The sequence below is a fragment of the Gilliamella sp. Gris3-2 genome (assembly GCF_001690345.1).
In the GTDB taxonomy this organism is placed as follows: Bacteria; Pseudomonadota; Gammaproteobacteria; order Enterobacterales; family Orbaceae; genus Gilliamella; species Gilliamella bombi.
Genome location: NZ_LZHB01000024.1, coordinates 57,672 through 104,919, shown reverse-complemented (window position 1 = coordinate 104,919; position 47,248 = coordinate 57,672). Strand labels below are relative to the sequence as shown.

Annotated in this window: 38 protein-coding genes (1 of these 38 running past the window's edge); 9 read left to right on the top strand and 29 right to left on the bottom strand. The window is 34.8% G+C overall.

What is annotated here, in order from left to right; all coding sequences use genetic code 11:
- The first annotated feature begins 346 nt into the window (after positions 1-346).
- A complete protein-coding gene (locus tag A9G32_RS04650; protein WP_065589606.1) occupies positions 347-1,243 on the top strand; it encodes a DMT family transporter in 897 nt (298 codons plus the stop codon).
- A gap of 112 nt (positions 1,244-1,355) precedes the next feature.
- On the opposite strand, the gene A9G32_RS04645 is transcribed toward A9G32_RS04650, so the two are convergent.
- Positions 1,356-2,636 (bottom strand): virulence factor family protein, encoded by a 1,281-nt coding sequence (locus tag A9G32_RS04645; protein ID WP_081296752.1) that lies wholly within the window; start codon positions 2,634-2,636, stop codon positions 1,356-1,358.
- A 1-nt stretch (position 2,637) separates the two neighbouring features.
- Positions 2,638-5,241 carry a bifunctional lysylphosphatidylglycerol flippase/synthetase MprF gene (gene mprF / locus A9G32_RS04640; RefSeq protein WP_065589607.1) on the bottom strand — a complete coding sequence of 868 codons (2,604 nt, stop codon included), beginning with the start codon at positions 5,239-5,241 and terminating at the stop codon, positions 2,638-2,640.
- A gap of 463 nt (positions 5,242-5,704) precedes the next feature.
- Here mprF and A9G32_RS04635 point away from each other — a divergent pair, with 463 nt between their 5' ends.
- From A9G32_RS04635 to A9G32_RS04625, 3 genes are read left to right on the top strand one after another with little or no spacing between them, the layout of a single operon-like run.
- Complete coding sequence (locus A9G32_RS04635; RefSeq protein ID WP_065589608.1) at positions 5,705-6,562, top strand: hypothetical protein; 858 nt, start codon at positions 5,705-5,707, stop codon at positions 6,560-6,562.
- Positions 6,490-7,227 carry a hypothetical protein gene (locus tag A9G32_RS04630; RefSeq protein WP_065589609.1) on the top strand — a complete coding sequence of 246 codons (738 nt, stop codon included), beginning with the start codon at positions 6,490-6,492 and terminating at the stop codon, positions 7,225-7,227. The genes A9G32_RS04635 and A9G32_RS04630 overlap by 73 nt, the downstream gene beginning before the upstream one ends.
- Positions 7,228-7,244: 17 nt before the next feature.
- Positions 7,245-7,922 (top strand): HD domain-containing protein, encoded by a 678-nt coding sequence (locus A9G32_RS04625; protein WP_065589610.1) that lies wholly within the window; start codon positions 7,245-7,247, stop codon positions 7,920-7,922.
- A gap of 90 nt (positions 7,923-8,012) precedes the next feature.
- Here the strand turns inward: A9G32_RS04625 and A9G32_RS04620 are convergent, their stop codons facing one another.
- The 9 genes from A9G32_RS04620 to murA all read right to left on the bottom strand — a co-directional run bounded on the left by A9G32_RS04620 (position 8,013) and on the right by murA (position 20,396).
- Entirely contained in the window at positions 8,013-8,936 is a 924-nt protein-coding gene (locus A9G32_RS04620; protein WP_065589611.1) for an AEC family transporter, read from the bottom strand.
- 25 nt (positions 8,937-8,961) lie between these two features.
- Positions 8,962-11,616, bottom strand: coding sequence for a bifunctional uridylyltransferase/uridylyl-removing protein GlnD (gene glnD, locus A9G32_RS04615; protein ID WP_065589612.1), 2,655 nt, complete (start codon positions 11,614-11,616; stop codon positions 8,962-8,964).
- Positions 11,617-11,794: 178 nt separating this feature from the next.
- On the bottom strand, positions 11,795-12,925 hold the full coding sequence (gene nrdB / locus A9G32_RS04610) for a class Ia ribonucleoside-diphosphate reductase subunit beta (protein ID WP_065589665.1): 1,131 nt from the start codon (positions 12,923-12,925) through the stop codon (positions 11,795-11,797).
- A gap of 144 nt (positions 12,926-13,069) precedes the next feature.
- The gene (nrdA, locus tag A9G32_RS04605; RefSeq protein WP_065589613.1) at positions 13,070-15,358 is read right to left on the bottom strand and encodes a class 1a ribonucleoside-diphosphate reductase subunit alpha; all 2,289 of its coding nucleotides are present in this window, start codon (positions 15,356-15,358) and stop codon (positions 13,070-13,072) included.
- 698 nt (positions 15,359-16,056) lie between these two features.
- Positions 16,057-16,317 carry a GNAT family N-acetyltransferase gene (locus A9G32_RS04600; protein WP_034914455.1) on the bottom strand — a complete coding sequence of 87 codons (261 nt, stop codon included), beginning with the start codon at positions 16,315-16,317 and terminating at the stop codon, positions 16,057-16,059.
- Positions 16,318-16,551: 234 nt separating this feature from the next.
- Positions 16,552-17,514 (bottom strand): 6-phosphofructokinase, encoded by a 963-nt coding sequence (pfkA, locus tag A9G32_RS04595; protein WP_065589614.1) that lies wholly within the window; start codon positions 17,512-17,514, stop codon positions 16,552-16,554.
- A 93-nt stretch (positions 17,515-17,607) separates the two neighbouring features.
- Positions 17,608-18,504, bottom strand: coding sequence for a cation diffusion facilitator family transporter (locus A9G32_RS04590; protein WP_065589615.1), 897 nt, complete (start codon positions 18,502-18,504; stop codon positions 17,608-17,610).
- 11 nt (positions 18,505-18,515) lie between these two features.
- Positions 18,516-19,091, bottom strand: a complete 576-nt coding sequence (locus A9G32_RS04585; protein WP_065589616.1) for a DJ-1 family glyoxalase III — start codon at positions 19,089-19,091, stop codon at positions 18,516-18,518.
- Between the two features lie 51 nt (positions 19,092-19,142).
- Complete coding sequence (murA, locus tag A9G32_RS04580) at positions 19,143-20,396, bottom strand: UDP-N-acetylglucosamine 1-carboxyvinyltransferase (protein WP_065589617.1); 1,254 nt, start codon at positions 20,394-20,396, stop codon at positions 19,143-19,145.
- A gap of 483 nt (positions 20,397-20,879) precedes the next feature.
- On the opposite strand from murA, the gene A9G32_RS04575 reads away from it, so the two are divergent.
- Together A9G32_RS04575 and can are read left to right on the top strand one after the other, a co-directional pair.
- Complete coding sequence (locus tag A9G32_RS04575; RefSeq protein WP_304362647.1) at positions 20,880-21,971, top strand: FAD-binding protein; 1,092 nt, start codon at positions 20,880-20,882, stop codon at positions 21,969-21,971.
- 46 nt (positions 21,972-22,017) lie between these two features.
- A complete protein-coding gene (gene can, locus A9G32_RS04570; protein WP_034914468.1) occupies positions 22,018-22,677 on the top strand; it encodes a carbonate dehydratase in 660 nt (219 codons plus the stop codon).
- A gap of 14 nt (positions 22,678-22,691) precedes the next feature.
- Here the strand turns inward: can and nrdG are convergent, their stop codons facing one another.
- The 5 genes from nrdG to trxA form a co-directional block, all read right to left on the bottom strand.
- Positions 22,692-23,156, bottom strand: coding sequence for an anaerobic ribonucleoside-triphosphate reductase-activating protein (nrdG, locus tag A9G32_RS04565; RefSeq protein WP_065589618.1), 465 nt, complete (start codon positions 23,154-23,156; stop codon positions 22,692-22,694).
- A gap of 16 nt (positions 23,157-23,172) precedes the next feature.
- Positions 23,173-25,308 carry an anaerobic ribonucleoside-triphosphate reductase gene (nrdD, locus tag A9G32_RS04560; RefSeq protein ID WP_065589619.1) on the bottom strand — a complete coding sequence of 712 codons (2,136 nt, stop codon included), beginning with the start codon at positions 25,306-25,308 and terminating at the stop codon, positions 23,173-23,175.
- Positions 25,309-25,651: 343 nt separating this feature from the next.
- On the bottom strand, positions 25,652-27,067 hold the full coding sequence (gene gndA, locus A9G32_RS04555; protein ID WP_034910475.1) for an NADP-dependent phosphogluconate dehydrogenase: 1,416 nt from the start codon (positions 27,065-27,067) through the stop codon (positions 25,652-25,654).
- A gap of 172 nt (positions 27,068-27,239) precedes the next feature.
- Positions 27,240-28,502, bottom strand: a complete 1,263-nt coding sequence (rho, locus tag A9G32_RS04550; protein ID WP_034910472.1) for a transcription termination factor Rho — start codon at positions 28,500-28,502, stop codon at positions 27,240-27,242.
- 363 nt (positions 28,503-28,865) lie between these two features.
- On the bottom strand, positions 28,866-29,192 hold the full coding sequence (trxA, locus tag A9G32_RS04540; protein ID WP_065589621.1) for a thioredoxin TrxA: 327 nt from the start codon (positions 29,190-29,192) through the stop codon (positions 28,866-28,868).
- Positions 29,193-29,342: 150 nt separating this feature from the next.
- Between trxA and rhlB the strand changes: the two genes are divergently transcribed.
- The gene (gene rhlB / locus A9G32_RS04535) at positions 29,343-30,572 is read left to right on the top strand and encodes an ATP-dependent RNA helicase RhlB (RefSeq protein WP_065589622.1); all 1,230 of its coding nucleotides are present in this window, start codon (positions 29,343-29,345) and stop codon (positions 30,570-30,572) included.
- Between the two features lie 153 nt (positions 30,573-30,725).
- Here the strand turns inward: rhlB and A9G32_RS04530 are convergent, their stop codons facing one another.
- Entirely contained in the window at positions 30,726-31,352 is a 627-nt protein-coding gene (locus tag A9G32_RS04530; protein WP_065589623.1) for a TfoX/Sxy family DNA transformation protein, read from the bottom strand.
- 326 nt (positions 31,353-31,678) lie between these two features.
- On the opposite strand from A9G32_RS04530, the gene A9G32_RS04525 reads away from it, so the two are divergent.
- Positions 31,679-32,302 carry a hypothetical protein gene (locus A9G32_RS04525; protein ID WP_051634156.1) on the top strand — a complete coding sequence of 208 codons (624 nt, stop codon included), beginning with the start codon at positions 31,679-31,681 and terminating at the stop codon, positions 32,300-32,302.
- 6 nt (positions 32,303-32,308) lie between these two features.
- Here A9G32_RS04525 and glnB read toward each other — a convergent pair whose 3' ends face one another.
- Together glnB and A9G32_RS04515 are read right to left on the bottom strand one after the other, a co-directional pair.
- Positions 32,309-32,647: a nitrogen regulatory protein P-II gene (gene glnB, locus A9G32_RS04520; protein ID WP_034910467.1), complete on the bottom strand. Its 339-nt coding sequence runs from the start codon at positions 32,645-32,647 to the stop codon at positions 32,309-32,311.
- Positions 32,648-32,671: 24 nt separating this feature from the next.
- Complete coding sequence (locus A9G32_RS04515) at positions 32,672-34,276, bottom strand: NAD+ synthase (protein ID WP_065589667.1); 1,605 nt, start codon at positions 34,274-34,276, stop codon at positions 32,672-32,674.
- A gap of 120 nt (positions 34,277-34,396) precedes the next feature.
- On the opposite strand from A9G32_RS04515, the gene aroB reads away from it, so the two are divergent.
- Complete coding sequence (gene aroB, locus A9G32_RS04510; protein ID WP_034910466.1) at positions 34,397-35,476, top strand: 3-dehydroquinate synthase; 1,080 nt, start codon at positions 34,397-34,399, stop codon at positions 35,474-35,476.
- A gap of 807 nt (positions 35,477-36,283) precedes the next feature.
- On the opposite strand, the gene A9G32_RS04505 is transcribed toward aroB, so the two are convergent.
- From A9G32_RS04505 to plsX, 10 genes are all read right to left on the bottom strand, one after another.
- Entirely contained in the window at positions 36,284-36,652 is a 369-nt protein-coding gene (locus A9G32_RS04505) for a diacylglycerol kinase (protein ID WP_034910464.1), read from the bottom strand.
- A 21-nt stretch (positions 36,653-36,673) separates the two neighbouring features.
- On the bottom strand, positions 36,674-37,633 hold the full coding sequence (gene accA / locus A9G32_RS04500; protein ID WP_034910462.1) for an acetyl-CoA carboxylase carboxyl transferase subunit alpha: 960 nt from the start codon (positions 37,631-37,633) through the stop codon (positions 36,674-36,676).
- Between the two features lie 244 nt (positions 37,634-37,877).
- The gene (gene dnaE, locus A9G32_RS04495) at positions 37,878-41,357 is read right to left on the bottom strand and encodes a DNA polymerase III subunit alpha (protein ID WP_065589624.1); all 3,480 of its coding nucleotides are present in this window, start codon (positions 41,355-41,357) and stop codon (positions 37,878-37,880) included.
- A 180-nt stretch (positions 41,358-41,537) separates the two neighbouring features.
- Positions 41,538-41,711 (bottom strand): hypothetical protein, encoded by a 174-nt coding sequence (locus tag A9G32_RS12980; protein ID WP_176701317.1) that lies wholly within the window; start codon positions 41,709-41,711, stop codon positions 41,538-41,540.
- A gap of 345 nt (positions 41,712-42,056) precedes the next feature.
- Positions 42,057-43,301 carry a beta-ketoacyl-ACP synthase II gene (fabF, locus tag A9G32_RS04485; RefSeq protein ID WP_034910454.1) on the bottom strand — a complete coding sequence of 415 codons (1,245 nt, stop codon included), beginning with the start codon at positions 43,299-43,301 and terminating at the stop codon, positions 42,057-42,059.
- Between the two features lie 161 nt (positions 43,302-43,462).
- Positions 43,463-43,696 (bottom strand): acyl carrier protein, encoded by a 234-nt coding sequence (acpP, locus tag A9G32_RS04480; protein WP_034910452.1) that lies wholly within the window; start codon positions 43,694-43,696, stop codon positions 43,463-43,465.
- Between the two features lie 150 nt (positions 43,697-43,846).
- Positions 43,847-44,581, bottom strand: coding sequence for a 3-oxoacyl-ACP reductase FabG (fabG, locus tag A9G32_RS04475; protein WP_065589626.1), 735 nt, complete (start codon positions 44,579-44,581; stop codon positions 43,847-43,849).
- 19 nt (positions 44,582-44,600) lie between these two features.
- The gene (gene fabD / locus A9G32_RS04470) at positions 44,601-45,536 is read right to left on the bottom strand and encodes an ACP S-malonyltransferase (RefSeq protein WP_065589627.1); all 936 of its coding nucleotides are present in this window, start codon (positions 45,534-45,536) and stop codon (positions 44,601-44,603) included.
- A 32-nt stretch (positions 45,537-45,568) separates the two neighbouring features.
- Positions 45,569-46,522: a beta-ketoacyl-ACP synthase III gene (locus tag A9G32_RS04465; RefSeq protein ID WP_065589628.1), complete on the bottom strand. Its 954-nt coding sequence runs from the start codon at positions 46,520-46,522 to the stop codon at positions 45,569-45,571.
- 4 nt (positions 46,523-46,526) lie between these two features.
- Positions 46,527-47,248 carry the 3' portion of a phosphate acyltransferase PlsX gene (gene plsX, locus A9G32_RS04460; protein ID WP_065589629.1) on the bottom strand. 325 nt of this gene lie beyond the right edge of the window, so only the last 722 of its 1,047 coding nucleotides appear in the window; its start codon lies beyond the right edge, outside the window — the gene reads right to left on this strand; its stop codon occupies positions 46,527-46,529.

The following is a 47,248-nucleotide window of genomic DNA, read 5'->3' as shown; positions in this document are numbered from 1 at the left end:
ATTACGTTTTTCATTTTTTGCCTTCCATTCGAGTTTTCGGGTGGATTTTTTTTTGCCTGATATTTTTTCCATTTGCATATTTTGTAAAATCCTTTCTTCTTCCATTATCTATTAAGAACTACTTGCTTTAGTTTTTTTGCTTATTTTGTTTGATATAATTTGCACTAATACGTATAGAAAACTAGTATTGCTAAAATTTTAATTATTTAAATAGCGCCTTTTCTTTCGTTATCAAATCTTCTTATAAATTGTTTTAAATTTTTTTGAATACTACTATTTTAAATAAAAGATTAAGCAATGAACTGTACTTTGGTTGCGAAATAATTATGTGAGCAGAGAGATTATTATGTTATTTTCAAAAAGGACACAAGGGCACTTAATCGCATTAATGACAGTGTTTCTTTGGGGAACAACATTTATTGCAACTAAAGTTTTATTGACGGATTTTAAGCCAATAGAGATCTTGTTTTTTCGATTTGGACTTGGCTATCTAGCCCTTTGGATCTTATCACCGCGCTTTTTGGCTTGGCAGGGGGTTAAGCGAGAGTTTATGTTTTTATGTGCAGGGCTGTGTGGTGTAACTTGTTACTTTTTATGTGAGAATATTGCATTAACTTATACTACAGCTTCAAATGTTGGAGTAATTACCACTTTAGCACCAATATTTACTGCAATACTATCTATTTTCTTTTTAAAAACCGAAACACCACCTAAACGTTTTTATATTGGTTGTTTATTTGCAATTATTGGTGTTGGACTAATTAGCTTTAATGGTAAGTTTGTGCTTTCGTTAAATCCACTTGGTGATCTGCTTACTATGTTGGCTTGTTTATTTTGGGCTTGTTATTCGATTTTAACTAAAAAAAGTAGCAATTATGGTTACAATACTATTTTGTTAACAAGGCGATTCTTTTTTTATGGTTTGATGTTAATGTTTCCTGTGTTATCTCACTTCGACTTTGATTGGAATTTATCACGTTTTACCGATCCCGTTAACATTTTTAATTTTTTATTCTTGGGTGTTGGAGCCTCGGCTATTTGTTTTTCATCTTGGAACTATGCTGTTAAATTAATTGGTGCAGTTAAAATTAGTATTTATTTATATTTAGTTCCAATTCTTACTATTATTGCGGCTGTTATTATTTTGAACGAACCTTTCACTTGGATTGCTGCTATCGGAACATTATTTACGCTTTGTGGTGTGTTATTATCAGAAGGTGTAGTTAGGGTAACAAAAAAATAATTTTTTTATTAAGTCGAACATATAAAAAGGAGCATTAGCTCCTTTCAGATTGATGACAAAGAACTCGATTTTATTTAATAAATTTGCAATATTTTGATATCACTAATCGAAATTATTGTATTCTTTTATCAATTGCATCCATGATAATTTGCCCTAAATGCTGATAATCTTCGTCAAAATGATGGCCCCCGGGTAATTTGAATGATTCACCTTTCATTTCTGGTTGTAAACATCCAGTATCGTCTTTCTCTTCTTCACCATAAATACAAAATAGTTTACTCGCTGGTATGTTATTAACTTCTGGACCTGTTTTCATTTCATTACCAGCTTGACCAAGCCAACCACTGATTTCAATTTCAAAATTAGCATTTTTTGAAAATGCGATCATCACAATCGCTTGAACACTATTTTGATCTGTAGTTGATAACCGGTTATAAAGTGCAGGTAAAATATCGCCTCCAAATGAATATCCTGTAAGTACAAAATGAGTTATTCCCCATTTTTCACGATATTGTTGCATTAAGTAAGCCAGATCTTTGGCACTACGCTCAACAGAACGGTGTTGCCAAAACAGTTTTAAAGCATCGACACCAACAACAGGGTAACCATGCGCTGCCATATATTCAGCAGATACTTTGTCTAAGTCACGCCAGCCCCCATCGCCAGAATAATAAAGAGTAACGGTTTTAGGATGAACTTCTTTACTCGTTGCGGGTAATTCAATAACAGGTAGCTGTTGATGATCACCAAATAAAATTGAAGATAAATGCAAACTTAAAAGCTCAACAGGTGAGGTTTGGTATTCGCCAATTCCTGTGGTGACAGCAATCTTTTTCTGTTCTCGTGGGAATACGGCAACATTTTCTTCGGGTGGATTATTCCAAATTACTTGCCACGTCCCGTGGTTAGCTTGACTTGGCAATGGATCATCACAATCTTTATGATCTAATATGAATTCTATTGATAATGCCTTAGCATCATCACTTTGTTGTTCTGCTAGCCATCGATAAGCAAAAGTGGCACCTTCTCTCATACCTGCAACAACAAAATTAGATTCTCCTAATATGTTTACAGCTTGGTTAAAGCGATTTTTTTGCTCAGCACAAGTTGCTTGCGGTTTTAATTCAAACTGAACTAGTTTGGCGCCCATTTTTTCAGATAAGTTTAATAGTTGTTGTTCTGTAAAATGATTGTTGTTAGTTGCGACAATAATAGCCGCAGCTTCGGCTGTTTGTTTAGGTTTTGCCGATATAATAGAAAAGTCATTTTCGATTGTTATCGTTTTTACTGACGCACTATCTTGGTTTTTTATCAAATACCAACCAACAAATCCTAATAGTACTATGAGTATCATAACAATTAACAACAAAATGTAGCGTATTATTTTTTTCATATTATGATCTCTTATTCTTTTTTAATCCCGTTATTCCACCTGAAATTAGCATGGTGGTATCAATGATTGCAACTAAAGGATCAAGTCCTGCTGGTGCAGCCATATAACGTGGCTCCCAGTGTGTTGCAAACTTCTCTTTAAAGCGACGTAATCCTTGGAAGTTATAAAAACGTCCCCCCCGTCTAAAAACTAATGCACCTAGTCTTTGAATCATGGGAGCGCCTCGACGTCTTTGCATACCTGCAAGTGGAACCATCCCTAAACTGAAAAATTTAAAATCTTTTTGTTGATAATGTAAAATCAACCCAACCATTAAAAACTCCATAGTTAATTTAGGAATATCTTGGACAACACGCATTAAATCAATGCTTGCACTATAATTTTGATTTGTTTCTAGCAGATTTACAAAAGCAATAATACGACCTTCATATTTTATTGCCGCAATAGTGAAATTGTTCAAGTATTGCTCGGAAAAAGATCCTAACGAAAATTGCTTTTCTTTAGCGTGTTTGCTTTTTAACCATGCATCTGAAACGGCTTTTAATTCATCAAGTGGTGCTGTGCCTGGAGAATAAAATACTAAAGATAGACCATCTCGTTGACCACGATTCCAAGTGTAGCGAAGATCTTTATAATCTTTTGAGCTTAAATCAAATTGTTTTAAATTAACTAAGGCTTCTTCACCTAGCTTAATAGTTCTAAGACCAATATCCATATAAAAAGGTAAATTTGCTGCTTTAACTTGATAAAAAACCGGACGAAGATTATGTTGATCGCACAAATCTCGAAAAGTCCAAATTAAACTAGCACGATCAGTACTGTTTCCAATTGGATCATAAAGGGCAACCATGCTTCTGCCTCGTTTGGCATACATTATAAAAGCTGTTTGTGATTCATTAAAAAGTAATGACTTATCGCCACTCATGGCAAGCCCACCTTCAGGTTGTTTTGAATCTAAAATGATTTGATAGGCTTTATTTAGCTCGTTTTGTTCTGGTTGAGTTAGAATTGGTGGTGCAGGGCGAAATAACCAAAACAACATAATAAAGCTTAACAAAATAAAACTGCCTAAAGCGGCACGAAGAGCACGCGGTACTCGGCTGTCTAACTCAAATTGCCACCATAAATCGTGACTATAAGGAATATCTTGATATATAAATAAAATTAGCCATACAAAAAGCGCAATAATGCAAAAGCAGATGACAAAGGATTTAATTGAAAAAGGTAATATGCTTAATCGACTTTTACGATAAAAAGCATGTTTAAAATGGATTAATAATATTGCTATAATTAATAATACACTGGCTTCAATCCAATGTAATCCGCGTAAAAGCGAGCAGATACTACCTAAGAATAATAAAATAATTGAAATACCCCATGCAAAATAGAGTCTTCGTCTTACTCCTACCGCAAGTAATAAGCATAAAACGCCAATTAAACTTGCAATTAGATGGGCAATATTGACTATTTTACTGGGGATAAAGGTGCTGACTAAATGGTGATTAAACCCAGGAAGTACACTTGAAAACATCATTACCACACCGGCCAAAAATACAGCTGCCGCCATGATGGGCGCTGCAATTCCTGTTTCTGTCTCTTTGACTTGAGGTGCGGTTAAAAAATGTTTTCCTTCATTTATTAAAAGTAAAATAGCTGCCAAAATAAGGGGGATTAAAATATAAATAATGCGATAAATGATTAATGCAACGGTTAATGAAGCTATATTAATTTCGGATGAGAATGCTGCTAGCATAATGGCTTCAAATACACCAACACCACCAGGAACGTGACTCAATACTCCAGCTACTAACGCCAGAATATAGATCATAATAAAGGTGACAAAATCAGGGTGTTTTGGTAAAAGAAAATAAAGTACTGCGCCAGCCAAAATGGCATCAAATAGAGTAATAATAAATTGGTAAGATGCTAAACGAAGATTAGGAAGACGGATAGACCATCGAAATAATTGATATAATTGGGTGTTGTTATTTGGTTTTTCTGCTAATCGCTTATTTTGCAAAAAGATAAATAGCACACCATAAAAGCAAATTACGCTACATGCAATTATCCACACACTATTTGCTGATAAATGCAAAGCTAACATCGTATTTTGGGGATGAATTAAAGCGGTAATCGCTGCTAATAGTGGTAACGTGAATCCTAATGATAAGGTAACAAAAATTGACATTCTGGCAACATCAATAGTTGTTAATCCTTGTTTAAAATAGAGACGACAACGCACCGCACCACCAGATAATGCCGACAATCCGATTGCATTACCAATAGCTGAGGCACAAATTCCGCCTAGTACAATAGTTGCGGGTTTCAATTTGACACCCGCATAACGTGCAGCTGACCATTCGTAGCAGATCAACATTAAATAACTACCAATGGCAGATAAACACGAAAATAAAATTGTAGACATCGAAAGGTGATGAATAGCTCTTTTTAACTCATTAACATTAATTGCCTTAAGTAAGTGCCAACACACAATCAGCGCTATAAAAAAGATAGATAGACCAAATAGTAGAGCTATAAATTGGCGATAACGAGTGAAGTATTCTATTAACTGCCAAGGCAAAACTTTACGCGTTGATATTTTCACTTAATCAACTCCAATATTTGCTTTGATAATATTTTGATTCGCGCATTCTACCTTTCCATTTTAGTGAAAACAATCGTAAAAAAATAAAGAAACAATAAAAAAACATTAATTACTGAAATTTTACTATTAATATTGTATGTGTATTTGTTTACCTAAGATTAGATTACTTTAGAAAGAACGTTTTACCTTCTAATATTGTATCTAGACGATGGAAAATGTCTTTTTGCATGTGATAGACAATTATTTTATTGAAATTTTTATGTAAAAAATATCCTTTACGCTATAATCGTGTTGACTTAATTTTTAATTTGTGAAACTAGATTTTTTGTTGAAAATGTATTTGCAAAAATCGATCATTACCAAGTAAGCACTATGCGATGTGATAAGTTGACAAGAAATTATGCTAGCAACGTTATGGTATAGCATTTGTATGATGTGGATATTAATGTAAAGGAACATTATCATGAAGTCAAAGGTACAACATGTTAGAATAAAAAAGAAGAATAAGAGTGGGTTAATTAAGCAGTTAGCATTAAGTTATTTTCGTTTTGTTATATGTCGATTATGCTTCTGTAGCGATTTACTGTTGATATTGCAAAAAAAACTCATCACTTTAAAATCAATTTTATTTTTGTGTTTTTGTATAGGAATTAGTCATCCTTTATTTGTATTTGGGGTATTACCTAAAGTTAAGTCTGCAAAAACCGTAAAAGAAATACAGGGTTCAGCACCTTATTTAACGTTTGATGGTGGCAAAACCCAATCATGGGATACGGATAGATTTTTAAATATTGAGCTACCTGATGGTAAGGTGCTAACCCCAAAAAACAATCCCTCAACTAAAGCCAATCCGATACCATTGCCGCATGATGGTTTAAAACTTAGCGATATTAAAACGCTTATTCCATTGGGTCAAAGTGCTATTTCAATGACCGATTTGCTGAATAATAATGGTTTTTGGGCTGATAAAGATGGCGATGGTGATATTACCGCAACGGGGAATTTAACTATTATTGGTCGAGATGCCAATGGTACCGAAATGGGATTAGATGATACCTTTCAGGATTGCAATGCGCCCTATAGTGTAACAATGCAAAGTGATAATAGCATTTTATCAACGGCTTATGGAAAACCAAATTCAACTCAGATAGCAGCTAATCGCGCCACCTATTACCTAAATCCGCCTAAAGGCGCTTGTACTTATTCTGCCAAGCCTAACTTATATTTAAGTAATAGTCGAAAAAAAAATTGGGGGGGGCAAATTATTCAGGTCCACCAAACCAATGGGATGATGCAAAAGGTTTTAAACGTCAAGATTTAAATAATCCGGCATCAAACTTTCCAACCATGGGGGCATATGGGCTATTTTTTACCATGGATATGGTTGATAGCTTAGGCAGTGATATGACGTTTGACAAGTCACCAGCAACATCGGGCATTGATTTAACTATAACGGGCAATGGCAGTATTGCCAAGATTCGATTAGTCGGACCCAAAGAGGGGGCTAGCGCTGCCGAGGCAGCAACCGCAGTGCCGACGACCTTTATCTTATATTCCGATAAAGCCAAAACCAATAAAGTATATAGTTTTACCATCAAAAAATGGTTTATCGCAAGAAAGGATTATAGTGGTAGCAATCGTAGTTATGCTCAGGCTGAACAATACTGTAATCAGTTGGGCTATCAAATACCTACAGTTAATCAATTAACTAATGCTAATTCTCAATATTGGAATCAAGGTTTAGCAGGTCAGGGGAGTAATTATCAACGTCGTATTGGTGGGGGATTATTGGCAGAATGGGGAGAAACTTATGACTATGCTAACATTAATGATAGCTACCCTGGTAGTAATTTCGAAAGTAATATGGTTTATTGGACTAAAAATACATATAAATCTCCATACGAAAGACCTATAAATCTTCTAGTATATTCTAATATGGGACAAGTTGACATTTGGTTGTATGGAAATACAGTTTGTGTAAATTAAATTAGCAAAATAATATTATGAATAATAAAAATGATAAGCAACAACAGGGGATTATTCAAGCTATACAATCTTTTGTTAAACGAAAATTGGCTAATGACTTTTCAGGTCATGATATGGCGCACATTGAACGTGTTGTAAAGTTAGCAAAAAAGATTTTACAGCATGAACCAAAAGCGAACGGTTTTATTGTGATTGTTAGCGCTTATTTACATGATGTGATTGATGAAAAAGTGGTTGCTGATGTGAGTCAAGCAATAATGGAATTGCGTGATTATTTAACGTCTTTAACACTTACCGACACCGAAATTAAGATGATTTTTGCTATCATCGAGAATATGTCATATCGAAAAAATCTTAATCAGAAAAAAGAATTATCACTAGAAGGGCAGATCGTACAAGATGCCGATCGTTTAGATGCATTGGGTGCAATTGGTATTGCTCGCACCTTTTATTATGGCGGTAATAAGCATAATATTATGTACGATCCTAATATTTCACCACGAACTGCACTGGATGAAAATAATTATAAACATCCTAATACCGTTATTAATCATTTTTATGAAAAACTTTTTTTACTTAAAGATATGATGAATACCCCCATAGCAAAAAAGCTAGCCGAGCCAAGACATCATTTTTTAGTTCAGTTTGTTAAACAATTTGAAAAAGAATGGCAAGGAGAGGATTATTCTTACTGAAAATTAGTTTATCGATAATAGTTAGAGTATGAATAATTAATTTTTGAAAAATTTGTATAACGCCTGCCTCTTTTAAGAAGGCAGGTTTTACTAAAATGGAATTGGTGTTCCAACTAATCCAAGTACAATAGGAAGAGTGATCAAGCTTAATAAAGTACTGAGCAAGGTCGCACTTGATACCAGTTCTGGATGAGTATCAAATTGTACTGACATTAATGTGGTATTGGCGGCACTTGGCATTGCAGCTAGGACAATTAAAACTTGTTTATAAACAGGCTCAATTGGCATAAAGTAAACCATACAAAATGCCACAATTGGTGAAATCACCATACGTGCAAGCAAGGCAAATGAGATTTTAGGATAATCAAGCTGAGTAAGTTTTATTTTTGCCAGTTGCATGCCCAAAATAATCATGATCACTACAATTGATGCGTCACCGATCATTCCGATTGAAGTCATAATCGATTTAGATAAAGGGATGTGGCACAATTGGAAAATAATACCTAAAAAAGCACCATACGCTACAGGCATGCGAATAACTTTATTAATAACGTCTTTTTGATTTACAATATCATTATGAGCGCTACCTTTAGCCGCATAGTAAATGCCGACAGTGCTCATTACAAACTGTTGTAATACCATCATTATTACGCCAAGATCAAAGCCGACTGCTCCAAAAAAGATTAATAGTACAGGAGTGCCATAGTTACCATTGTTCATAAAACAGGAACTCAAAATCATTGCACAGCGCTCTTTAACTGAATACTTCATGAGTATCGACCAAATTGAGACAATAATGACTAATGAAAAGCATAAACCAAAGACATAACCAATATAAAATAGATAATCTGTGGTTAAAGTATGAGTATAAAACGTTTTAAATGCCAAAAAGGGCGATAGCACATAAAGTGACATTTTCGATAAGTTGGCGACATCAAATTTTAAGGCTTTTTGTGCGATAAAACCTACAATAAAGATACAAAAAATAGGAAATAAGATAATAAAAAATTGCATAAGTTATATCTTTTGGTTAATTAAATTAATTCATTGAATCAAAAGCTATAATGATTGATTCTCGAAGTTTTTGACATGTTTCATCATCAAGCGCTTGATTGTTTTTATCAGTTAGAATAAATAGATCTTCAATATGTTCGCCGATAGTTGCTATTTTAGCGCTACGTAATGATAAATCTAAATTAGCAAATATTTCGCCCACACAAGCCAGCAATCCCGGTCTATCAAGTGCTATGAGCTTCATATAGGTTTGGCTGTCATTAAAGGCTGAAAGAAAGTTAACCTCAGTCGGCACTGAAAACGATCGCAATCGTTGTTTCGGTGGTTTTATGGTGACAGGTTTGTAAACAGGTTGTTGTAGTGCTTTATCAAGTGCATTTACTAGACCTTGGTTTCTATCTTCTTGTACAGTCTGTCCATTAGGCTCTAATACGATAAATGTATCGAGTGCAAATCCTTTTTTATTCGTAATGATAAGTGCATCATGAATAGTTAAATTATGCATACTTAGCGTATTACACACAGTTGCAAATAGATAAGGTCTATCTGGCGAATAAATAAAAAGCTCACTACCACCATGAGATGGATTTGGATTTATGGCTACTAATGTTTTGCCCAAGTCATGTTGCAATAAAATTTTTGCATGCCATACAATTTGTTCGGTTGTATAACGGACAAAGTAGTCAATGCGATAGTTTTGCCAAAGCTCTTTAATAATTTGTTCATCATAATTTTGTTTAACTAAAATGGTTAATGCCTCTTGCTTATTTTTACGTGCAACACTTCGCTGTTCGGGTATTTGGTGTATACCAGAGTCAAAGGAACTTGCTGCACTAAGATAGAGTTCGCGCATTAAACTTTGTTTCCAATTATTCCAAAGCGTTTCGTTTGTAGCACAAACATCAGCTACTGTTAGGCATAACAAATACTGTAAGCGACGCTTACTTTTGACCAATTGAACAAATTCTCCAATTACCGCAGGATCTTGTAAATCTCTGCTTTGGGCGGTAACAGACATCAGTAGGTGATAACGTACTAACCAGCAAATTAAATCAGTATCTTTGGTTTCGAGTTCGTGTAGTTGACAAAATTTTTCAACTAAATGAGCGCCAATTTCCGAGTGATCGCCATGCCTACCTTTGCCAATATCATGAAATAGACCAGCAATTACCAATAATTCGAGTTTAGGTAATTTAGCAAATACTTTTGCACTATTAGGATGTTTTTGTTTGCCACTTTCGGTTTTAAGACTATCAAGTTCAAGCAGCAAGCGGATGGTATGTTCATCAACAGTGTAAGCATGGAATAGATCAAATTGCATCATCCCAGATATATGTTTCCAACCCGGTATATAGACAGAAAGTATACCGTATTTATGCATTGGTAAAATGGCTTTATTAATTGCATCTGGGTGCTTGATAATCGACATAAAAAACGCTCTTGCTTTTGCATCTTCACAAAGTAAAGTGGTTAGTGTGCGCCGAGCGGAACGTAATTGTCTAATTGTATTAGAATACAGTCCTATAACTTGAGGATTCAACAAAATAGTGTGAAAAAGCTGCATAATCATGACGGGATTTTTTTTGAAAATGTCATTATCTTTTACATCAATTAGGTTGTCTCGAACTTGAAAATATTCGTCAATATCATAAGGTTTGTTATGTGGATTATGTTCAAGTATAGATTCATAAAACAGTTGTAATAACATTTGATTAAGTTCAGTAATATTGTGAGCAACACGATAATAATCATGCATCATCTTCTCAACAGGAGCATTACCTTCGCCTTGATAACCTAACATGTTAGCAATGCTTAACTGACGATCGAATAACAAACGATTATCATAACGAGTTATGACACAATGAAGCGCAAAACGTATTCTCCATAAAAATTTACGACAAGTTTTAAAGTCTTCAATATCTTCAGGGGTTAAATAGTTGAAATCAGCTATTTTTTGTAGAAATTCTCCACCAAAGTGACGAATCGCTATCCATTGAATAATTTGCATATCTCGCAATCCACCCGGACTATTTTTCAAATCAGGCTCTAGGTTATAAGAGGTGCTGTGATATTGCTTATGACGTTCATGTTGTTCTTGTATTTTTGCCTTATAAAAAGCACGAGACGGCCAGATTCTATCGCTAAAAATTTGCTTGTGTAGTTCATCTAATAGTAATTGATTGCCAGAAATAAGCCTTGATTCAATCAAATTAGTCATTATTGTGATATCATTTTTTGCTTCTTGTAGGCAGATTCTTAATGTTCTAACACTGTGCCCTATATCTAAATGCAAATCCCATAACAAGCGGACTAAATCACTGATCTGTTTTTCTATCTCTTTAGTCAACGGATAATCACTTAAAATTAAAATATCAATATCTGACAGTGGGTGTAATTCCGCTCGACCATAACCACCAACAGCAACCAAAGCGATACGATTACGTTTAAAGAAGGAAGAAACATGTTTAGGTATTTGATAAAAACGCCATAATCGCTCAAGTAAACGGTCAATAAATTGACTGCGTAAATGCACTAAGGTATCAATGTCAGCTTGTTGCTCAAACTGGACCATGGACCACTGTTGAAACTCCTCAAGCTGCTGTTTTAGATATGTAATATTTATCTGTTCATCATTGAAATTAAGTGGAGAGACTGGGTAACACAAATGGGTTTTAGTCATAGCTATATTATCAAATTAAGACAATTCAATAGCTATATCGTTACCCGATTTTAAATGACTGTCAAGCTACGGTTAGAAGAAAGAAAATTATTATTAATTGATATTAACAACAAAAAAGGAACAATAATTTGTTCCCTTTGTCAAAAAGTTTCAGGTAAGTATGTGTTTGAGTATAAAATTATAAAGTAAAATCGCTTAAATCATCTTCATTAATTTCAGAATCAATTTGTCCAACTAAATATGAGCTCATTTCGGCTTCTTGTGGTGCTACTTGCACATTATCAGAAACAAGCCAGTTATTAATCCATGGAATTGGATTGGATTTAGCTTCAAAAGGTAATTTTAGTCCGACCGCTTGCATACGAATGTTCGTTATATACTCGACATATTGGCATAATATATCTTTATTTAAACCAATCATTGAGCCGCCCTCAAACAGGTATTCGGCCCATTGTTTTTCTTGATTAGCGGCTTGTAAAAATAATTTATAACAATCTTGTTCACACTCTTTGGCAATTTCAGCCATTTCGGGATCGTCTTCACCACTGCGTAGTGTGTTGATCATAAACTGAGTGCCAGTTAAATGTAGCGCTTCGTCGCGGGCAATAAGTTTAATGATTTTAGCATTCCCTTCCATTAGTTCTCGTTCAGCAAAAGCAAATGAGCAGGCAAAACTAACATAGAAGCGAATAGCCTCAAGTGCATTGACACTCATTAAACATAAGTAAAGTTTCTTTTTAAGTTCACGTAAATTAATGCAAACAGTGCGATTATTGATGTTATGTTCACCCTCACCAAATAAATTATAGTAACTTGCATAGCTAATAAGATCATCATAATAACCTGCAATGTCCCCAGCACGTTTTTGAATTTCTTTATTTGTGACAATATCATCAAAAACCACAGATGGATCGTTAACGATATTACGAATGATATGAGTATATGAACGAGAATGAATGGTTTCAGAAAACGACCAAGTTTCTACCCATGTTTCCAATTCAGGTATTGAAATAAGTGGCAGTAAAGCAACATTAGGGCTACGACCTTGGATGGAATCAAGCAGAGTTTGATATTTTAAATTGCTGATAAAAATATGTTTTTCATGCTCTGGTAACGCAGCATAATCAATACGGTCTTGTGAAATATCGACTTCTTCTGGGCGCCAAAAGAAAGAAAGTTGTTTTTCAATTAGCTTTTCAAACATCTCATATTTTTGTTGATCATAACGCGCAACATTCACTGATTGTCCAAGGAACATTGGTTCTTTAAGCTGGTCGTTATGCACTTGCGAAAAGGTACTGTAATTCATACTCATAAAAGAACTCCTACTCATTTACTGTTGCTTTTACCGCTTCCTTTTGACAGTGTAAAAGGCAAGTTGAATGGGGAAATTACTAGTTTTCCCCGATAAAAAATTGAATTTTAGCGTGTAGCTATTTAGTTTTAATCAAGGTTAAATTTTGCAAGCGCCACCTTCACAGCCATCATCCGAATGGGTTGTTGGAACAATATCACCTTGAATATCTTCAGCGCCATCGCGTGTATTATGATAATAGAGTGTTTTTACGCCAAATTTATAAGCAGTCAATAAGTCTGATAATAGCTGTTTCATGGGTACTTTATTATTTGGGAACTTAGCCGGATCATAATTAGTATTAGCAGAAATTGATTGATCAATAAATTTCTGCATGATGCCTACTAATTGTAAATAACCAGTGTTATTTGGAATTTGCCAAAGTAATTCGTAAAAATTTTTCAGATGGTTATACTCAGGAACCACTTGTTTTAAAATACCATCTTTTGATGCTTTTACACTAATAAAACCACGTGGTGGTTCAATACCATTTGTTGCATTGGAAATTTGTGACGAAGTTTCTGATGGCATTAATGCCGATAATGTCGAATTACGAAGTCCATAGGTTTTAATTGATGCTCGTAGTGATTCCCAGTCATAGTGTAATGGCTCTTTAGTAATGGTATCTAAATCTTTTTTATAAGTATCAATAGGTAAAATACCTTGCGAATATGTGGTTTGACTAAATAATGGGCAGGATCCCTTTTCTTTAGCTAGATTATTCGATGCTTTTAGCAAATAGTATTGCATTGCTTCAAAGGTACGGTGAGTTAAATTATTGGCACTACCATCAGAATATTTAACCCCATGTTTTGCTAAATAATAGGCATAGTTAATAACACCAATACCTAATGTGCGGCGATTTAATGAAGAATGACGAGCTGCAGGTACAGGATAATCTTGGTAATCAAGTAGTGAATCAAGAGCGCGTACTGCTAAATCGGCTAGTTCTTCAAAGTCATCTAGGGATTCTATTTTACCTAAATTAAAGGCTGATAATGTGCAAAGGGCAATTTCGCCATGTTCATCATTAACGTTGTTAAGCGGTTTTGTTGGCAGTGCAATTTCCATACATAAATTAGATTGATGAACAGGTGCTAATTGTGCATTAAATGGGCTGTGAGTATTACAGTGATCGGCATTTTGGATATAAATACGCCCAGTTGATGCGCGCTCTTGCATTAATAATGCAAAGAGTTCAACGGCTTTAACTTCGCGTTTGCGGATATTTGGATCTTGTTCGTATTGGTGATAAAGCGTTTCAAACTTATCTTGATCGGCAAAGAAGGCATCATAAAGTCCAGGAACGTCCGATGGGCTAAATAAGGTAATATTTTCGTTTTTGATTAAACGTTGATACATTAATTTATTGATTTGTACGCCATAGTCTAAATGGCGGACACGATTTTCTTCAACGCCACGGTTGTTACGTAATACTAATAAACTTTCAACTTCTAAATGCCAAAGAGGATAGAAAACAGTTGCTGCTCCTCCTCGCACACCACCTTGCGAACAAGATTTAACCGCTGTTTGGAAATATTTATAAAATGGAATGCAGCCTGTATGAAAAGCTTCACCACCGCGAATTGAGCTTCCTAACGCACGAATTCGCCCTGCATTAACCCCAATTCCTGCCCGTTGTGATACATATTTAACAATAGCGCTTGCTGTGGCGTTAATAGAATCTAAACTATCATCACATTCAATTAATACGCAAGAACTAAACTGTCGAGTAGGAGTACGAACCCCCGCCATAATTGGCGTTGGTAGCGAAATTTTAAAGGTTGAAACGGCATCATAAAAGCGTTTGATATAACTAAGACGTGTATCTTTAGGATAATTAGCGAAAAGGCAAGCTGCAACTAGAATATATAAAAACTGCGCGCTTTCATAAATCTCGCCAGTGACACGATTTTGTACTAGATATTTTCCTTCAAGCTGTTTAACTGCGGCATACGAAAAAGACATATCTCGCCAGTGATCGATAATCTTATCCATTTGTTCAAATTCTTCTTGCGTATAATCTTCAAGCAAGTGTTTATCATAAAGCTCGTTATCGACCAATTTTTTAACATGTTCATAAAGTGAAGGTGGGGTAAATTGATTAAAGGCTTTTTTACGTAAATGAAAGATCGCTAAGCGTGCGGCTAAATATTGATAGTCTGGCGCTTCTTGTGAGATCAGATCGGCTGCAGCACGAATAATTGTCTCATGAATATCCGATGTACGAATGCCATCATAAAATTGAATATGTGAACGTAATTCAACCTGAGAAACAGAAACATTTTCTAATCCTTCAGCAGCCCATGTAATAACACGGTGGATTTTATCAAGGTTTATTGGTTCTTTCTTTCCATCTCGTTTGGTAACGAGTATTGATTTATTCATTCTTTCATTCCAATGTTAAAGTATATTTTTAATTATGATAATTGATATTTATCAAAATATACAATATGTAGTACCTATTAATTAAATTTATCACTATATGTAGTATTATTAATCAATAGTTCAAATTTATTAATTAAAATAAAACGTTATTGATTTTAATAGCTAGAATTTATTTTTTCATAAAAAATGAAAAAAAGAACTTATGCCAGTTACCGTCGTGCTGTCGATATCTTTTAATTGATTATCGGCAAAGTAAAAATTTGTGTAAAGCGATAACAAAAAATTTGAAAGCGATTTATCAGGCTACAACAGAACAGCAAGCACAAGCATTTACGCATTTTGGGTCAATTTGGGTTGAAAAGTAGGACTATACTAGCCAGTCGTAGCGTATAGGAACTGGGAAAACCTCAGCACCTTGTACTTACCCGTGTTGACATTCGCAAAGCAAATTTACATCACCAATGCAATAGAGTCTTTAAACAGTCCTATTCGCCATATCATCAAGAAATGTAAAGTTTTACAAACAGATAAATCAGTTAAAAAAGTCATTTTTTGGACAATACCACACGCTTGTAATAAATTGGCTATATCAATCCAAAACTTAAAAAAATGCTATAAGTCGGTTCATTATAAAATTTGGTGACTGAATCAACCGTCACCTTGAATAGGTAAATACACAAAATTTAGAGTAGTGCCTTTCAATCTGATTTTCTAGTTAATTTCTTAATAGCAAACGAGCAAATAGGAATAATCTCACGCTTTTCTTGCTGTAATTTTTCTACTACAAGGTCTAATAAATTATCTGCAATACCTTGACCACGATACGCAGAATCAACATAAGTATGATTAATAGTAGCTTTATCTTTCCCGACCCTTGTAAAGGTCATTTCAGCTATTTCTTTATTATTAGCATCACAAGCATAAAAACGATCATTATCTTCTAAAAAATGTAGTGTCATAAAATTACCAATATAACATTGTAATTAGTTTACTATGATTCACATCCATACTTGATAAATAAAAACTCTTTTATTATTAAAAGCAGCCTAATTCCATATCGACTCATTTTAAAGGAGTTAGTAGATAAACAAATAGGTGACTGTCATAAAATATCATTTTTACCAGTTCACCTATTAATAAAACAATCAGATATTTATCTACTACTAATTATGCTTAAATGGCACAATTAACATTTAAAATAATCGTTTGGCTGTATTATATAGATCCATATCAAATGGACGCTTCATATTATTGATAGCATCTATAATATCGTGATGTACTAATTTACCATTTTGTACGCCAACGCTTCTACCTGCATAGCCTTGTAGCAGTAATTCAACAGCATAAGCCCCCATACGAGACCCCAAAATACGATCATAAGGGACAGGAGAACCACCACGTTGAACGTGCCCTAATACTGTGGCACGAGTTTCGTGATGAACAGCAGCTTCAATGTCTACTGCAAGTTGATTTACATCACACATATGTTCTGTAACAGTCACAATTGCATGTTTTTTACCTTTTGCAAAGCCTAGTTTAATTTCTTCGATTAGATCTTCCTTCGTATAAGAAACCTCTGGAATAATCATAAATTCACAACCACCAGCAACTGCTGCATTTAAGGTTAAATCACCACAATCTCTCCCCATTATTTCAATAACTGAAATTCGGTTATGTGAAGAACAAGTATCACGTAATCTATCGATTGCTTCAACTGCAGTACTAAGTGCAGTAAAATACCCTATAGTATAATCAGTACCACGAATATCATTATCAATAGTTCCTGGTAAACCAATACATGGAAAACCTTCTTCAGTTAATCGCATTGCGCCCATATATGAACCATCACCACCAATAACAACTAAAGCATCAATTTGATGTTTTTTTAGATTAGCAATGGCTTTTTGTCTTACAGCTTTATCTTTAAACTCTGGAAATCTAGCCGAACCAAGAAATGTACCACCACGAGTAATAATATCAGATACACTTGAACGCTTTAGTTGAACAATGCGATCTTCACAAAGTCCCATATAACCATCATAAACACCAAAAACATCCAACCCTTCTGATAATGCTGTTCTCACTACACCTCGAATAGCAGCATTCATTCCTGGAGCATCGCCACCACTGGTTAAAATACCTATTTTTCTTATCATATAAAATAACTCCAAATTATTAACTTTTAGTTATTATAGAGTCTTAACAGATATCTAACAATAGACAATAAAAGCTATTTTTGATTAAGTTTTCTACTTCATCATTTCGATGGGCACAACAGAAATTGGATCTTGATGAATAATCACCGTTGCAGGAGAAAATTCTTTAGAAATATGTTTTTCAATAGCATCAGCAATGGCATGAGCAGTGATTAAAGGCATATCATCGTCTAATTCAAGATGCAATTGAATAAATTTGAGAGGGCCTGCTTGGCGGGTCTTTAGATCATGAAAACCTCTTACATCTGGATATGAAGCAACAATTTCAGCTATTCGCAAATTATCACTATCTGGTAAAGCATGATCTAATAGGTCTTTAATTGCATTATGTGCAATGTGATAAGCATTATAACAAATATACAAAGCAATAAAAATTGCAAAGGCCGCATCAGCATAAGTAATGCCATACCAACTTAAACAAAGTGCAATTATAACAGCAATATTCAACAACATGTCGGAAGAATAATGCAACATATCGGCTTGAATAGCATTACTTTTAGTGATTTTTACAACATATCTTTGATACAAAACAAGAATGCATGTCACTACAGCAGAAACAGTTGAGACAATAATCCCCAATAAAGGTTCCTGTAGTTCATTCGGATAAATAAAAGAGCGAATACTAGAAAGTAACAAAATTATTGCAGAACCAATAATAAACGCGCTTTGTAATAATCCTGCCAAAGATTCGGCCTTGCCATGACCAAAAGTATGATCAGCATCTGCAGGCTTTAGTGCATAACGAACTAAAAAAAAGTTAACACCAGAAGCAAGTAAATCGATACTTGAATCTAATAATGAAGCAAATAAACTTATTGAACCAGTAAACCAACAAGTAATAAATTTAATTAAAATTAAGGAAATAGAGATTGAAACGGCACCTAGCGTCGCTCTTTTAACTAATTTTTCATACAAATGTGAATTTGACATTTAGTACCTATTTATTGATAGGATTCAATTCCCAAAGGAAGAACTAATTGCCGAGCAATTTCAGCTGCTTTTATTCGGCCTAACAACGCATCTATAATTTTTAAAGCAAAATCAATAGAAGTTGCGGGACCTTGGCTAGTAATAACTTTATACAACTCATCAAAATAAACTCTATCGGACTTCCAATTTTTAAACGCCTCTTTAGTGGTTGGATAACCAGTCATATATGCGTGTGGAAATAAGTTATGATGTTGTAAAACCATAGCTGGAGAAGCACAGATTGCAGCAACAATACCGCCACTTTGGTGCGTTTGTTTCAATTTTTCGATTAGCAATGGACAATCTCGAAAATTTTCAGCACCTTTAACACCTCCAGGTAAAACAACAACATCAAAATCAATGTATTGAACATCCGAAAGTATTTTTTTTGCCAAAATGGTAACTCCTCGAGAACATTCAATTTCACGAGAACTTGAAATACTTGCAGTAGTAACTTTAATATCAGCTCGGGTTAATAAATCGATAGTGGTTACTGCTTCTGTTTCTTCACAACCATTCGATAAAAACACCAATGCTTGCTTTGTCATCATTACGCTCCTTTTGAAAAAACAACTTATTAATTTTTTATCGAAAATGAATTATTTCACCCTTTCAATATTGGCGCCTAATTTTCTTAATTTTGCTTCAATATTGTCATAGCCTCGATCTATATGGTAAATACGATCAACAGTGGTTAAACCTTCAGCAATACAACCAGCTAAAACTAGACTCGCTGACGCCCGCAAATCCGTCGCCATCACTTGTGCACCGCTCAATGTTTCAACACCATGGGTAATTAAGGTATTACCTTCAATTTCTGCTTTTGCACCCATGCGAATTAGCTCAGGAACATGCATAAATCGATTTTCGAAAATGGTTTCTTTAATGATTCCTGTACCTTCAGCAACCATATTTAGCAATGAGAATTGTGCTTGCATATCAGTAGGAAAACCTGGATGCGGAGCAGTATGAATGTTAACAGCTTTTGCCCTTTTTCCTTGCATATCTAAACAAATCCAATCTTCACCTACCTCAATCTTAGCACCAGCTTCCTTCAATTTAGAAAGCACCGCATCAAGTAGGGTTGGATCAGTTTTACGGCAAGTGATTTTACTTCTAGATATAGCTGCCGCAACTAAAAAAGTCCCTGTTTCAATACGATCAGGAACTATTTCATGTATACCACCACCTAAACGTTCAACCCCTTCTATCTCAATACGCATTGTACCAGCACCAGTAATTTTAGCGCCTAACATATTTAAGAATTTAGCGGTATCAACAATTTCAGGTTCACAAGCTGCATTTTCGATGATAGTTTTGCCTTCAGCTAAAGTTGCGGCTGACATAACCGTAACGGTCGCGCCAACACTCACTTTATCCATGACAATATGAGTACCTTTTAGTTTTCCATTGACTGACGCTTTAACATAGCCTTCATCAAGTGCGATTGTCGCACCAAGTTGTTCAAGACCACTAATATGAAGATCAACAGGTCTTGCACCAATAGCACAACCGCCAGGTAATGAAACTTGTCCTTGCCCAAAACGAGCGACAAGAGGACCTAAAGCCCAAATTGAAGCACGCATAGTTTTTACTAGCTCATAAGGTGCACAGTAGTTATTCAGATGACCTGCATCAAGGTAAATAGAATCATTTCGTTCATATTTTACACCTAGCTGGCCTAGCAATTCCAAAGTTGTATCGATATCTTTTAATTTAGGAACATTTCGAAGTTCTACTGGTTTTTCTGCCAAAATTGCAGAAAATAAAATGGGTAGCGCAGCATTTTTTGCGCCAGAAATAACCACTTCGCCATTTAGCGATGTTGGACCTGTTACGTGAAACTTTTCCATTGTTAACTCTTATGCGTGATAAATTGGCTATTATTATAGAAGCTATTTACTAATAGTTAAATGAATTTCATTAAAAATTGAAAATATCGCTTTTTTGAGATCAATAAAAACAACTAAAAATCAATAAGTTAAAAATTTTATCTTATTTTGAATCTAGTAAATAATTACGATTAATCAATGATTGACTCAAACAAATTAGCGCCTTATAGTGAATATACTATTTTCACATACAATTTGGGTTATATGACATATACCGCAAGATGTCCTTATATCAATACGATAATATTCAGTCGAGGGAAAAATATATTTGATTCACTTGCAAAAACAAGTCAGATTAATAACAAAAATAAATTCATTAAAAAAGAACGTTTATATCTAATTTTATACTGAAACACATAGTTACCTGAAACTTTTTTACAAGTTAACTGGCATAGAGAAGTGCTCATCTTTAATAGTCACACATAATTTAATTTGCTAACATAAATGGCTTTTAAACATGGTAAAAAAGAACTACACAATAACATGGATTACGATATCGCGATTATAGGACTAGGGCCTGCTGGCAGTACGCTAGCCCGTTTACTGAGTCCTTCATTCAAAGTCATTGCATTAGATACAAAACATAAAACGGGAAATGGCGGATTTCATAAACCTTGTGGGGGACTATTAGCAGATGATGCACAAAAAGCCTTTGCTAGGCAAAATATAAACTTACCGGCTGATATTTTAACTGATCCTCAAATTTTTAATGTCAGAACTTATGACTTACAAACCAAACTTATTCGCAACTATCAGCGAAGTTATGTGAGTTTTGATAGGCACAAATTTGATCTGTGGCTAAAATCACTAATACCATCAAATGTAACCGTCCTTCATAATACACTCTGTAAAGAAGTAAGACGCATTATTGATGGTTATCAGATCACTTATCTTGATGAAAATAAAAATGAACACAACGCCACTGCTCAATATGTGGTCGGTGCTGACGGTGCCAATTCTCTGGTTAGACGAATGCGATATCCTCAACATACGATAAGACAATATGTAGCGATACAACAATGGTTTATAGAGCAACATCCAACGCCATTTAATTCTTGTATATTCGACAATGAATTAACAAATTGCTACTCGTGGAGTATTTCAAAAAATGGTTATTTTATCTTTGGCGGTGCTTTTCCTAAAAAAGTAGCGAATCAAAATTTTGAACAATTAAAAGAAAATTTAACTAAACAAGGGTTTATTTTTGGTAAACCTCTCAAAACAGAAAAATGTTTAGTGGTCTATCCAAATCGGCTACGTGATTTTTATACTGGTAATGAAAATATTTTTTTAATTGGTGAAGCTGCTGGTTTTATTAGTGCAAGTTCGTTAGAAGGTATTAGCTATGCTTTAGATAGCGCTGAAATTTTAAGTAAAATATTAAATAGTGGCCATCCAAAACCTAATAAATGTTATTATCAACGTACAATACCATTACGCTTCAAACTTTATAGTAAAATTGTTAAAGCCAAACTATTAACAACTCCTTTGTGGCGTAAATTAATAATGAAAAGTAAGATTCAGCATATTGAATAACTTAAAATAAAAAAATAATAATGAAATATATTGGGAAATATTAATTATGTTTGATGTAAACGATCTGATCCGTTTTAACCACGAATGGTCAGAAAAAATAGAGCAAGAAGATCCTGAATTTTTTAAACAACTTGCAGTTGAACAAAATCCTAAATTTTTATGGATCGGCTGTTCAGACAGTCGTGTGTCAGCAGAAAAACTCATTAAGTTAAAGCCAGGTGAGTTATTTGTGCATCGTAATGTTGGTAATCTTGTAATACACACTGATTTAAACTGTTTATCTGTCGTTCAATATGCAGTGGATGTACTTAAAATTGAAGATATCATTGTTTGTGGTCATTTAGGTTGTGGTGGAATTCGTGATGCGGTTGAAAATCCTGATTTAGGGCTAATTAATAACTGGTTACTGCATATTCGTGATCTTTGGTTTCGAAACAGCTCACTTCTAGGGGAATTTCCACCCGATATCCGTTTGGATGTTTTATGTGAACTTAATGTAATCGAACAAGTCTACAATCTTGGACACTCTACAATTATTCAATCTGCATGGCAACGAGGTCAAAAGGTTAATTTGCATGGTTGGGTTTATGGAATTCATAATGGCAAAATTACTGATTTGCATATCACTTCATCAAGTAGCGAAAATCTTGAAATTAACTACCGAGAAGCTATTTCTTATCTTCTAAATTTACATAAATCTCACTAATTAGCCCATGATTTTTATTTAAAACGATGGATAACTTGATTGCTGCTTCCTCGCCATAATAGACGAGGATCAGCAAGTTCCTGCACAAATTTTCCATCAATTAACACATCAATATAAGGAATAACTGCTTGTTGTTCAGCAGTTAACTCATCAAGCTTATACCCAGTCCAAAGCCAGATATCTTTATTATCGCACTCAGATTTAACACGTTGGACCAGTTTTAATATAGTTGCAACGTTTTGAGGATGCAAAGGATCACCGCCAGAAAGCGATAATCCTTGACGTTTTATTTCAGTATCTTGTAAATCTTTAATGATTTGATCTTCAAGTGCTTGTGTAAATGGTAAACCAGAATTTACTCCCCATGTACTTTTGTTATAGCAACCTGGGCACTGATGTACACACCCGGCAACAAAAAGAACACAGCGAGTTCCTTCCCCATTAACAACATCGACAGAATAATAACGATGATAATTCATAAATATTTATTGATTATTAACCAATTTGACCATTATTTAAATGTTTAACTCGACGTTTTACTTCTTCTTGTTTACCTGCATTGAATGGGCGGGCATCAGGACTACCTAAATATCCACAAACACGACGAGTAACCGATACTTTTGAAGAATCATGATTACCACAACTTGGGCAAACAAAGCCTTTGCTGGTACAAGAAAATTCACCGGTATAACCACATTCATAACATTCATCTATTGGCGTATTAGTCCCATAATAAGGAACTCGTGAATAACTATAATCCCAAACATCTTCTAATGCTTTGATATTGTTAATCATATTTGGATATTCGCCATAACAGATGAAACCACCATTAGCAACTTGAGGATAAGGTTTTTCAAATTCAATTTTTTCGTACGGATTAACCTTTTTCTCAACATCAAGATGGAAACTGTTAGTGTAATAACCTTTATCAGTAACACCTGGAATTACACCAAATTCAGCCGTATCAAGTCGGCAAAATCGATCACATAAATTTTCGCTTGGTGTGCTATATAAACTAAACCCATAACCGGTTTCGTTCTTCCATTGATCCACCGCATTACGTAAACGCTTAACAATTGCCACACCTTTTTCGCGTAATTTATCACTATCAAATGGATGCGTTTGATTTCCGTAAAGTGCATTTAATGTCTCATGAAGACCAATATAACCTAAAGAAATTGAAGCTCGCCCATTTTTGAAAATTTCAGAAACATTGTCATCTTCGTTAAGCCTTACACCACAAGCACCTTCCATATATAAAATTGGTGCCACTCTTGCTTTTACGCCATCAAGTCTAGCAATACGCGTCATTAATGCTTTTTTACATAGTTCTAAACGTTTATCTAAAATTTCCCAAAATCGAGCTTCATCACCTTTAGCTTCAATAGCTATACGAGGCAAATTTAGACTAATTACACCTAAATTATTGCGCCCATCATGAATTAACTGGCCGTTTTCTTCATAAACGCCCAAGAAACTTCGACAACCCATTGGCGTTTTAAATGAACCCGTCACTTCAACAACTTTATCGTAATTTAAAATATCTGGGTACATCCGTTTACTTGCACACTCAAGTGCAAGTTTCTTAATATCATAATTAATATCGCCCTGTTTATGGTTAATACCATCTTTAATGGCAAAAACAAGTTTTGGAAAAACTGCTGTTTTATGATTTTTACCTAATCCTTTGATACGAACTTTTAAAATAGACTCTTGAATTAAGCGTGATTCCCAACTAGTTCCTAAACCAAAACCAAAAGTAACAAACGGAGTTTGTCCATTAGCTGTGTGTAAAGTGTTTACTTCATATTCAAGAGATTGAAATGCATCATAACACTCTTTTTGAGTGCGACTTTCAGCATAAGCTTCTGGATTTGGGATATTCCATTCTTCAGCCACTTGTTTGTGTTTGTTATAACTAATAGTAACAAACTTTGCTAAAACCTCATCGATACGATTAATGGTCGTGCCACCATAAATATGGCTAGCCACTTGTGCTATAATTTGTGCAGTTACCGCAGTTGCTGTAGCAATTGATTTTGGAGGCTCAATCTCAGCATTACCCATTTTAAAACCATTTGTTAACATACCATCTAAGTCAATTAACATACAGTTAAACATAGGGAAAAATGGCGCATAATCTAAATCATGATAATGAATTTCACCACAATCATGAGCACGAGAAATATCTTTAGGTAATAAATACTGCTTCGCATAATGCCTTGCTACAATACCCGCGAGTAAATCACGTTGAGTTGGAATCACCTTGCTATCTTTGTTAGCATTTTCATTTAAAATGGCGACATTACTTTGCTCAATTAGTCCTCGAATATCCTGATTTAGACGGCTACGTTCTTCTCGAGCACGATCACGATCATGGCGATACTCAATATAAGTTCTCGCTAATTTTTTATAAGGGCCTGACATTAACTGATTTTCAACTGCATTTTGAATTTCGTTGATATCAACACTTTCACGTTCGCTCATTTGATTAGTAACAACACGAGCAACCGTTTCGCAATAATCAGGATCATGAACATTCGTCGCCACAGCTGCTTTGACAATTGCATCTTTAATTCGAGTCTCATTAAATGCAGTTTGACAACCATCTCGTTTTATTACTACAGGCATATATACTCCTCAATATCCATCAATAACTCGCGTTAGTCACAAGTGTTATACCAACATTAATATTCGTTGTTATTATTCATTTTTTATCAAATCATTAGTTTTTTGATATAATCCCGAGGTTTTCTACCGCTTAAATAACACTATATATAGTAAATAATATTCAATTATACACAATATATAGTGTTTTTCTAGGTTTTTTAATAAATGAAATCACTTGACAAATTTAAAATCAATAATGACAAGGAGTTATGAAATATTGAGATACAAAAGGGGAAAAAGCTATACAAAAGTGCAAACTTACTTGCACTCTTGTATAGCAAAATAAGATTATAAATTGAAAATATTAAGATTCAATATTTAACCAATCGGTATGGAACACACCTTCTTTATCAATACGCTCATAGGTATGAGCACCAAAATAATCTCTCTGAGCTTGAATCAAATTAGCTGGTAATACCGCTGATCGATAACTATCATAATAAGCAATCGCTGCTGAAAGTGTTGGAACAGCAATACCTTGTTGTACCGCTAAAGATACCACATCACGTAATGATTGTTGGTAAGCCTCAACTGTTTGATTAAAATAAGGCGCTAACAATAAATTATCAATCTCATTATTATCGGCATAAGCATCAGTAATTTTTTGAAGAAACTGTGCACGAATAATACACCCTGCTCTAAAAATCTTAGCTATTTCACCATAATTTAAATTCCATTGATATTTATGAGAAGCAGCTTTTAGCTGTGCAAAACCTTGTGCATAAGAAATAATTTTACCCATATACAGTGCTTTACGGACTTTTTCTATGAGCTCCTGCTTATCACCACTATAAGGCGCTTTTTGAGGACCTTTTAACACTTTTGCCGCCGCAACTCGCTGATCTTTAATTGCTGATAGATAACGAGCAAATACAGACTCAGTGATTAAAGATAAAGGCTCACCCAAATCTAAAGCACTTTGGCTGGTCCATTTACCTGTACCTTTATTGCCTGCCGCATCTAAAATCACATCAATTAAATAATTACCGTTTTCGTCTTTATGCTTAAAGATATCAGCGGTAATTTCGATTAAATAACTGTCTAACTCGCCTTTATTCCAATCTGTAAACACCTCAGCAAGTTCATCATTAGTTAAACCAACAGCATGTTTTAATACCGAATAGCTTTCAGCTATCAGTTGCATATCGCCATACTCAATGCCGTTATGAGCCATTTTTACATAATGACCAGCGCCATTTGGACCTATATAAGCAACACAAGGCTCACCATTAGCCTTAGCTGCAATCTTCTCTAATATTGGTGCAACTAATTCATAAGCCTCTTTTTGCCCACCAGGCATAATTGATGGACCTTTTAGCGCTCCCTCTTCGCCACCTGAAACACCAGTACCAATAAAGTTAAATCCTTCTGCTAACAATGTTTTGTTTCGACGAATTGTATCTTCAAAATAGGCATTCCCGCCATCGATAATAATATCACCTTTATCTAAAAGTGGACGCAACTCATCAATTACCGCATCGGTACCTTTACCTGCTTGCACCATAATCAGGATACGGCGTGGTTTTTCTAAAGAATTGACAAAATCTTCAATTGTATAATAAGGAACCAATTTCTTATCAGAATGTTCAGCCATGACTTGTTCTGTTTTATCTTTAGAGCGATTATAAATAGCAACAGAAAATCCTCGACTTTCAATATTGAGCGCAAGATTTCGCCCCATAACTGCCATTCCAATAACACCGATTTGTTGTTTTGACATGATTTGGCTCCTTTATTAAACCTCTATAACCTTAACCATAAGGTTTTAACAACACCTAAAACTTAATTAAGTTTTATAAATTACGCTATATTTTGCCATAAAAAAAGCCGTATCAGAATACAATACGGCTCTTTTTCATGACTTTAATGATATTTACTATCAACTGAATAAATCATGAACGTTTCATCATTTCGAAAAACTCATCATTAGTTTTAGTCATGGCAAGTTTATCGATCAAGAACTCCATTGCATCAGTCTCACCCATTGGGTTAAGAATTTTGCGTAAAATCCACATTTTTTGTAGTTCATCAGGCGAAGTCATTAGATCTTCTTTACGTGTACCTGAACGATTAAAGTCAATAGCAGGAAACACACGACGTTCAGCAATTTTACGCGATAAATGGACTTCCATATTACCTGTACCTTTAAACTCTTCATAGATAACTTCATCCATTTTAGAGCCAGTATCAATCAATGCTGTTGCAATAATTGTTAAACTACCACCTTCTTCCACATTACGTGCTGCACCAAAAAAACGTTTCGGACGATGTAATGCATTCGCATCCACACCACCAGTCAACACTTTACCTGATGAAGGAACAACTGTATTGTATGCACGAGCCAAACGGGTGATCGAATCTAATAAAATAATCACATCTTTTTTATGTTCAACCAAACGTTTTGCGCGTTCAATAACCATTTCAGCAACTTGAACATGTCTTGCTGCTGGTTCATCGAATGTCGATGCAACAACTTCACCTTTAACTAGACGCTGCATTTCGGTCACTTCTTCGGGACGCTCATCAATCATTAATACAACTAACTCGCATTCAGGATGATTAACCGCTAAGCTTTGTGCAATATTTTGTAAAAGCATTGTTTTACCTGCTTTTGGTGGTGCAACAATCAAGCCACGTTGACCTTTACCAATTGGTGATGCTAAATCAAGAACTCTTGCGGTGATATCTTCGGTAGAACCGTTACCTCGTTCCATTCGTAAACGAGAATTTGGATGAAGTGGAGTTAAGTTTTCGAAAAGAATTTTATTGCGGGCATCTTCTGGTTTATCGTGATTTACTTCATTTACTTTTAACAAAGCAAAATATCGTTCACCTTCTTTTGGCGGACGGATTTTACCTGCAATGGTATCACCAGTCCTTAAATTAAATCGTCGAATCTGACTTGGTGATACATAAATATCATCAGGACCAGCTAAATAAGAGCTATCAGCTGAACGCAAAAAGCCAAATCCATCTTGCAAAATTTCCAGTACGCCATCACCAAAAATATCTTCACCACTTTTGGCATGTTGTTTTAAGATTGCAAAAATAATGTCTTGTTTTCTAAGTCGGGCAAGATTTTCAAGCCCCATCTTTTTTTCTCCAAGCGCTACAAGCTCGGAAACAGAAGTGTTTTTTAATTCAGTTAAATTCATAATGTTAAAAATTCTTGAGGATAAAATTGATATGTTTGCAATTTAATATTATTTTTGTATATTTGTTTAATTCGCTTATAAAAAAGCTCTCTTACAACACTTAAATTCAATCGATTGCTAAGCTTTTGATGATAATTGAACATTTGAATATAGAATTTCACCACTTTACCAATAAAAACAATGAATTACAGAAAGGGATACATGTAAGAGAAGCACAGATTACACTAAAATCATTAATTTGTCTACAATTAATTGAATATAACTATTATAAATTAATAAATCTAATAAAATTAAAGACACAACAAAAGAGTAATGTAAAATTCATTACTCTATTAACCATATTATAAAAACATAAAGTAACTATTACAATTGAGGCTTAATAAAATCTTTAAGTTGAGCTTTAGATAAAGCTCCTACTTGAGTGGCAGCTACTTGTCCGTTTTTGAAAATCAATAAAGTAGGAATACCTCGAATACCAAATTTAGGTGCTATATTGGGATTTTCTTCAATATTCAATTTGGCAATAACTATCTTATCGCTATATTCTTGAGCTATTTCTTCCAAAATCGGAGCAACCATTTTACAAGGCTTACACCATGAAGCCCAAAAATCAACGAGTACTGGTTTCGATGATTCATTAACTACTTTATCAAAAGTTGCTTCTGATAACTGAACGATATTATCACTCATTTTTGTCTCCTACATTTTTACTTTTTACAATAATAGATTACTTTGAATTTCTCTACTAGCAATTAGTATAATAGGATATAATTATTAGTGATGTCACTATATTTAGTGTGTTATAATCTGACAATTCTGATAATTATATTCACAACAATAATGATTCAATCATATCTTACCAAAACAACTTTTAGCCAATTTCCTCTTCATCCTTCAGTGTTAAAAGCACTTGAAAAAAAAGGATTTGTTTATTGCACACCAATTCAAGAAAAGACATTACCGCTAACCACTAACGGAATGGATATTGCTGGGCAAGGACAAACTGGAACAGGCAAAACCATGGCGTTTTTAGCATCAACATTTAATCACTTGTTGAATCATGAGCCTTTACCTGATCACAAAATAAATCAACCAAGGGCAATAATTATTGCCCCTACACGCGAATTAGTTGTACAAATATACCATGACGCTGAACGACTATCTGAAGAAACAGGTTTAAAATTAGGATTAGCTTTTGGTGGTGATGGCTATGATAAACAATTAAAAATGCTTTCCACAGGGGTCGATATTTTAATTGCAACAACAGGACGATTGATTGATTATGCGAAGCAAAATTATATTAATTTAGACGCAATTCAAGTTGTCGTATTAGACGAAGCCGATCGCATGTTTGATTTAGGATTTATCCGTGACATACGTTGGGTTTTCAAACATATGACACCACCACAACAAAGATTAACCATGTTGTTTTCTGCAACATTAACACACAACGTGCGTGAATTAGCCTTTGAGCATATGAATAATCCTAAATATATTGAAGTTGAACCAGAACAAAAAATTGGGCATCGCATTAAAGAAGAACTATTTTTCCCATCTAACGAAGATAAATTAGCACTTTTACAAACACTAATTGAGGAAGAATGGCCTGATCGTTGCATTGTGTTTGCTAATACCAAAGTAACTTGCGAAAAGATTTGGCGACATCTTATCGCTGATGGACATCGTGTTGGATTATTAACTGGTGATATTGCTCAGAAAAAACGTTTATCAATTTTAGAACAATTTACCCAAGGTCATCTTGATATTTTAGTCGCTACCGATGTCGCAGCTAGAGGATTACATATTCCTAATGTTACTCACGTTTTTAATTATGATCTGCCCGATGATTGTGATGATTATCGTCATCGAATTGGAAGAACAGGGCGTGCAGGAGCTGGAGGTTACTCAATTTCATTAGCCTGTGAACGTTATTCGCAAAATTTACCTGCTATTGAAAAAGCAATTGATCATGCTATTCCTGTTAGCCAATATGATCCTTCTGCGCTACTGGTTGATTTGCCTCATCCAAAACCATTTAGACGTCCACCACGTAGAAAACCATCAAATTGACTAAACTAAATAGTAGATAGAAAATATAAATAATATCAACCATAAAAAATTATCTAAAAATGTAATTATACTTCATCGTAAAGCATTTTTAGATAGCTGTTATTATTATGGTGATATTATTATAAGTACTTTGATCAACATAGCCAGTCAAAATTATTCTTTATATGAGTCATTATCCATCTGGTTTAAAAAACATTGATATTCAAGTTCAATTTCTTTTTTAGTCTCCTTGGACAAAGTTGCAACATGAAAACGATGTAAAGAACTATATAAAACAAACAATATATTAATGGAAATGGCTTCTTTTTTTTGTTTTATTTTATAATATGCGTTCAAATAACCTACCTTTTGAAAGGTATCAACATCTTTAATTCCGACACTACACAATAACCTTTCTAACGACAAAGTCATATTTGGCAACTCTTTTATCCGTTTTGCTTTGATTTCGTTTTTTTCATATTGCTCTTTTTTAGTATACTTTATCACCATCTGTACCATAGAAAACAGTCTTTCATGATCCTTAAAAAGTTCATTACCTACCTTATAATAATCAAGTAATTTAGTAGACATGCCTGTCGTTATACTTAATGGCTGCATACCCAAATCAATAAAAAGTGAACGATAATCTGGATGCCCTCTTAAATAAAAGCTTTTTTGGGTAACCCAACCAAACATTATATCTTTACTATTAACACTAAATCCTCCAAAAAACGTTTTAATTGAAATATCTTCAACGTCAGAAAGCTCTGTTAAAATTCGATTTGCAAATGTTGAGCACATAATTAATTTCCATCTAAACTTTATTGAGTAACTGAAGTAACTTAATAGTTAATCTAAATTATAGTTATTTTATATTCAAACTATTTCTAAATTAATACATAAATATGCGATCTGCATTCCATATATAAATATAAAATACATTATTACTTGATAAATTATATTTTTGTGAAATTAAATTAATTTTTGTAAAGAGTTTTAGCAAAGAAAGACAAAGCTAAATAGTTAGAAAAAAAGAAAATAGCTTTAACATTGTTATTCTGTCGTAATAATTATACAATCACGGGGTCATTAATTTTGGTACCTAAATTTTGCCTAATCGAATCAATATGATAAAAAACATCATTACTCTATTTTTTATATTTTATTCTTTTATCGCATCAGCCGATAAAGTGCCATTGATTGATTCGTTAATGCTTTGCAACTCTGATTTTTTTAAAGAAGTTTATAGCAATAAAAATGAACTAGAAAAATATACTAATATAAAAGTTTTTAATAAAAATCAAGCCAATATTGTTATTGAAAATCGCTCTGATATAACTAAAAACTACGTTTATTTCAAAACTCCTATGACTTATAAAAACCTAACAATCATTGGCTATTATGATAGTGCCATGGATCTTGGCAAAATGGGAAAATATTATTTCTGGGGATTTATAATCGATAATGATATTAATCAAATCAAAGATGCTTTGAATTTTGTAGATTGGAAAAATATGGAAGATAACCTACTGTATATCGCAAATCCAAAGATTCGTAATATTAATGACGATCTCCAAACTTGGCATAAAAATACCGGAACTGTTGTCGGTGTTAAAACCATTCCAGCTCCAGATACCACCGAAAAACTGCTATTACTCGAAAAAAGCCCAAATATGAACCTTCTTATTTGTTCGATCCAAGGTATTGTGACTTCTGAGCTACTCAAACAAGAACGACCTGACATTCAGTAATTTAAACTAAATCGCAGATTCATCCATTTCGCCAGTTCGAATACGAATGACTTGTTCAACGTTATAAACAAAAATTTTGCCATCACCAATTTTACCGGTTTGTGCTGTCTTCATAATAGTCTCAATACACATTTCTAAAATATCATCAGACACAATAAGTTCAATTTTCACCTTCGGCAGAAAATCAACCATATATTCCGCACCGCGATAAAGTTCAGTATGCCCCTTTTGACGACCAAAACCTTTAACTTCAGTAACTGTCATACCTGTAATACCTTGATCAGCAAGTGCCTCTCGAATATCATCTAATTTAAATGGTTTAATAATAGCTTCAATCTTTTTCATATTTAATTTACCTTTAATTCAAGATCACCAATTTTTAAATCCAAAAGCAGAAGTAATAGGATAACGGCGACCTTTGCCAAAGTTACGAGCTGTTATTTTCGGACCGACCGCTGATTGGCGACGTTTATACTCATTTATATCAACCAATTTAATAACACGCCTTACAGTTGCTTCATCATAACCTTGCGCAATAAGTTGTTCAACGGAAAGATCAAGTTCGACATAACCTTTCAAAATTCCATCTAAAATATCATAAGGCGGTAAACTGTCTTCATCTTTTTGATCTGGAGCCAACTCTGCTGATGGAGGGCGAGTGATCACTCTTTCAGGAATAACATAAGAACGAGTATTCCGATATTTTGACAATGCAAAAACCATGGTTTTAGGCACATCTTTCAGAACATCAAACCCACCAGCCATATCGCCATAAAGAGTTGCATAACCTACCGACATTTCACTTTTATTACCCGTTGTCAGCACCAGCCTGCGCCGTTTATTTGATAGTGCCATTAAAACAACACCACGACAACGTGCTTGAAGATTTTCTTCAGTAGTATCTTTTGGCGTACCAACAAACATTGGACTTAACGATGCCATAAACGCATCAAACATTGGCTCAATCGAAATAATATCAAATTCAACCCCTAATATTTCAGCTTCTTCTTTGGCATCAGCAATACTAATATCGGCTGTATAACGAAATGGCATCATCACTGCCTGCACTTTATCTTTTCCTAGCGCATCAACTGCAATAGCAAGGGTTAAAGCTGAATCAATCCCTCCAGAAAGCCCTAATACTGCACCTTGAAAGCCATTTTTAGTAACATAATCGCGAGTTGCAAGTACCAATGCATCATAAACTGAAGCTAATTGATCATTTCCATTATTATCAATTATCGCCTGATGATTTACACCATATTCAAAAGAAGAAACTTGCTCTTCAAATGATTTTAGCTGACAAACAATTTCACCAAGCTCATTACAAACAAATGATCCGCCATCAAACACCAGCTCGTCTTGACCACCCACTTGATTAACATAAATGAAAGGTAAACCTGTTCGTTTAACATGCTGTTTAACTAACTCTCGACGATTTTTCTGCTTGTCGCAGTCATAAGGCGAAGCGTTAATAGCCACAACAAAATCAGCCTGAGCCTTATGGATATTATCAACTGGCTCAAATTGCCAAAGATCTTCACAAATTAGTAAACCAATCCTTTTACCTTTAAAATCAACTACGCAAGTTTGATTGTCAGCCGTAAAGTAACGCTTTTCATCAAATACATCATAATTAGGTAATCGCTGTTTATGATAGCGAGCTAACAATTCGCCATCATAAAAAAATGAAAGGGCATTATAAATATTTTGATCTTGCCAATGTGGATGTCCAACAATAACTGCACAGTGCCGACTCACTTGTTGAATTAACGATAATGCTTTTTGGCAACGAGCTTTAAAATCAGAACGAAAAATTAAATCTTCAGGTGGATAACCGCATAAAGCAAGTTCTGAAAAAATAATGAGATCATCGGAGGAGTGGCTATTTATCAATTCAATAATCTGCTGAACGTTCCCTTCAATGTCGCCCACACACCAGTTTTTTTGTGCTAAAACAATAGATAAAGACATATAAAATTTAATATCACAAATCAAAATTATCAATAAGTTTAAATGATTCTAAGTTGCACTGCCACTTTTTTATCGCTAACATGCAACAATAAATCCACTTTGACCTGTCTGGAAATTAATATGCAAAAAACATTAAATGTAGCGCTAGCTAAACGCAGTTATCCAATCACAATTGGTGAAAATCTACTAAGTGAATTTCAACATTTTAAACTCCAAGCAGGGCAACGCGTACTCATTGCTACCAATGAAACCATAGCCCCACTTTATTTACAAACACTAATTGATATGCTTGAAAAGCATGGTGTAAAAACCGATTCAGTTGTTGTTCCTGATGGTGAAAAATATAAGACCATGGAAACATGGAATAGCATTTTGACAACGTTACTGGCAAACAATCATACTCGCAGTAGTATACTTATAGCACTAGGTGGAGGTGTGATTGGTGACATTGCAGGATTTGCCGCCTCAGCTTATCAACGTGGAATTAAGTTTATTCAAGTGCCTACAACGCTACTATCACAGGTTGATTCCTCGGTAGGAGGTAAAACAGCGATTAATCACCCACTGGGTAAAAATATGATTGGCGCATTTTATCAACCACAGTCGGTAGTGATTGATCTCAGTTGTTTAAAAACATTACCACAAAGAGAGCTTTCGGCTGGACTTGCCGAAGTTATAAAATACGGCATTATTTTAGATGCTAAATTTTTTGATTGGCTTGAAGAACACATCAACGATTTACTAAACCTAGATGTTAATGCATTAAGCTACTGTATTTACCATTGCTGTGAACTCAAAGCACAAGTGGTTGCTGCTGACGAAACAGAACAAAACATGCGAGCAATCTTAAATCTTGGTCACACTTATGGGCATGCCATAGAAGCAGAACTAGGCTATGGAAATTGGCTACATGGCGAAGCTGTCAGTGTTGGTATGCTAATGGCTGCACAAACAGCCAAATTACTTGGTAAATTGGATCAAACTGATATTGAACGAATTAAGAACTTATTAATTCGCGCTAAACTACCTGTTAACAGACCAAAAAAAATGTCAATTGAATCTTATCTGCCACATATGTTACGAGACAAAAAAGTATTATCTGGGCAATTAAGGCTTGTTATACCAACTAAAATTGGTCATGCTGAAGTGATAGATGGTATTGATAAAGATATGGTAATTCAGTCTATACAATTAACTTAATCTATAATTGATAACCAATAGTTGCATCATTTACATATAAAAATTAAACGTCTGGTTAAAGTCGGAAAGTCCATTGGAGTTAAATTAAGGCGACAAGCTAAACGCTATAACAAAACCTATCTGGGAGGAAATACTACAATACCAAACGTTTACCTTTACTTAAAAACGAAGCCAAACAAAAGAGGCGAGAGTATTTATTTGTCGGTCAGTATTGATGATTTTTCACAAGAGCTTTATGCAGGCATTTACTCCCAATAAATCCCGGTTTAACTAGCACTATTTATACAAACAATGTGTTAACCCTATATCCTTTATCATTGAATGTATTTATTCCAAGAATGGACATGAATATCAAGGCACAGGTGAAGAGCTATTTGTTAAAACGTGTAACAACCATCGTATCCATCAAAAATTCACGAAACTAGCCTGTCCACAAACGAATGGGAAAGCTCAAAAAAGTGATACGATCTTTAATGGAAATGTATAATAATCAGCAAATATTTGGCTATTAAAAAGATAGAAAACAAAGTATTAAACGATTTATTAACTATTATAATACAATTAAACCCCATAAAGCGATTTCGAAAAAAACGCCTTATAAGTTTTTAGAGGATTATTTTAACCATAAAGTGTAAATAACCCTGTATTTTCCTACAAAAGCGTTGTTATTTTTATTTTCCAGCGTAATTATAATAATATTTTTATAAATTTTTATTGGAAAACCAATCCTATTCTAGTTTAAGAATAGTTTTTTGCGATTAAACTATTGTCAAAAACTTTCAGGAAAACCTACGTTTAAATCAAAAATCATGATGAAAAATGACAAGAAAATAGATAAATCCACAAAATAATAGTCAATAATAACGACAAAAATACCGCCGCCGAGCCGTAATCCTTTGCACGGCCAGATAAATCATGCCTTTCAGAGCCAATACGATCAACTACACACTCAATTGCACTATTTATTAACTCAGTAATCATCACCACTCCAATTGAACCAAGTAGCAAAATACGCTCATAAATAGAGAAATCAATTAGCATTACAACAATATAAGCCACAACTAATAGAATTAACTCTTGGCGAAATGCAGCTTCATGTTTGATCGCCGATTTTAAGCCTTTTAAAGAATATTTTGTTGCTTTAAGGATACGTAGTAAGCCTGTCGATTTTTTCATTACAATATTCCAAATTTAAAATTACCTTACGTAGCCATAGTTCATCAAGCGTTGATATCTTCTTTCTAGTAATACAGATAAATCCATACTTTCAAGTTCATCAAGATCACTAAGTAACTGTGTTTTGAGTGAATTAGATACAACAGCATAATCACGGTGGGCACCGCCCAGTGGCTCAGGTATAATCGAATCAATAAGATTCAATTTTAGTAATTTATCTGCAGTCATATTCATAGCTTCAGCTGCAACTGGTGCTTTATCGGCACTTTTCCATAGAATCGAAGCACAACCTTCTGGCGATATGACAGAATAAGTACTATATTGAAGCATATTAACTTTATCTGCAACCCCAATAGCAAGAGCGCCCCCAGAGCCTCCCTCTCCAATTACTGTACAAATAGTTGGTACTTTAAGACGTGACATTTCTCTTAAATTACGAGCAATAGCTTCTGCTTGACCTCGCTCTTCGGCACCAATACCAGGATAAGCACCTGGAGTATCAATAAAAGTAATAATTGGTAATTTAAAACGCTCCGCTAATTGCATTAATCGTAAAGCTTTACGATACCCTTCTGGAGCGGGCATACCAAAGTTCCGATAAATTTTCTGTTTTGTTTCTCGACCTTTTTGATGCCCAATAACCACCACAGATCTTCCATCAATACGAGCTATTCCACCAACAATTGCTTTGTCATCGGCATAAGCCCTATCACCAGCTAATTCATCAAAATCAGTAAAAATTTCTTTCAGATAATCCAATGTATAAGGACGATTTGGATGTCTAGCTAGTTGCGCAATTTCCCAAGGAGTTAAATTAGCAAATATTTTTTTTGTTAATTCACGACTTTTTTTATGTAATTGCTTAATCTCTTTATCTAAATTAATATCTAATTCAACTTGTTGCGAATCAATATTCTTTAAGGAATTAATTTTTGCTTCTAATTCCGCTATCGGCTTTTCAAATTCCAAAAAATTGTTCATAACGCTTGTAATTGCCTCTTAATTTATTTGGTATTTTAAAAAAATACACATCTAATACAGTATACTGGTTAATTCTTAAAATAAAATTAATCCAATTCTACTATGTAATACTCATTGAAGTCACCTAAATTTATATTATTAGACTTCAACTATTCAAAATGTTATACCACTTACATTTAATTAAAGTAACATTATTTAATAAATTTAATTAATCAACCAGACTACTATTAACAAGTTTATTTTCTTATTCAAACTCAAATTCAATACGATCAATACCAATAAGTGTCTTTAATTCAATAATCAGAGCGTCCTCTGGAATAACCCTCCATGTCGTACCGAATTGAATCCTAACAACCGAATCACTCCGGTGATAATATAAGCTAACAGGCACACTACCATGACGATAAGGTTCTAAAACTTGTTGTAAACGTTGCAATATTGCTTGATTTGCTTCGCTTTCTGTTAATGTAATGGACAGTCCTTTTACATATTTAGTACGGGCATCTTTTAGATCAACAATATCTCGCACTGACATTTTAAAACCACCATTAAAATCATCATTACTAACTTGGCCTGTAACAATTAAGATCTTATCTTTTACGAGTAAATGTCCAAAATTTTCCAAAGATTCTGCAAAAAGCATACCATCAATACGGCCTGAACGATCATCTAAAGTAAACAAGCCAATTTTTTTACCTTTTTTAGTAATTCGAGTCCTAGCATCAGTAACAATACCAGCAAAAGTGACCGTTTTTCCCCAGCCTGTCGGAGATGCTTCACTAATTCGCAATCCACCAGTATAACGATTTAATTCTTTTAAATATTGCGTTACAGGATGCCCTGTTAAATAAAGTCCTAAAGCTTCACGCTCGCCATCAAGCAAAACTTGATCGGGTAATTCAGGTACCGCAGCATAAGCATGCTCAACTTGTTCAGGTTCTTCCGCTAAGACTCCAAACATATCTTCTTGACCAATATCTTGAGCTTTTGCATATTGATCCGCTGCCTGCATTGCATCATTAATACTATGCAAAATAGCTGCTCTGTGAGGGCCTAATTTATCAAATGCCCCTGCCATAGTAAGTTTTTCAAGTACACGACGGTTGATCTTTTTCATATCTGTTCGAGCACAAAGTTCGAATATATTTTTAAAATATCCACCACTATTACGTGCTTCAACAATTGCCTCAATAGGACCTTCACCGACACCCTTTATAGCCCCAATCCCATAAACAATCTCACCTTTATCATTCACATGAAAGTGATAAAGACCGCTATTAATATCTGGTGGATTAACCTTTAATCCCATCCGTAAGCATTCATCAACCAAACCGACAATTTTATCAGTATTATCCATATCGGCAGTCATAACTGCAGCCATAAATTCTGCTGGATAGTGAGTTTTTAACCATAATGTTTGATAAGAAACAAGCGCATAGGCTGCTGAATGAGATTTATTAAAACCATAACCAGCAAATTTTTCCACTAAATCAAAAATGCGCATGGAAAGCTCACCATCGATACCTTGCTTTTCGGCACCTTCTTTAAAAACAGAGCGTTGCTTTGCCATTTCCTCAGGTTTTTTCTTCCCCATAGCTCGACGTAATAAATCCGCACCACCTAATGTATAACCCGACAAAGTCTGAGCAATTTGCATAACTTGTTCTTGGTACAAAATAATACCGTATGTTGGTTCTAAGATAGGTTTTAATGATTCATGTTGATATTTTATATCAGGATAGGATACTTCTTCTCTGCCATGTTTACGGTCAATAAAGTTGTCTACCATGCCTGATTGTAACGGACCGGGTCTAAATAAAGCAACTAAAGCGATCATATCCTCAAAACAGTCAGGTTTTAATCGCCTTATTAAGTCTTTCATACCTCGAGATTCAAGCTGGAACACAGCTGTTGTTTCAGCTTTCAATAACAAATCAAATGACGGCTGATCATCAAGAGGAATTCGAGTAATATCGACTGGTTTATTACCATCTCTTAACTGACGTTCATTAATCATTTTGATTGCCCAATCAATAATGGTTAATGTTCTTAGTCCTAAAAAGTCAAATTTAACAAGGCCTGCATATTCAACATCATTTTTATCAAACTGGGTTACTGGGTGATTTCCTTCTGGATCGCAATAAATTGGCGAAAAATCTGTAATCTTAGTTGGTGAAATTACAACCCCCCCAGCATGCTTACCTGCATTTCTAGTTACGCCTTCTAATTGACGTGCTATATCAATTAATGATTTAATTTCTTCATTATTATCGTATAACTCCTGAAGTTGAGGCTCAACTTCAAAAGCTTTAACCAATGTCATTCCCGGATCTAAGGGAATTAATTTGGAAATCCGATCAACAAAGCCATAAGGATGTCCAAGTACTCGGCCAACATCCCTGATTACTGCTTTAGCCGCCATAGTTCCAAAAGTAATAATCTGAGAGACTGCATCACGACCATACATATCAGCAACATGATCAATTACTAGATCTCGCTTTTCCATACAAAAGTCGACATCAAAATCAGGCATTGAAACACGTTCTGGATTCAAAAATCGTTCAAAAAGTAAGTCAAACGCCAGTGGGTCTAAATCGGTAATTTTTAAAGCATACGCAACTAGTGAACCCGCACCTGAACCACGCCCAGGTCCCACGGGAATATCATTATCTTTCGACCATTGAATAAATTCCATAACAATTAGAAAGTATCCAGGAAAACCCATCTGATTAATAACCGTTAATTCTGTTTCTAAACGCTCATCATATTCAGGTCTTCTTTGTTTTCTAACTTCTGGATCGGGAAATAAAAACTCAAGTCTTTCTTCTAAACCTTCACGCGATTTATGCACCAAAAAATCTTCGGTCGACATATCACCAGTAGGAAATTTAGGTAAAAAATATTCACCTAACCGGATGGTTACATTACAGCGCTTTGCTATTTCAACACTATTTTCAAGCGCTTCTGGTATATCAGAGAATAGTTCACACATTTCCTGTTCAGATCGTAAATATTGCTCTGATGAGTAATTTTTAGGTCGGGAAGGATCTTCAAGTGTATTCCCATCATGAATAGCAACACGAATTTCGTGAGCCTCAAAATCTGAAGCTTTTAAAAAACGAACATCATTAGAAGCAACCACGGGTAATTGATACTGTTCAGCCAATCTTACTGCACTATGAATAAATAGCTCTTCATTGATTCGTTTAGTCCGTACTAGCTCAAAATAAAAATGCTCATTAAAATTTTCAAGGTAAAAATTAATAGCATGCTCAATAATAGTTTGATTATTGCGAACGATACCGATACCAATATCACTTTCTCGTCCAGCTAATACAATTAACCCTTCTCGATGCTCAATTAACCACTCATTATCAACAACAGGCAAATCTCCAATGTATCCTCGCTGATAAGCTTTAGAAATCAATAAAGTAAGATTTTGATATCCCTGATTATTAGCTGCTAACAGAGTTAGATGATAAATATCATCAGGCAATTGAGAACTTCTAATAGCGAGATCTGCACCAATGATAGGTTTAATACCTTTTGACATTGCTGAGCCGTAAAACTTAACCAGTCCACAAAGATTAGTAAAATCAGTGATCGCAAATGCAGGCATCTGCAACTTGCTCATTTCATTTACTAATGCTCCTACCTTAGCAATTCCATCAATCATAGAGAAATCACTATGCAAATGAAGATGAATAAATTTTGGTTCTGCCATAATTACCAGAAATGAAGCGATAAAATTAGCTTTGAATTATAACACAAGCAAGAAGAATATTCTTATTCTCTTTACCTACATGAACTTACAACAAAATGTAAAAGAAATAAAAATTCTTGATGTAAAAAACCAACCAGAGTACATTTAAAGTTAGCACAATTAATCTAAAAAAGTGCAAAACTATTTACGACGTAGTCCCTCTGTAGTTGCTACTTTTATAACGATTTTCATCAACTCTTCATCACTGGTATTAGCTAAGCCAAATTCAGCCAGCATGGTTGATAAACCGACAGATTCGCAGAAATTATATACAGTTTCAATCATATCTGAATTACTATCGATTAATATTACCAATGTACCTATCGCTACTGTTTCTCCAGCCAATAATCATGCGTTGTTTCTGATACAGTAAAGCCATTATGAATGGCATGAGCAGCAGGCATCCGCCACATTTAAAGCTTCTAAAATATAAGAATAAAATTTGAACATACACTAAACATATCGTCTTCAATCAAGGAGAAAATATATTTGTTGATATAAATATAAAACAAGCTTTAACATTCAATTTACCAAATAGAATGTTAGAAAAATGAGGAATACGCTACATTTTTACTTAATAAAAATGGACTATTATTGACAACACATTAACAAGAGATGAATAAATTCCCACCATTTTTAGTGATGGGAAAATAATTAAAATTATATTTTTTTAAATAGGACCGAACCATTGGTTCCGCCAAAACCAAAAGAGTTACAAAGTGCATATTCTAAATTTTTAACCTGACGCGCTGTATGAGGAACATAATCAAGATCACATCCCTCATCAGGATTATCAAGATTAATTGTCGGCGGAACAGCTTGATCACGTAATGCTAGGACAGTGAAAATTGACTCAACTGCACCAGCTGCACCCAATAAATGCCCTATCATAGATTTAGTTGAACTCACCATCACTTTGCTAGCATTTTCTTTAAAAATACTTTTTACCGCTTGGGTTTCAGCCTTATCACCAGCGGGGGTCGATGTACCATGAGCATTAATATAACCAACCTGATCTGGAGCAATACCTGCATCACGAAGTGCACATTTCATTGCTAAGGCCGCACCACTACCATCGGCTGGAGGTGAAGTCATATGATAAGCATCACCACTCATACCAAATCCAACTAGTTCAGCGTAAATCTTAGCTCCGCGTTTTTTGGCATGTTCATATTCTTCTAAGAACATGATTCCTGCACCATCACCCAACACAAAACCATCACGGTCTTTATCCCAAGGACGGCTTGCTGCTTTAGGATTGTCGTTATTAGTTGATAAAGCACGGGCTGCACCAAAACCACCGATACCCAATGGGGTACTCGCTTTTTCGCCACCACCCGCTAACATCGCATCTGCATCACCATAAGCAATCATGCGTGCAGCATGACCAATATTATGAACACCTGAAGAACAAGCTGTTGCAATAGTAATACTCGGTCCTTTTAATCCATAAATAATAGATAAGTGACCTGCAATCATATTAACAATTGTTGATGGTACAAAAAACGGGCTAATTTTGCGTGGTCCACCATTTACTAATGCACTGTGGTTCTCTTCAATCAACCCAAGCCCACCAATACCAGAACCTATAGCACAACCGATTCGTTCTGCGTTTTCATTCGTGATTTCAATGCCTGCATCTTGCATTGCCTGCATACCTGCAGCAATGCCATATTGGATAAAATAATCCATTTTACGTGCATCTTTGCGTGAAATATTATAATCTTCGCCATTAAAGTTTTTAACCATCGCTGCGAAGCGCGTTGCGAAAGGGGCTGTATCAAAGTGCTCTATGAGTTCAACACCACTTTGCCCAGCTAATAAAGCTTGCCAAGTGGATTCAACTGTATTACCTACAGGAGATATCATGCCCATTCCAGTAACAACAACTCTGCGTTTAGACACATTGCCCTCCAGGAAAGGATTGAAATGAAATTTGAATCATTGAAAAATTTTATTTTGAGTTTTCTAAAGATTTATACCGACTTGTTTTTAATTTAATAATTAAAGATATAAATACAAACTAGGCGATCATTTGACCGCCTATCATAAAAACTCTACTAACCTTATTGATTTGCAGTAATATAATCAATTGCAGATTGAACAGTTGTAATTTTTTCAGCTTCTTCGTCAGGAATTTCAGTATCAAATTCTTCCTCTAAAGCCATAACTAATTCAACTGTATCAAGAGAGTCAGCGCCAAGATCTTCAATGAAAGAAGATTCGTTTTTAACTTCTTCCTCTTTTACACCAAGTTGCTCAACAATAATTTTCTTAACTCGCTCTTCAATAGTGCTCATACTCTTTTTTTTCCTATAAAAATCGCCGAAAGTGGCGGTGAATGTAAGTTTATAAAATGTTGAAAAAGATGCCAATCATTTTCCAACCCAATTGCTTAGTTTTTGTTCAAAACGTTAAAATAATGGCTCATTTTACACTATTCTAACCAATTACACCATATACATGCCACCATTGACATGTAAAGTTTCACCAGTAATATAAGATGCTTCATCTGATACTAAAAATGCTACTGCATTAGCTATTTCTGTTGGTTCACCTAATCGTCCAGCAGGAACTTGTGCTAATGTTAAAGATTTTTGTTCATCGGTTAATGCATTGGTCATATCAGTTGCGATAAAACCAGGTGCAACCACGTTAACAGTAATACCTCGTGATGCAACTTCACGTGCTAATGATTTACTAAAACCAATTAATCCAGCTTTAGCTGCAGCATAGTTAGCTTGGCCGGCATTTCCCATTGTGCCTACTACTGAGCCAATGGTTACAATTCTTCCATAGCGTTTTTTCATCATTGTGCGCAATAATGCTTTAGATAAGCGAAAAACAGATGTTAAATTTGTATCCAAAATATCTTGCCATTCGTCTTCTTTCATTCGCATTAATAAATTGTCACGAGTAATACCTGCGTTATTAACCAAAATATCAATATCACCAAATTCAGCCTTAATTGCACCAATAACCGACTCAATTGATTTTTCATCAGTCACATTTAAAGCAAGACCTTTACCATTTGATCCTAAGTAATGGCTAATAGCTTCAGCACCTTTTTCTGTTGTTGCCGTACCAATAACAGTTGCGCCACAAGCAACTAATTTTTCTGCAATTGCTTTACCAATTCCACGACTTGCGCCCGTAACTAAAGCAATTTTTCCTGATAGGTTCATAACTACCCCTTTTACCATTTTACTTTGTGTTTTCTAATGCCGTTTCTAATGATACTTTATCATTAACCACAAGACCAGAAAGTGTATCAACAATACGTTTAGTTAATCCAGTTAATACTTTCCCTGGCCCCATTTCAACTAAAAGTTTTACATCTTGTTTTGCCATATACTCAACAGTTTCAGTCCAACGTACAGGGCTGTAAAGCTGAGCAATTAATGCAGTTTTAATTTTTTCTGCAGACGTTTCAACTTTAACATCAACATTATTGATAACAGCAAACTTTGGTGTGTTAAATTCAATATCATTTAATGTAGTCGCTAATTTGTCAGCTGCTGGCTTCATTAACGCACAATGTGATGGTACGCTAACAGAAAGCGGTAATGCACGCTTAGCACCCGCATCTTTACATAGTGAGCCTGCACGTTCAACAGCTTCCTTATTACCAGCAATAACTACTTGACCAGGTGAATTAAAATTCACTGGCGCAACAATCTGCCCTTGAGCCGCTTGTTCACATGCTTTGCTAATTGATTCGTTATCTAATCCAATAATAGCGTACATTGCACCTGTGCCGCTTGGCACGGCTTCTTGCATTAATTTTCCGCGTAATTCGACTAATTTAATCGCATCTTTAAACTCAATCACGCCTGCACAAACTAAAGCAGAATATTCGCCTAAACTATGACCAGCCATAAAATCAGGTTGAGTACCATTAACACTTTGCCAGACTCTAAATATTGCAACAGATGAAGCAAGTAGTGCTGGTTGTGTCTGCCATGTTTTATTTAGTTCTTCAACTGGGCCTTTTTGTACTAAATCCCACAAATCATAACCTAACACATCAGAAGCTTCATCAAATGTTGATTTGACAATCGGAAAATTATCAGCAAGATCTTTTAACATACCGACAGCTTGAGAGCCTTGTCCTGGAAATACCATTGCAAATTTGGTCATTCTTAAATCCTTCATTAAAAATACTTCATAAACTAAAATCTAACTAGTGCAGATCCCCAAACAAATCCGCCACCAAAGGCTTCTAATAAAATTAGATGACCTCGTTGAATTCGTCCATCTCTTACACCAGTATCTAAAGCACAAGGCACAGAAGCAGCAGAAGTATTGCCCTGCTTATCTAATGTGACAATAACTTTATTCATATCCATATCTAAGCGTTTTGCGGTTGCAGAAATAATTCTTAAATTAGCTTGATGCGGAACTAACCAATCTAAATCTGCTTTATTGAGCGTGTTTTCAGTTAAAAGCTCGTCAACCAAATTTGACAGCTCTTTAACTGCCACTTTAAACACTTCATTGCCATGCATTGTCATATAAACAGGATCATTCATATTACGGCGATCAACATATGGATATTTTAATAAATCACCATAACGACCATCAGCATGGAGATGCGAAGCAATAATACCAGGTTCTTCTGATGCGCCGACAACAACCGCTCCTGCACCATCCCCAAAAATGATAATGGTGCCTCGATCATTTGGATCAACACCACGGGTTAACATGTCAGAACCAACAACTAAAGCATTTTGAATTGCACCACTTTTAACATATTTGTCAGCAATATCAAGCGCATAAATAAACCCAGAACAAGCAGCTGACACGTCAAAAGCAACGACATCACCAATACCTAATTTAGCTTGTAATTCTGTTGCAGAACTTGGAAATGCATTGCCCGAAGTTGCTGTTGCAACAATAATCATACCGATTTCTTCTTTATCGATATTGGCCATTTCAATTGCATTTATAGCAGCTTCATAAGCCATGCTCGTTACAGTTTCATCTGGCTCTGCGATACGTCTTTCTTTAATACCAGTACGCGTTGTGATCCATTCATCACTGGTATCAACCATTTTTTCAAGATCTGCATTAGTTCTTATCTGTTTTGGAAGATAACTCCCAGTTCCTAATATCTTTGTATACATCTAATTATTCGCTCTCGGGTAGTGCGGAAGAAAGGCTCGTTGCTATCTTCTCAGGTATATTTGTTTGTATAGCCAAAATAGCTTGTTCTATTGCTGCATAAAATGATTTTTGATTGGCACTACCGTGACTTTTAATCACAATACTTCGAAGTCCAAGCAAGCAAGCGCCATTATATCGTCCGGGATCTAAATAACCAAAATTTTTTGCAATTTTCCTTTGTAGCCATTTACTCAATAATTTCAATAATAGTGAATGATGACCTAACGATAATTTAAAAGAAGACATAAAAATTTTTATTAAACCTTCTACTGTTTTTAACGTTACATTACCCACAAAACCATCACAAACAAGTACATCGGTTTTACCCGTTAAAAGTTCGTTACCTTCTAAATAACCGATATAATTAATTTTGTTATTTGATTTCAAAATAGCAGAAGCCGCACGAATTTTATCCAAACCTTTAATGTCTTCTTCACCAATATTAAGTAATGCAACACGAGGATATTCAATATTAAGCACTGTTTTAGCTAAAATTTCACCCATTATCGCAAACTGAACTAACATATCACTATCACACTCAGCATTAGCTCCTAAATCCAATACTACTGTATTTTGATTGTTTGATGCTGGAACTATAGCAACGAGTGCAGGACGATCTATACCCGTCAATGAATGCAAAAGTAGTTTTGACAGCCCCATTAACGCACCAGTATTACCGGCACTTA

Excerpts from the sequence above, each read along its gene's own strand:
- A9G32_RS04645 (WP_081296752.1), bottom strand. The coding sequence starts at position 2,636 with ATGAAAAAAATAATACGCTACATTTTGTTGTTAATTGTTATGATACTC.
- accA (WP_034910462.1), bottom strand. The coding sequence starts at position 37,633 with ATGAACAATTTTTTGGAATTTGAAAAGCCGATAGCGGAATTAGAAGCA.
- rhlB (WP_065589622.1), top strand. The coding sequence starts at position 29,343 with ATGATTCAATCATATCTTACCAAAACAACTTTTAGCCAATTTCCTCTT.
- A9G32_RS04620 (WP_065589611.1), bottom strand. The coding sequence starts at position 8,936 with ATGCAATTTTTTATTATCTTATTTCCTATTTTTTGTATCTTTATTGTA.
- acpP (WP_034910452.1), bottom strand. The coding sequence starts at position 43,696 with ATGAGCACTATTGAAGAGCGAGTTAAGAAAATTATTGTTGAGCAACTT.
- A9G32_RS04585 (WP_065589616.1), bottom strand. The coding sequence starts at position 19,091 with ATGACAAAGCAAGCATTGGTGTTTTTATCGAATGGTTGTGAAGAAACA.
- can (WP_034914468.1), top strand. The coding sequence starts at position 22,018 with ATGTTTGATGTAAACGATCTGATCCGTTTTAACCACGAATGGTCAGAA.
- A9G32_RS04650 (WP_065589606.1), top strand. The coding sequence starts at position 347 with ATGTTATTTTCAAAAAGGACACAAGGGCACTTAATCGCATTAATGACA.
- A9G32_RS04465 (WP_065589628.1), bottom strand. The coding sequence starts at position 46,522 with ATGTATACAAAGATATTAGGAACTGGGAGTTATCTTCCAAAACAGATA.
- nrdG (WP_065589618.1), bottom strand. The coding sequence starts at position 23,156 with ATGAATTATCATCGTTATTATTCTGTCGATGTTGTTAATGGGGAAGGA.
- fabG (WP_065589626.1), bottom strand. The coding sequence starts at position 44,581 with ATGAACCTATCAGGAAAAATTGCTTTAGTTACGGGCGCAAGTCGTGGA.
- glnD (WP_065589612.1), bottom strand. The coding sequence starts at position 11,616 with ATGACTAAAACCCATTTGTGTTACCCAGTCTCTCCACTTAATTTCAAT.
- A9G32_RS04575 (WP_304362647.1), top strand. The coding sequence starts at position 20,880 with ATGGCTTTTAAACATGGTAAAAAAGAACTACACAATAACATGGATTAC.
- A9G32_RS04625 (WP_065589610.1), top strand. The coding sequence starts at position 7,245 with ATGAATAATAAAAATGATAAGCAACAACAGGGGATTATTCAAGCTATA.
- aroB (WP_034910466.1), top strand. The coding sequence starts at position 34,397 with ATGCAAAAAACATTAAATGTAGCGCTAGCTAAACGCAGTTATCCAATC.
- glnB (WP_034910467.1), bottom strand. The coding sequence starts at position 32,647 with ATGAAAAAGATTGAAGCTATTATTAAACCATTTAAATTAGATGATATT.
- nrdA (WP_065589613.1), bottom strand. The coding sequence starts at position 15,358 with ATGAATAAATCAATACTCGTTACCAAACGAGATGGAAAGAAAGAACCA.
- A9G32_RS04590 (WP_065589615.1), bottom strand. The coding sequence starts at position 18,504 with ATGTCAAATTCACATTTGTATGAAAAATTAGTTAAAAGAGCGACGCTA.
- dnaE (WP_065589624.1), bottom strand. The coding sequence starts at position 41,357 with ATGGCAGAACCAAAATTTATTCATCTTCATTTGCATAGTGATTTCTCT.
- pfkA (WP_065589614.1), bottom strand. The coding sequence starts at position 17,514 with ATGATAAGAAAAATAGGTATTTTAACCAGTGGTGGCGATGCTCCAGGA.
- fabD (WP_065589627.1), bottom strand. The coding sequence starts at position 45,536 with ATGACCAAATTTGCAATGGTATTTCCAGGACAAGGCTCTCAAGCTGTC.
- A9G32_RS04530 (WP_065589623.1), bottom strand. The coding sequence starts at position 31,352 with ATGTGCTCAACATTTGCAAATCGAATTTTAACAGAGCTTTCTGACGTT.
- A9G32_RS04505 (WP_034910464.1), bottom strand. The coding sequence starts at position 36,652 with ATGAAAAAATCGACAGGCTTACTACGTATCCTTAAAGCAACAAAATAT.
- rho (WP_034910472.1), bottom strand. The coding sequence starts at position 28,502 with ATGAATTTAACTGAATTAAAAAACACTTCTGTTTCCGAGCTTGTAGCG.
- A9G32_RS04635 (WP_065589608.1), top strand. The coding sequence starts at position 5,705 with ATGAAGTCAAAGGTACAACATGTTAGAATAAAAAAGAAGAATAAGAGT.
- nrdB (WP_065589665.1), bottom strand. The coding sequence starts at position 12,925 with ATGAATTACAGTACCTTTTCGCAAGTGCATAACGACCAGCTTAAAGAA.
- murA (WP_065589617.1), bottom strand. The coding sequence starts at position 20,396 with ATGGAAAAGTTTCACGTAACAGGTCCAACATCGCTAAATGGCGAAGTG.
- A9G32_RS04515 (WP_065589667.1), bottom strand. The coding sequence starts at position 34,276 with ATGTCTTTATCTATTGTTTTAGCACAAAAAAACTGGTGTGTGGGCGAC.
- A9G32_RS04600 (WP_034914455.1), bottom strand. The coding sequence starts at position 16,317 with ATGACACTACATTTTTTAGAAGATAATGATCGTTTTTATGCTTGTGAT.
- trxA (WP_065589621.1), bottom strand. The coding sequence starts at position 29,192 with ATGAGTGATAATATCGTTCAGTTATCAGAAGCAACTTTTGATAAAGTA.
- A9G32_RS04525 (WP_051634156.1), top strand. The coding sequence starts at position 31,679 with ATGATAAAAAACATCATTACTCTATTTTTTATATTTTATTCTTTTATC.
- gndA (WP_034910475.1), bottom strand. The coding sequence starts at position 27,067 with ATGTCAAAACAACAAATCGGTGTTATTGGAATGGCAGTTATGGGGCGA.
- nrdD (WP_065589619.1), bottom strand. The coding sequence starts at position 25,308 with ATGCCTGTAGTAATAAAACGAGATGGTTGTCAAACTGCATTTAATGAG.